Source organism: Rhodococcus antarcticus, from assembly GCF_026153295.1.
GTDB lineage: Bacteria > Actinomycetota > Actinomycetes > Mycobacteriales > Mycobacteriaceae > Rhodococcus_D > Rhodococcus_D antarcticus.
The window spans coordinates 1-57,187 of record NZ_CP110615.1; the positions used below are offsets into that span (position 1 = coordinate 1).

Sequence of the window (57,187 nt, forward strand, 5' to 3'; positions counted from 1 at the left end):
GTGCGGATCAGCGTGATCGGGTGCGGGTACCTGGGGGCCACGCACGCCGCGGCCATGGCCGAGCTGGGCTTCGAGGTGCTCGGGGTGGACATCGACCAGGCGAAGCTCGAGGCGCTCGCGCAGGGGTCGGTGCCGTTCTTCGAGCCCGGGCTGGAGCCCCTGCTGAAGACCCACGTCGACGCGGGACGGCTGCGCTTCTCCACCTCGCTGGCCGAGGCCGGGGCGTTCGCCGACGTGCACTTCGTCTGCGTCAACACCCCGCAGCGGGCCGGGTCGCAGGCCGCGGACGTCAGCTACGTCGACGCCGCGTTCGGCGGGCTCGCCCCGCACCTGCGCGAGGGGGCGGTGGTGGTGGGCAAGTCGACGGTGCCGGTGGGGACCGCGGCGCGGCTCGCCGAGCTGGTGGCGGGCCTGGCCGTCGACGGGGTGGACGTGGCCTGGAACCCGGAGTTCCTCCGCGAGGGCAAGGCGGTGACGGACACCCTGCACCCGGACCGGCTGGTCTTCGGCACCCCGTCGGCCCGCGTGGAGGCGGTGCTACGCGAGGTCTACGCCACGCCGATCGGGGCGGGGACACCCGTCATCGTCACCGACCTCGCCACCGCCGAGCTGGTCAAGGTCAGCGCCAACGCGTTCCTGGCCACCAAGATCTCCTACATCAACGCCATGGCCGAGGTGTGCGACGCGGTGGGGGCGGACGTCACCGTGCTGGCGGACGCGATCGGGCTCGACAAGCGCATCGGCCGCGGCTTCCTCAACGCCGGGCTCGGGTTCGGCGGCGGCTGCCTGCCCAAGGACATCCGGGCGTTCTCCGCGCGGGCGGGCGAGCTGGGGGTGGGCTCGGCGGTGGCGCTGCTGCGCGAGGTGGACGAGATCAACATGCGCCAGCGCCAACGGGTGGTGGACATGGCCACCGCGCAGCTGGGTGGCTCGCTGCTGGGCCGCCGGGTGGCCGTGCTGGGCGCTGCGTTCAAGCCGGAGACCGACGACGTGCGGGACTCGCCGGCGCTGAACGTGGCCGCCGCGCTGCACCTCAAGGGCGCCCAGGTCACGGTGTACGACCCGGTGGCCGTGCCCACCGCGCGCCGGATGTTCCCGACCCTGGGCTACGCCTCGTCCTGGGAGCAGGCGGCCACCGGTGCGGACGTGGTGCTGGTGCTCACCGAGTGGGCGGAGCTCACCACCCTGGACCCGGCGGCGGTCGGCGCCGTGGTCTCGGCCCGCAACCTGGTGGACGGGCGCAACTGCCTCGACGCGGCGCGGTGGCGGGCGGGGGGCTGGACCGTGGCGGGCATCGGCCGCCCCTGAGCCGAGAGCTGGTGCTGGCATCCCCGCCGATCGAACGTCCCGTGACTCCTGAACGCCGTGGCGCTCTGACGGGTGTGGCGAGGCGAGTTGACGCTCACTGCGGGTGAGACTTGCAGGAGGCAGGCCGGAAGGTGTGGCGAGGTCCGGTAGCTGTCAGCCGATAGGTTCTAGATCATCAGGACCGCACGGGGAGGTGTTGTGGACACAGGTGCGCGCGCAGCCGGTCAAGCGGGTGCGCCGAACGTCGCTGGTCTCCACGTCCTCTTCCTGTGCCACTCGGCCAAGCCGAGCGGCGCCGAGCTGGCCCTGCTAACCCTGACGCGACACATGGCGCCCGGCACGACGACGGTGCTGTTCGCCGAGGACGGCCCGCTGGTGGCGAGGTTCACCGCGGAAGGCGTCATGGCGGCAGTGGTGGACGGCATCCGGCGCGGAGGGAGCGCTCGCCGTTGCACGAGCCCCGCCGCGGCTCTCCGGGGTCTGATCGACCTCGCCCGCTACGGCCGTCGGGTCGCGAGCTGGGCGGCCGACCGCGAGGTCGACGTGGTGGTGGCCCGTTCGGTGAAGGCCCTGCTCTACGGGGCGGTGGCGGCCCGGTCCCCTGCACGTTCCCCTGGTGTGGAGCGTGCACGACCGGATAGCCGCCGACTACCTGGGTCGACTGTCAGCGCTGGCTGTGCGCAGCCTGGGCCGAGTACTGGCCCAGGGCTACCTGGTGAACAGCCGGACCACCAGCGCCACCATCTGGCCGGGCCACAAGCCTGTGCTGGTGGCCCCTCCCGCGCTCGACCGGTCGAGGTTCATCGTGGAGCCGGTCCGTCCTGAGGTCACCGCGCCGGTGCGGCGGGTGGTGATGGTGGGTCGGATCTCGCCGTGGAAGGGGCAGCACGTCTTCCTGGAGGCCTTCGAGCAGGTCTTCGCCGACACCGACGTCGAGGCGTACGTCGTCGGGGGTGCGTTGTTCGGGGAGCGGGAGTACGAGGCCGAGCTGCACAGGACGGCCTCGGCCGGGCGCTGTGCGGGCCGCATCCACTTCACCGGACACCTTGACGACGTCCGGCACCACCAGCTGTCGGCCGACGTGCTGGTGCACGCGTCCGTGGTGCCCGAACCTTTCGGGCTCGTGGTGAGCGAGGGCATGGCGGCTGGCTGCGCCGTCATCGCGACCACACCGGGTGGGCCCGCCGAGGTCATCACCGACGGTCGCGACGGACTGCTGGTGCCCTGCGGGGACGTGGACGCCATGGTGGCCGCGCTTCAGGAGCTGAAGGCCGACCCGGAGCTGGCGCAGCGGCTTCGCACCGCCGGACAGCGGAGCGTCCGTCGCTACGACGCCACGGTCCAGGCCGCCTGGGTGCAACCGTGGTTGCACGCCGTTGCGCACAGGGTGGCGCCGGCCAGGCCGGCAACCAGCTGGTCGGACGTGGCCATCCCGTGACCGGGATCGGCGTCGAGCTCGGCGGCGGGGTCCAGAAAGTCAGCTGCGAGGTGACGGTGGGCGTCAATGCGGCGCCCACCACAGCGACCGCATCGATCGCACCCAGCAGCCGTCGGGTCGCCCGTAGGGCAGTCTCCAGAGCGCTCACAGGTGGCAGCGCGGGGGAGACTTCTGGGCCGAGCTGAGGAACCGAGCGATGTGGGGGCGCGGCCCGTTCGACATGGGACCGACATGGGGCCACGTGCGGTCCTACGACGCAGCACCGGACGCGCCGTCACGACCTCCACGTCCACTCCGTTGGTCCGTCATGACGCCGGCCCATGCAAGCTCGCGTGGTCAGAAGCGACGGGAATCGGGGACGAGGGTTCCGTGGCCGCAACAAGCGTCACCCGGCGGATGGGTGACGAAGACCGCCGAAGGGTTCACGCGGCGTGGCTTGCGTGCCAAGGTGACGAGCAAGAGGGCGCGTTTGCGTCCGAGCGGGGCTGTCGAGGCCCTGTGGAGCTCGAGGGTACGGGGGACCGACGTGACCGTGCGTGACGTCGACACGGGTGGGCGATCCTGGCCCTCCCGGACTCCTGGCGACCCGCGGGCGCGGGTGCCGGCCGGCTCGCCGCCGAGTGGCACCCGCCGTCGCAGGGTCCCGGCGGCCTCCGCACGCCGCGCAGCACCGCCCAAGGTGGTGCACGACAGCAAGCGCTGGCAGGCGCCCTACCGCCTGCGCCTGCTCGTCACCGACACGCTGGTGGTCGTGGTGGCCGTGGTGGCGGCACAGCTGGCCCGCTTCGGCCCGCTCGACGTGGCGCTGTCCGTGGCCACGGACTCGGCCGTGTCGTACACGGTACTCAGCGTTGCCCTCGTCCTGTTGTGGTCGGCCTTCCTGGTTGCCTTCGCCACCCGGGACACCCGCATCCTCGGGGCTGGCGCGGAGGAGTACCGGCGCATCGGTGACGCGTCCCTGCGACTGTTCGGCGTGATCGCGATCGTGGCCTTCGTCGGCGGGTTCGAGGTGGCGCGCGGGTACCTCGCCGTCGCGTTCCCGCTGGGCCTGGTGGGCCTGGTGGCCGACCGGTGGCTCTGGCGGCACTGGCTGGTGCGGCGCCGGGCTCAGGGCTCCTACAGCTCGACGGTGGTGGTGCTGGGGTCGCGCCGGGCCGCTCGGGCCATGAGCACCCAGTTCGAGCGCGAATCCGACGCCGGCTACCGGGTGGTGGGGGTCTGCATCCCCGGATTCGACCCCCTGCGCGGCGACCGTCGGGGACGCTCGGACGAGCTGGACGTGGACGGCCACGTGGTGCCCGTGCTCGGCGACGAGACCTCCGTGCTGGAGGCACTGCTGGCCACGGGGGCGGACACGGTGGCCGTCACCGCCACCGAGGCGCTGGGGGCGGACGGCATGCGCGCGCTGGCCTGGGAGCTGGCCTCGCTCGACGTGGACCTGGTGGTGGCGCCGGGGGTGGTGGACGTGGCGGGGCCGCGGCTGCGCATCCGGCCGGTGGCGGGGCTGCCGCTGCTGCACGTGGAGGAGCCCCAGTACGAGGGGGCGGGCCGCTTCGCCAAGGTCGCCTTCGACGCCGTGGTCGCCGGGCTCGCCCTGGTGGTGGCCTCTCCCGTGCTGCTGCTGTCCGCGCTGGCCATCAAGACCACCAGCCGTGGCCCGCTGCTGTACCGGGCTCAGAGGGTGGGGCTGCGGGGCGAGACGTTCTCCATGCTCAAGCTGCGCACCATGGAGGACGGCGCCAGCAGCAGGGTCATCGAGCTCGCCGGCCTCGACGAGGGCTCGGGCCCGCTGTTCAAGATTCGCGACGATCCGCGGGTCACCCGGGTGGGTCGGATCCTGCGCCGCACCAGCATCGACGAGCTGCCGCAGCTGGTGAACGTTCTGCGCGGCCACATGAGCGTGGTGGGACCGCGCCCCCCGCTGCCCCGCGAGGTGGTGGCCTACACCGGGGACGTGCACCGCCGGCTGCTGGTCAAGCCCGGCATCACCGGACTGTGGCAGGTCAGCGGGCGCTCGGACCTCTCCTGGGAGGAGTCGGTGCGCCTGGACCTGTTCTACGTGGAGAACTGGTCGCTGGTGCAGGACCTCGTCATCGTCTGGCGCACGCTGCGGGCCGTGATCAGCCCCAAGGGCGCGTACTGAGCCGTTCCGCCCTGAGGCCAGCGGCACCAACACGTCAGCGCTCCGGCCCTCGAACGGCAGTGCGCTTCGGCGAACCCGACTGCGACGACGGCAGGGGGCCGAGGCCAGCGTCGGACGACGGTGAGACGGTGCGGAGAATCTTCCGCGGGTCCGGCCGTTGTGAGAGGCTCAACGCCGTGCCAACGAGGCGTCCGGCGGTGAACCGCTCGCTGGAAGCGTTGCGAGGGCTTGCCGCGATCTTCGTGGTGGCGGGTCATTCGCGCGACCTGGTGTACAGCAGCGCGCACCTCGAGCTCGGCTCCCCGTTCAACAAGCTGTTGCTGCTCCCCACCTCCTTCGCCATGGAGTCCGTGGGACTGTTCTTCGTTCTCAGTGGGTACCTCGTGGGCGGCCAAGTCCTGCGAGAGCTGCGCGCCGATCGTTTCAGCGCTCGGGTCTACTTCATCAAGAGGTTCTCTCGATTGTGGTTCGTCATGCTCACCGGTCTCGCCCTCACCGTCGCTGCAGACGCGATGTCGCGGGCCATGTTTACCGGGGCCGCCTTCACCGCCCCCAACGAGCTCGGTGGCACGATGACCGACGCGGTGTGCAACCTGGCCCTTCTGCAGGACGGGCGTTGCGCTGCTTTCGGAAGTGACCGCTCGCTGTGGTCCCTCGGCTACGAGTTCTGGTTCTACGTCGTCTTTGCCGCGGTGGCGGCATTCCTGTACTGCCTCGGCCGCCGGGCGATCAGAGGCGCAGCCTTGGCCGGGGCCGTCGCGGTCGGGGCGCTCTGGGTGTACGGCCCACACCTGTTGTGGCTGATCCCCGCCTGGCTTCTCGGTGTGGGCATTGCAGAGCTGCAACGGGCCTGGCCGGGCCTCGGGTTGTGGTCGCCGCGGTGGAGAGCCACCGTGACGATCGGCTTCCTCGTGCTGTGTGCCTGCGGGATGCTGGCCAGCAACGTGCTTCAACCCCCACGGTGGGAAATGTTTCTCCTGGTCGGACTCGCTGCGTCCCCCCTGGTACTGGTCCTCTCGGTGTGGGATCCGACTCCGCCGGCGTGGTTCAGGTCGGCTCTGGATCTTGCCGCCTGGCTGGGTGTGTGGTCGTTCACGCTCTACGTGTTCCACCTTCCGATCGTCGTGCTGATTGGTGTTTCTGCCCTCAACGCCGGGGTTCCTGCCGGTGTCGCCAGTAGCTACGCCCTGCTGTTCGTCGCTACTGCTGCCTGTTACCCGTTCTACTGGCTCGTCGAGGCTCACACGGCGAGAATTCGAGGTTGGCTGCTCGATAGCACTGTTCCCCGGTCCGGCCGGGCAGCCCAGAGGAGTGCGATCGACACGACCGAAGCCACCCACGGGACGGTCGTTCCCGACTGACGCCCGGCCAGTGCCCTCCTGGCCGCAGCTGGTGAACGTGCTGCGCGGCCACATGAGCGTGGTGGGCTCGGACCCGTGCTACGTGGAGAACTTGTCGCTGGTGCAGGATCTGGTCATCGTCTGGCGCACGCTGCGCGCCGTGGTCAGCCCAGGGGCGCCTCCTGAGCCGATGCGCGTGCGTATTCTCCGCAGTGGCCCGGTCGCTGGACCGGCCGGTGATGCCCACGGGGGTGGGGGACAGGGCGGTGGGGCGGTGAACACGCTCGTCCTGCACGACTACCTGACGCAGCGCGGCGGTGCCGAGCGGGTGGCCCTGCTGATGGCCCAGGACCTCGGCGGCGGCGCCATCACCACCTCCTCGTTCCGGCCCGCGGAGACCTTCCCGGAGTTCGGGGCGCTCGACGTCCACGAGATCCTGCCCGTGGTGCCGGCCCGCACCCCCAGCCGGCGGCTCGCCATGGCGCCGCTGGCCGCGCTGAGCTTCGGCGCGCACCGGGCCCGGGCCGACGTGGTGCTGTGCAGCAGCAGCGGCTGGAGCCACTGGACCTCCACCCCGTCGCCGACGGTGGTCTACTGCCACACCCCGCCCCGGTGGTTCTGGGCGCCGCAGGACTTCTTCCACGGCCACGCCGCCCCGGTGCGCGCCGCGGCGTCGAGGGCGGTGGCGGTGGGCCGCTCCCTGGACCGCAGCCGGGCGCGGCGTGCGACCACCTACGTGGCGAACTCCTCGGTGGTGCGCCGCCGCATCCAGCGGGCCTACGGCATCGACGCCGAGGTGGTGCACCCGCCTGTCTCCTTCGCCGTGGACGGTCCGGTGGAGCCCTGCCCGGGCCTGGAGCCGGGGTTCGTCCTCACCATCGCGCGCGACCGCAGCTACAAGAACGTCGCCACCTCGCGGCGGGTGTTCGGTGCGGGCGGGCTGGGTCGGCTGGTGGTGGTGGGCGACGGGGAGCCCCAGGCCGGCGCCGGGGATCTCGTCGTGAACGCCGGCCGGGTCACCGACGCGCAGCTGCGCTGGCTCTACCGCAGCTGCCGGGCGGTGCTCGCGCTGTCGCACGAGGACTTCGGGCTCACCCCGGTGGAGGGTCACGCCTTCGGCAAGCCGACCATCGCGCTGCGGGCCGGCGGTTACCTGGACACGTGCGAGGAGGGGGTGAACGCCGTGTTCACCGACGACCTCGAGGACGCCTCGGTGCGACGGGCGGTGCTCTCGCTGGACACCGCGGGGCTGCAGGAGGCGACGGTGCTCCGGGCCGCGGAGCGGTTCTCCCGGGCCGCCTTCAGCGGCGCGATGTCCCGGGTGCTGGCCGAGGCGGCCCGCTCAGGCTGAGGGCGGCAGCGTCCAGATAGACGCGGGGCTCTCCCGTGGGGCCACGGCTGCGGTCCACCCGGCGCTCGCCTGCTCCAGCTGGGCGGCGCACGCCGCCATCGCCGCCGGGCCGCGGTGGAAGGGGTCGCTCACGTCGTCGTCGCGGGGAGTGGCCGCGCGCAGCGTGCCCCGCAAGGCTCCGGCCGCGGCCGCCAGGGCGTCGAGCCGCTCGGGGGCGGTGCCGGGCGGCAGGGCGTCGAGGTCCACCGCCGCGACGTAGCGGGCCAGCTCGCGCACCGTGAACGTGCGGCGCAGCGCGGTGGGGTCAGCCTCCAGCACGGCCTCGCGGTGCCGCCGGGACGCCGTGAGCACCAGGGCCGCCCCCCGCACCAGCTCCGGACCCAGCACCCGGCTGCGGAAGGCGGAGGGGTCGAGGCCCCGCGCGCGCAGGGCCGCCGCGGCTTCGGCCTCCACCGGCGTGCCCGCGGTGGCCGACACCCCGGCGCTGGAGACCGGGAGACCGGTGACGCCGTGGCCGGCCAGCTGGGCGCGGGCCACGTGCTCGGCCAGCGGGGAGCGGCACAGGTTGGCGGTGCACACGTAGAGCACGCCGCGCCGGACCGGGGGTGGGCCGTTCGTGGGGCCGCTCACCAGCACACCGTAGCGGCCCACGGCCACAAGGTAGGCTCCGGTCGTTCGTGCACCGAGTGGGTGGCGAGACGACACGACTAGGGGTGGCCGCGCGTGGAATTCCGGGACTACCTGCGCCTGCTCCGCCGACGTTGGGTGACCATCCTGGTGGTGCTGGTGGCGTGCCTCGTGGGGTCCGGCGCCGTCACGGTGCTCACACCGCCCTCGTACCAGTCGACCACCGACGTGCTGGTGGCGCTGCCCCGGGGTGGGGTGTCCAGCCCGAACGCCGACGGCGGCCTCAGCGCTGGGTACACCACGAACCTGCCGGCGATCGTCGCCTCGTTCGCCACCGTGGTGAACACCCCGCAGACCTTGAACGCGGCGGTCACCGCCGCCGGGCTGCCCGTCGGTACCAGCGCCGGGATCTCTGCTTCGGCAGCCAAGGACACCGCCGTGCTCACCGTGACCGTGGTGGCCTCCACCGCGTCCACGGCGCAGGCCGTGGCGGCCGCCTTCGCTGGCACGTTCCCGGATGTGCTGGTGAACCTCTCCCAGCTGGCCGACCGCAACACCCTCACCTTCCAGACCATCCGACCAGCGGGCCTGCCCGCCTCGGCCTTCCAGCCGCGGCCCGTGGTCAACATCGCGACCGGGCTGGTGGTGGGCCTCGTGCTCGGCCTCGCCGTGGCCATCGCCCGCGAGGCCGTGGACCGGCGCATCCGGGACTCCCGCGGCATCGAGGAGCGTGTCGGCGTCACGGTGCTCGGCGTGGTGCCCTACGAGCTCAGCGGGACCGACCTGCCCAGCGCCACCCACCCGGACTCGGTGCGCGCGGAGAGCTACCGCAAGATCCGCACCAGCCTGCTGTTCAGCGGGCCGGACGGCATGGTCCGCTCGTTGGCCGTCACCAGTGCCGTGGCCGGTGAGGGCAAGACCAGCCTGGCCGCGAATCTGGCCGTGGTGTGCGCCCGGGGCGGGCAGCGGGTGGCCGTGGTCGACGCTGACCTGCGCCGGCCGACGATCCACGAGAAGTTCGGGCTGACCAACGAGGTGGGCCTGTCCACCGTGCTCGCCCGGCGAGGCCGAGCTGGAGGACGTGGTGCAGGTGGAGCGGAACGGCGTCACTGTCCTGACCGCCGGCCCCAGCCCGCGGGACTCCAGCGCGATGCTGGAGAGCCCGCGATTGCGGGAGCTGGTGGAGGAGCTGGAGAAGTCGTTCGACGTGGTCATCGTGGACACCACCCCGGCGCTGGCCGTGAGCGACGCCGCCCAGGTGTGCTCGGTCTGCGAAGGCGCGGTCGTGGTGAGCCGGCTCCGCACGACCACCTACGACAGCCTCGCCCGGGCCTGCACCACTCTGGAGCGGGTGCGAACACCGGCGCTCGGCATCGTCGCCGTGGGCCACGACGAGGACCCGGACGCCGGGTACCAGTACTACTACGCGGCGGCGGGCGCTGACGCCAAGGGCCGTGGGAACCACCGCAAGGCCGGCGCGGCGGAGTCCGGCCGCACCGGGTGGCGTCGGCAGGGCAGCGCCTCCTGATGGGGGGCTCGGGTCTGATGGTAGACCGGGCCCGTGCCAGCGGGCGGAGCATCCGGGCGGGACGACGCTGGCCGGTGCTCGGTTGGGGCAGCCTTGCGGCCGGTTCGCTGTTCGCCGGTGCCCTGGCGGTCACGAGCCTGCAGCTGCTCGGTCTCGTCCTGCTCGCAGCCGGGCTCGCCGTGCTCTTCATGCGTCCCGTGTGGGCCGCGCTGGGGGTGCTGGTGGTCCTGCCGTTCCCCGTGAGCGTGGTCCCCGGCGTTGGTCTGCAGATCGGCCTCTCCGACCTGCTCGTGGTGGTGGCAGTGGTGGGCTGGGGCGTACAGGTGTTGTTGAACCCCCCCGAGGGCTTGCGGACCCGCACCGTTCGCCCCGTCTCGCTCGGCCTGCTGGCCTACGGTGCCGCCGCCGGCCTGTCCCTGGTGTTCCATCCCAGCCAGGTTGGCGTCATCACGATCGTCCAGCGGGTGATCATCGTCGTGGGACCACTGCTGGTCGGTGCCCTCGTGGTCCAGTCGGGCCGGCTGCGCCTCGTGCTGGAGGGGTACCTCGTCTCGGCCTCGGTCCTCGCCGTGGCGGCGATGGCGTCCTCGGGCAGCGAGGGTTTCCTGGGGGTGCAGAAGAACCCGGCCGGCGGATACCTCTCCGCGGGGCTCATCATCGCGGTGGTGGTGCGTCCCAGCCGTCGCTGGGTGCTGTACGCCCCTGTATTGGCCGTTGGGACGCTGGCCAGCCAGAGCCGCGGGGCGCTGCTCGGCCTGGGCATCGGGGTAGGGGTGACTCTGCTGGTGGTCCGCTTCCGGGAGCGGCGTCGGCTGGTGGTGGCCTTCGCCGCGGCGGCCGCGGCGCTCGTGGCGGCCTTCCTCGCCCTCCCCGGCAAGCGGCAGGTCCCGTCTCCTGGACACCTCCAGCAGCACCGACTTCGCCCTCCGCTACCGGGATGAGTTCGCCGCCGACGCCCTGGACGCGTTCCGGGCCCACCCCTGGATCGGGGTGGGGGTGGGCAGCTACACCGGGGGACGGCGCCAACCCGGTATCGGGGACCCTCACCAGGTCCTGTACTTCCAGCTCGCCGAGGGCGGTGTCGTCCTCCTGGTGGGGTTCCTGGTGCTCGTCGCCGTCACCCTCTGGGTGGCGCTGCGGAGCGCGGGACGGACCCCGCTGGCGGTAGCGGCGCTGGCGGTGCAGATATCGACGTTGGTCCACGCGCTCGGTGACGTGTACTGGGTTCGTGGCACGCCGACCATGGGGTTCCTGCTGGTCGGCGTGAGCCTCGCGGTGGTGGCCCTCGACCGGCAGGGTGACCCGCGCGGGCTGGAGTGGACCACCCGGCGGCGCGGCGGCGACCGCCAGATCGCGCCGCTGGTGCCGGTGGCCACCAGCGCCGGAGCCCACCGTGGGGGCTGAGCCCGCAGGCGAACCGTTCGTGGTGGTCGTGGCCTTCCACGGGGCCGAGGCGCTGCGCTTGGCTCTCGACCCCCTAGGCGGGTTGGACGTCCTCGTGGTCGACAACTCGAGCTCAGCGGATGTGGCGCGAGTCGCGCGGGACACCGGGGCGGAGTACCACGACGCGGGCGGGAACCTGGGCTTCGCCCGTGCGGTCAACCTCGGGGTGGCGCACGCCGCCGGGAGGGACGTGGTGCTGGTCAACCCGGACGCGGTGGTGGACGCCGACACGGTGGTCGCGCTGGCGACCGCCCTGCACGAGCGAGGCGGGCGGGTGGCGGCGGCAGCCCCGAGGCTGACGGGCCCCGCGGGTGAGGACCAGCGCGTGCGGTGGCCGTTCCCCACCCCGGTCGGGGCCTGGATGCAGGCGCTCGGTGCCGGACGGTGGATCCCGGCGGAGCCGTCGTTCCTGGTGGGGGCGGTGCTGGCGCTCAACGCGAAGGCTCTGGCCGAGATCGGTGGGTTCGAACCGTCCTACTTCCTCTACGCCGAGGAGACCGACTGGCAGCGGCGAGCGGTGGGCGCCGGCTGGCGCTTGGTGCAGGTCGACGGTCTGACGGCCACCCACGTGGGCGGAGGGACCAGCAGCGACGAGATCCGGCGCGAGGTGCACTTCCACGCCGGGGGCGAGCGCTACGTGCGCCGGTGGTTCGGGACCCGGGGCTGGGTCTCGTACCGCGCGGCGACGGTGGTGGGCAGCGCGGTGCGTGCCGTGGTGCTCCCGGGTGAGCGCGGGCGGGTGGCGCGGCGGCGGGCGGTGATGCACCTGCGGGGACCGATGCGGGTCGAGCGCGCGCTGCGGGTGGCGGGGCACCGGTCGGTGGTGCACGTGGTGCTGACCGACGCCTTCGCCGGTACCGAGCAGCTGGTCTGCACGGAGGCGGCGGGTCTGGCCGCCCGAGGGTGGGACGTCACGGTGGTGGGGGGTGACCCGGTGCGGATGCGCGCTGCGCTCGGGCCGGACGTGCGACACGTGGCGGCACCGACCGTGCTGGCCGGGCTCCGCGCTCTGGGCCGGGTGGGCCGGCCGGACGTGGTGCACGCCCACCTCACCGCGGCCGAGCTGGCGGCCGTGCTGGCGCGTGTGGTCACCCGGGCTCCGGTGGTGGCCACCCGGCACATCGCTGCCCGCCGAGGCGCCACCCCGCTCGGTGGGCTGGTGGCGCCGGTGGTCCGGCGCGGCCTGGCTGGGCAGATCGCCATCAGCGAGTTCGTGGCAGCCGCGGTGGGGGAGCGATGCACCGTGATCCCCAACGGGGTGGCGTCGGTGCCGCCGGGCACCAGCCCTCGGCAGCACACGGTGCTGGTGCTGCAACGGCTCGAGCCGGAGAAGTCCACCGACGTGGCCCTGCGGGCGTGGGCGGCGTCGGATCTGGCCAGTGCAGGGTGGCGGTTGCAGGTGGCGGGCACGGGCCGAGAGCTCGGTGCGTTGAAGAGGTTGACTCGTACGCTGGATATCGACGCCTCGGTGGATTTCCTGGGGTGGGTGGGTGAGCCGGGTCTGCTGCTGGACGCCTGTGGGCTGTTGTTGGCTCCCGCGCCCGGGGAGCCGTTCGGCCTGTCGGTGGCCGAGGCCATGGCCCACGGTGTCTCCGTGGTCGCAGCCGACGGGGGCGCGCACCCGGAGGTGCTGGGCCCGGAGGCGCTGCTGTTCGCACCCGGCGACCACGAGGCGGCCTCGGAGCTGCTGCGCACCCTCGCCGGGGACGTCGGCGAGCGGTCCCGCCGGGGGGCGGCGCTCCGGGAGCGGCAGCGCCAGCTGTTCACGGTGGAGATGCACCTCGACGGTGTCGAGCGGGTCTACACGCGGGTGACGTCGTGACGTCGGCCACGGTCCGTCCGCCACGCTGGGAGGCGCTGGACGGGCTCCGGGCCATTGGCGTGGTCCTGGTCGTGTTCTTCCACACCAACAGGCTGCTGCCCAACGGTTTCCTCGGGGTCGACGTCTTCTTCGTCCTCTCCGGCTTCCTCATCACCACCCTGCTGACGGGCGAGGTGGAGCGCCGCAGCCACATCGACCTGCCCGGCTTCTACCGTCGCCGGGGGTTGCGTCTGGTGCCGGCGCTGGTCGCCGTGTGCCTTTTCGTGGTCCTGGTCGCGCTGGCCACCGGCCGGCAGGTCGTCGCGATCGCCGAGGGTGCGCTCGCATCGGTGCTCTACGTGTCGAACATCTGGCTGTACTCCGGGCACGACACGCCCCTGCTGCAGCACACGTGGACGCTCGCCCTCGAGACGCAGTTCTACCTGGTGTGGCCCCTGCTGCTACCGCTGGTGCTGCGGCGCCGCGGGCTCGGCCCGGTCTTGCTGGGTGCTTACGTCCTAGCCGCGGTGGTAGTGCCGTTCAGCGGCACCGATCCGGTGGTGGACACGTACGTACGCGCCGTGGGTCTGCCGTTGGGCTGCGGGCTGGCACTGGTGCTGCGCGGGGGCCGCGCGGAACGGTGGCGCCGTGCGCTGGCGCCGGTCGCGGTCCCCGCCCTGCTCGCCCTGGTCGTGCTGGCCGCCCTGCCCACACTCCCGACGGCCGACCTGGTCCCGGCAGTGCTCACCCTGCCGGTGGTAACGGCGCTGGTGGCGCCGGGCCGGCTGACGTCGGTGCTCTCGTCAGCGCCGTTCGTCTGGGTGGGACAGCGGTCCTACGGGCTCTACCTGTGGCACTTCCCGATCGTCTCGCTGGTGTTGAACCACGCGCCACAGTCTGCGCCGCGGGCGGTGCAGATCCCGGTTGCGGTGGTGATCTCTGTGGCCGTCGCCGCAGCTTCCTACCGGTGGGTGGAGCAACCGTTCCTGCGGCGCAAGCGGTCCGCTACTCGTGAATCGCGAGGCAGTCAGCCGAGCACGCCGGCGTAGACCGCGCGGTACTCGAGTGAGAGCCTTACCCAGGAGAGTTCCTCCGCGTGGTCAATTCCGCACCTGGCGGGAGTGGGATTCTGCAGCTCGGCGATAATTGCTCCGGCCAAAACGACTGGGTCGTGCACATCAGCCGGCCGGCCACAGTCACCGGCGGCCTCGGCCAGGCCGGTGCCGGCGGAGTAGACCAGCCCCCGCCCCGCCGCGAGCGCCTCCACCGCGACGATGCCGAACGGCTCGATACGGCTGGGGATCACCGCCACGCGGGCGGAACCGAGCAGCCCACGAACCCCCGTGCGGTCCAGGGACCCCACGAGGGTCACCCCGGCCCCAGCCCGACCGCGGAGCTTCGGAGTTTCCGGCCCGTCGCCGCCCAGCAGTAGTCGTGCGTCCGGGATGCTCTCCCGCACAAGTGGCCAAGCTGCGAGGAGGAGGTCGAAGCCCTTCTGCGGCACGTGGCGCCCCCACGCGGCGGCCACAGGCTCATCGGTGCGCTCCGGGACGCCGATCCAGTCGGCGGGGTCTACACCGTTGGGGATGACAGTGGAGTCTCGAAAGCGGGGGGCGAGCTGTCCGGCCGCCTCGGCGGTCCACGCCGAACAGCTCGTCAGGGCGGCGGCGGACGCGGCCGAGGTCCGCAGGTGCCGGCGCATCCAGGCGCTGCGCTGGTAGAGGTGTCCGGCGTCCATCTCCGTCTCACCTTGGGAGGTGATGACCAGCGGAACACCATGACGCCGGCACCAGCCATGCAGCGGGGGCAGCTGGGTCGAGGGGCACACCACGTGCACGAGGTCTGGCACAGGTCCGAGCGCGTCGAGCGCGGAGCGGGTGGGACGCAGGCGCGCCAGGTGGTGTAGCACGCGCCGCGGCCGACGGCCGGGGGCCGTGAAGGGAATGCGGCGGACGGGTACACCCTCGACGATTTCGGAGGCGGGAAGCGAACCGGGGTGCTGGTTCGTCACCACCAGGACGTCTTCGCCGGCGGCCAACAGGTGCTGGGCGATCTTGAGGGTCAGCTCCTCGACGCCCCCGCGGTGGGGCGCGAACGCGCTGGGCGCCAGCCAGATCCTCACTCAGGTCCTCCTCGGATCCGACGGCCCTCAGGTGGTGCGGAAGTACTCGACGGTATGCGTCATACCCTCGTCGAATTCGACCGTCGGCACCCAGCCGAGCACGTCCCGGGCCTTGTCGATGACGGGCCGGCGCTGGCGCGGATCGTCGGATGGCAGGGTAAGGAAGTCGATGGTGCTCGAGCTACCCACGAGCGCGATGATCCGCTCGGCGATCTCCAGCATGGTGAACTCGCGGGGGTTGCCCAGGTTGATCGGCCCGGTGACCTCGTGCGGGGAGTCCATCAAGCGGATGAGGCCGTCGACCAGGTCGGAGACGAAGCAGAACGACCGCGTCTGCTCGCCGGTGCCGTAGACGGTGAGCGCCTCACCGCGCAGCGCCTGCATGATGAAGTTCGAGACCACGCGGCCGTCGTCCGGGCGCATGCCGGGTCCGTAGGTGTTGAAGATCCGCGCGACCTTGATGGGCAGGTCGTGCTGGCGCCGGTAGTCGAAGAACAGCGTCTCCGCGCAGCGCTTGCCTTCGTCGTAGCAGGAGCGCGTGCCGATGGGGTTGACGTTGCCCCAGTAGCTCTCCTCCTGGGGGTGGACCGTGGGGTCGCCGTAGACCTCGGAGGTCGAGGAGAGCAGCACCTTAGCCTTCACCCGCTTGGCCAGGCCGAGCATGTTGATCGACCCCACCACCGACGTCTTGGTCGTCTGCACCGGGTCGCGCTGGTAGAAGATCGGCGAAGCCGGGCAGGCCAGGTGGTAGATCTCGTCGGTCTCGACGTACAGCGGGAACGTGACGTCGTGGCGCTGCAGCTCGAAGCGGGGGTGGCCCAGCAGATCGGCGACGTTCGACCGCGCCCCGGAGTAGAAGTTGTCGACGGCGAGCACCTCATCACCCCGCTCCAACAGGGCTCGGCACAGGTGGGCGCCGATGAATCCAGCGCCGCCGGTCACGAGAACACGACGCGTAGCCATGACGTCCTCACAGTTTGTTGGGATGAAGCAACAGGCAGTGTGTCAGAGGATTTGAAAGTACCCTTCGCTTGTGGAGGAAATGAGTGGAGCGGCAGCCCGCTTGGGGGCGGGTCGTGGGCCAGTCGTCCTCGCGACTCGCCCGCCCGCCTGGCTGGGCGGTGGCACCCATGTGCGTCAGATGTCCGAAGCCGTTCGTCGGCACGGCACGCCGGGCGACCGAGTGGTGCACGTCGGATCACTGCGGGGCGGACACGCGGACCTGAGGCTGCCGGCGGGCGTTGTGGGCCGTGTTGGGCCGCGTGTTAGTCGCACACTCGGGGCCGCACTCTGGCGAGGAGCGAATGTGCACCGGGTCAGCGTGGACCTGCCGCCAGCACGCAACGAGATCATGAGCATCCTCGACCTGGCGCCGCTGCACTTCTCCGACGAGGGTCGACTACCGAGGAACCTTCGCGAGCAGGTGTGTCGTGCTCGTGGCGTCGTGGTCTCCACCCACCTGATTGCGGACGAGGTTCGGCGTGAGCTCGGTGCCGAGAAGGTGTGGCTGATACCGCCCGCCGTCGGCGATCGGTTCTACGAGCACCGGTCGTCGGTCAACGAGAGTGTTCATCCATACGTGCTCCACGTCGGTGGTGCGACCGAGCGGAAGGGACTCGACGGTCTTGCCCGCGCGTGGCCTGTCGTCCGAGCTGCTGACCCTGATCTCGACCTGGTGATGGTCGGCCCGGTGCACGCCACCGGGCGCACGAAGCTGCTCCGCCTTGACGGGGTTCGGTGGGTGGGGCAAGCCGATGACGAGACTGTGCTCGACCTGATGATCGGCGCGCGCGCAGTTGTCGTGCCGTCCACCTACGAGGGATTCGGGATGCCGGTAGCGGAGTCGATGGCACTGGGTAGCCCGGTCGTGGTGCTGGCGGGAACCGCCCCGGCTGAGGTGGGAGGCGACGCGGCGTTCTGCGCAGCAACCGGAATGGCGGACGACCTCGCAGAAGCGATTCTCGGTGCAGTCGTTGCCCGGGAAATCGAGCCCAGGCGACTGGCTGACGGCGTCCTGACGGCCCAGCAATGGACTGTCTCTCACATCTGTCGCGTCCAGATGCAGGTCTATCAAGAGGCTTTCGGCGGATGATCGCCCTGCGATGTGAAAGCGTACCGCTTGGGGTGCGCATCTGTTACGCCGACCCTCGTCGAGGGTGACGGGCAACGTCCTCTGTCGCAGGTGCGTGAGGTTGGCTCAATCGTGCGCAGGACGGGCAGGCGCCGATGATCGGCTGTGTGGCCGTCCGAGAAGCGGGCCAGCACGTCCTCCTCAGAGCCGGGAAGCACTCGTGGAGGTCCAGATTGGCAGTACCCCGAGGGCCCGGGACCGGGTAACCTTCAGCACCAAAGCATCCCAGATCCCTCGACTGAACGAGATCCAGGAGTGCACCAACGTGTGAAGTCGGTCCAAGGGCCGAAACCCTGCCGGTGTCTCTACTCGTGCGGTCTCGCCTCGGGGCATGACCGCTCTTTCGTTAGGTCTATCGCGGCGGCGTCGGCCACCTCGGCGCCGACGTAAACTAATTTCATCTTGCGCCGCGGGTAAACCTTGCGCCGCGTTTAGGACAGCTGCACTGTTTACGACACCGGCTCTTCCTCGGAGCGTTAGGTTGACTTGCACCAACTACGCATTCTATCGCGTCGGTGTGGACAGGTTGCAAGTTTCCAACGTATCGACGGACCTATTCAACCAGGTTGAATTCCTCGGATGGAGATTGACGGATGCGCGTGCTGCTCACCACGCTACGCAACCCTTTCGTCGGAGGACACAACGTCCAAGCCAAGATGACTGCCCTGTCACTTCGCTCACTCGGAGTGGACGTCGAGATGACCGACGATCCCGCGCCCGACCCGTATGGATTCGATATTCTTCACAGCGTCGGCGAGGGAGTGAACAGGGCCACCGTTCGGCGCGCGCGTCAGCATGGCGTGCCCGTGGTCATTTCTCCCATTTACTGGAGGCTCTCCTACATCTACGGCGAAGAACGTCCACTCACACCTACCGTGCTCGCCGGTAGAGCGCGAATGGCTGTGGCGCTTGGCAGGAGAGCGATTCAGGGGTCTGAACATCCCGCGGCGGCACGCCTCATCAACCGTCGAATCGAGCTCGGGATGCTCTTTGAGGCAGCTGATCTGCTGCTGCCGAACAGCACTAGTGAAGGCGACGCGATCAAGGCGGAGCTGGGGGTGGAGACACCGATGCGGGTGGTGCCGAACGCGGTCGACCCAACGATGTTCCGTCACGCCGAGCCCGTTGGTTCTCGTGAAGGGGTGCTGTGCGTGGGACGAATAGAGCCTCACAAGAATCAGCTCGGTCTGCTGCGGGCGCTACGCGGCTCCGGAGTACCGGTCACGATCGTAGGGCCAGTTCACCGTGACCACCTGAGCTACGGGAGAGCCGTGTCGAAGCTCGCATCGAGAACCGGCGCAACTGTGATGGACGCACTTGCGCCTTCGGAGTTGCCCGACATCTACAGGTCACACAAGGTGCACGTTCTGCCAAGCTGGTTTGAGACCACAGGATTGGTTACACTCGAGGCGGCACTATCCGGGTGCACTGTGGTGTCCACCTCGCGCGGGTTCGCGCGAGACTACTTCGGGGATCTCATCAACTACTGCGATCCGGCTGATCCAAGATCGATCACGCATGCAGTAGACGGCGCACTTGATGCGCCTCCGTGTCCCGAGCTGGTGGTACGAATCCTGCAGAATTTTACATGGTGGCACACTTCACGGGCCACCATGAAGGCCTACGAATGGGTGCTCGCGGCAAGGTAGTACAGGCTTTCGACGACGCGGGAGGAGCTCATGTCTATTCTTCACAGGCTTCGGGTGATTGCTCAGCGGTTTGGCATCGATGTTATTCGATTCGATCCGCGTACGGCCGACGAGATCCGATTGGCCACCATTATGACGAGCCTCGACGTCGAGCACGTCATCGACGTCGGCGCCAACGTCGGCCAGTTCGCGTTGACGGCGCGCGGCGCTCTGGGTTTCACGGGCCGGATAGATTCCTTCGAGCCGGGAGCCGACGCGTTTGAACAACTGCAAGGGCAATCCAGGCTGGACCCAGGCTGGTTCGTCCACCGCTTGGCCGTCACTGATGTTTCGGGGCCTGTAACTCTGAATGTGTTCGGCGAGTCGGACCTCAGCTCGCTGTCTTTGCCTTCTGAGGCAGGACGTGAAGCCTGGAAGGCAGGTTGGCGAGCGAAGCCGGAGGTTGTGGACGGAGAGCGGCTGGATCAAATCTCATTGCCGGCGTTACACCGGGTTTTCCTCAAGATCGACACGCAAGGCCATGATTGGAACGTCATAGAATCGGCTCGAGGACTCCTGGACCGAGTTGTCGTGCTGATGACGGAACTCTCGCTAGTCACGTTGTACGAGACGTCAATACCGGCCGCCGAGGTGATCAGGCGACTTGACGCCATGGGTTTTACTCTAGCAAACTTGGTGCCGGTCAATCGTGTAGTTGGTAAGCAGTACCTCCTCGAGGCCGACGGAATCTTTATCCGTCGCGAGCCGGGTCTGCACTCGACCAGGTCAGATCGAGCTCAGTAGCGCTCGACGCCGTCGCCGATGCCGAGGATGGGGTGTTGGTAGCACAGCAGGTCGCGGTCGCGACTCAGCCTAGTGTTTGCAACCAACTGCCTCTCCTGATGGCCACCGCGCGGATCGAGGTCAGCCCCAAGCTTCCAGAGCGCGGAACGGATTACCCTGATGATCAACCAGGCGGGCGACGACTGGTGCCAGTGGTGGATGATCCAGGCATCAGCACGCCCCTCTGCTGCTGCTCGCCGGAGAAGTGCGGCCTGAGTGAGTCGAGAGGCAGGTACGACATGCTCCACGATGGCCTCCGGTGCCCATGCGATATGCCCGCCGCTGCGTGTCAGGGCCATGCCGAGCAGTACGTCTTCCCCGCCGCTCGCTCGGGTCCCAGGCCCTAGGCGGTCGTCGAAGCCCCCCAAGTCTCGAAAGACGTTCGCCTGAACTGCCATGTTCAGACCTGCCAGAAACGGTGCTTCGGGGTTCATGGCTGTGGCCGTGTCAACGAATCGCCGCCGGATGTTAGCTGATACTGGCTCTTCGGTGTTCACGACTACCGCTCCGACAACTGCCTGCGCGGCGCCCTCCGCCAGTGGACTGATTAGGGCGGCGAGCCAGCCTTCGCGCGGGATGACATCGTCGTCGACGAAGACGAGCACGTCCGGTGATGCTTCCGACTCCGCGCCAACATTACGTGCGTTCGAGGCATTTGCACGAGCCACGTGGATGTACGTGGCACCTTCGCTTGTCGCGGTCTCCCCGCAATTTTGGGTGCCGTTTTCCACCACTACCACTCGGATTGTACAACCAGGCGGGCGACCTTGACCGTAGACATTTTTGATCAAGTCCCCCAGCTCTCTGCCACCACCAAAGGTTGGTATGACCACCACGATAAGCTTGCCAGAGTCCGGCGTAATCAATTCGGCACATCCTCTAGTTGTTGAGTACCGCTCACGACGGCAGATGTAGTAAAGGTACGGAACCTGTCGCGGCAACGCGGATGTGGCTAGTCACGTCCGGTCCTGGTGCTGAATGAGAGTACAGAGTGCGCCTGATACGGGAGTGAAAGGTACCACTCGCGTCTGACGGCGAGCCATAGTTGAGCGAGAAGCTGGCACCGCCATGCACTTAAAGCGGATGTGTTCACCCTCTGTTGCAAGTCTGGAGGATGGGTCCCAGACCACTACGAACGCCGCGGTCTGGGGCGTATGCTCATCCCGATTTTCGGCTGCGGACTTTGTGATTGAGGGGAGTCCGCCACCTGATCGGGTCATCGCAGATGAGTGTGTCGGAAGCCGCCGCGCCGCCCCCGGCGTTGTTTGTATTGTTGGAAGGGCCCGTTGGTAGGTTCGTTTGCTGGTGGGGGGATAGGTGAAGAACGCGATGGCGTTATCGGAGGCCTGCGCAGGGCGCGTCGGACGGTGACAAACTAGTCAGTACTGGCGGGACGCCGAGGATCGGCGGTCGGTGACACATTTGAGGGCACCCTTGCCGGCGGCGTGGTCGGGGTGTCGGCAGGCGGTGACCATGCGCTGGTGGATGTCCCCGGTGGCCTCGTCGGCGCTCGGGCTGATGGAGAGTCAGCCGAAGTAGACGGACGTCAGTCGTGTCGCCCGTCGGGAGGTGTGCTACGTACCATAATGCCGTCCGCTGTTAGAGTCTTATCGAGGGAGGTGTTGATGAGCCATTCTGTGGTGATCATTACATGGCGAAGGCCATTGCACGTGTCGGCCTGTTTGGGCGCTCTGGCCGACGGCTGGGTGACTCCGGAGGAAATCGTTGTCATTGACGCCTCGGAGGACGATGAGACCGCGAACGTCGTGATCGGGTACCCAGGTGTGACGTACGTCCGATTCCCGCCCGGTGCAGGGCACATGACAAGAGCCCGGAATGAAGGCCTCAGGCACGTCAAGGGCACGTGCATTAGCTTTCTAGACGATGATGTGCGCCCCGCGCGAGGTTGGTCTCAGGCAGTTCAGTCGGCATTCCAGAATCCTGAGGTAGCAGCTGTTGCGGGACGTGTAGTCAATGGTGACCCGGGCGAGGATCAAGAAGGTGTCAATTCGATTGGTCGTCTACTTAGGAGGGGAAACCTGACAGGGAACTTCGCCGCGGATCCGGGTGAAATTATCACCGTGGACCACGGAATTGGGGCCAATATGTCGTTCCGAAGAGATTGGCTAGCGCGACTCGGCGGATTTAGAGACGTGTTCCCCGGAACGGCGATGCGAGAAGACACTGATATCTTTCTGCGCCTGAACGGCCTGGGGGGCCGCTCGGTGTTCGTGCCCTCAGCTGTCGTTCAAAACGACTCCGGTAGCCATGTTGTTGGTCGTCGGTTCGACCTCCGATACGCCGTATGGGGGGAGCACAACCACCTGCTTCTTCTGGTGCTGAATTACGGTACGAGCAGGCGCAGTCCGGTTTGGGCCTATTTACGGTTCCGGCTACCCCAGCTCGCCCACGATGAGCCAGAACGACGACCTGCGAGCCGCGCCGCACGCGGTGTGGGGCGGTTGGCAGGCATGCTCGTCGGCGGTCTCCGTGGGCTGTACTGGCGACAGAGCCGGCGCGGCAGGCAGGTGCGGGAGGACCACGTTGGTCGTGATCTCCGAGTCCGCCTATCTTCCTGACAGTCGTGGAGCTTCGCACGTTTGGCGTGAGGAGCAGCCATCGTGTTAGCGATCGGCAGGTCGTGGAGCAAGGAGCTTCGCGCCAGCTTTTTGCAATGCGGCGGCGGTAGTGGAGCCGGGGGCGGTGGTTGCGGCCCAGCGCAGCTCAAGGGCCAGCGTCCGCAGATCGAGGTGACGTAGCGCGGCTCCCACCGATCGAGCGCACTCTTTACTCCACTGTGCGCGGCTCCTGCGTAGGTTCTCTCGCAAGAGAGCCAGCACCGTGGCGTCGCCGCGTTGTTCTGCGGCTACCAGCACCAGGGCTAGGGCGTGCTCTGCGGCGCGGCGCAGGGCGACGAGGTCGATAGCTGTCATGTTGTTGGCGTGACGCCGGTAGCCCGTCAGCTGTCCGGGAGCACAGGCCAGAGGCCCGGCTTGGAGGAGGCGCAGCGTGAACTCGAGGTCCTCGGCCATCGTCAGCGACGGCAGGAAGCCGTCGATCTCGTCGAGGGCGGTCCGACGGATCATGAGGGTGACGATTCGAGGTAGCGGTTCCGCCCCGCGGAGAAAGTCCGTGGACGACCTCGTTGCTGCGGTCCAACCCCATCCCTGGCTGACGCCGTGGTGGTCCATGTACCAACCGCCGGTGAACGACCCGAGCGCATCGGCGGCCGCCGCCAGGCTGTCGACCTGCGCGTCGAGTTTTGAAGGCGCCCAGACGTCGTCGTCGTCCAGGAACGCGATGAGCGGTGAACTGCCGGCTGCCATGCCTGCGTTCCGGGAGGCGCCCAGGCCCCGGTTGATGTGTCGGATGACCCGGGCCCCCGTGATGTGGCGGACTGCGTGGGGGACGAAGGCAGGGTCGGCGACCCCGTCGTCGACAACGATGAGGGACCAGTGCGGGTACGTCTGCTCCGCCACGCTGCGGACGGCTGCCTCGAGGTAGGGGCTGGCCCGGTTCGTGGCCACGACGATGTCTACCTGGGGCTGAGCCGTCATTAGGTCCTCCCAATCGTTGGTCTGAGGCCGTGTCCGTGGGTCATCGATCCAGCTGCAAGAATTTTCGTACGCACTCCGATAATCTAGTGACGACCACTACGGCGAAGCGGGCAAGGATCACATGACCGTTCTGCTGGTGAGCTTGCGCGACATCCTCCGTCCCCGGGCCAGGAAGCAGCTGATTCTCGGGACCCTGGGGTCGATAGTGGTGTCGGTGCTCGACAGTCTCGGGCTGGTCCTCATCCTGCCCTTGGTGAACCTGGCCACCGGGCAGGACGACAGCACCGGAGTGGTGGGGTTCCTGAGCCGAGCCGTCGGTGAGCCCAGCCGACAGTCGCTGACCGTGGGCCTGGCCTCCGCAGTGGTTGTGTTGTTCGTCCTCAAGGACGTCGGGTCGCTCGTCTTCACGTGGTGGCTCAGTGGGTTTGTCAACGCCGAGCGCGTCCGCACGTCGGCCCGCATCCTCGGGGCGATCCTGAGCGCGCCGTACACGACGATCGCCTCGCGCAGCTCCGCCGAGATGATGCGCACGGCCGACTCGGCTGTGCTCCAAGTGTTCCAGTACACCGTCAACGGGATCATGAACCTGGTGGCGGGCGCAATCTCGATTGTGGCCGTGTTGACGGCGCTTGCGGCGGTGGCGCCGGTGCCCACCCTGGTCCTGGTCGGCTACTTCGGCGTGGCAGCCCTAGTCTTCGACCGGCTGGCCAAGCCGCGAGCGGCGGCGGCCGGCGCCGTGATGACCGACGCTTCCCTGAGAGGGTTTCGCACCGCCTTTGCCGCGCTCGGCGCCGTAAAGGAGGTCAAGCTCAGGGGAACCCAGGCCCACTTCGTGGACAACTTCCGAGAGGCTCAGCTGCGGGGCGCGTACGCCGGTCGGACGGCCGGCTTCCTGGCTGCGCTGCCCAAGTACATCCTGGAGATTCTCTTCATCGTCGCCGTGGGGCTGGTGCTCGTGCTGGGGTCGCGGGGCGACGGCGGGACAGGCAATGCTGTGGGGCTCATCGCACTGTTCGTCGCCGCCGGGTTCCGGCTCCTGCCGTCGGTGTCCACGCTGCTCACAAATGCTAGCAGCGTCCGCATCGGCAACGACGCGCTGCGCATCGTCCACGCTGAGGTCCGGGCCCAGACTGACGACCACGGCGTGTTCGCACTTCCGGTGCTGGAGGGCACGTCCACCACCACGTTCAACGACCGGCTCACCGTCGAGGGGGTGCACTTCCGCTACCCGGGCTCCGACCACGACGTCCTGCGCGACGTCTGGCTGGACGTGCCCCAGGGCAGCTCCGCAGCACTGGTCGGCGGCAGTGGGGCCGGGAAAACCACCCTGGTCGACGTCATGCTGGGTCTGCACACGCCGTCGCGCGGCCGGGTAGCGGTCGACGGTCGTGACGTGTCGCAGGACGTGCGGGCGTGGCAGCGCTCCATCGCCTACGTCGCCCAGGACGTGTTCCTCCTCGAGGCGACGCTCGCCGAGAACGTGGCCTTCGATCAGGCGCCGGGTGACATCGACCGTGTCCTCGTCCTCGAGGTCCTGGCCCAGGCGCAGCTCACGGGTGTCGTGGAGGAGCTCCCCGACGGCATCGACACCGAGGTGGGTGAGCGAGGTGCCCGGTTGTCCGGTGGCCAGCGCCAGCGGATCGGCCTCGCCCGCGCCCTGTACCGCAGGTGCGCAGTGCTGGTGCTCGACGAGGCGACCTCCGCGCTGGACAACGAGACCGAGCACCGCATCAACCAGGCCATCGCCGACCTCCGCGGCCGGGTGACGGTGCTCGTGATCGCCCACCGGCTATCCACCGTGCGCCACGCCGAGCAGGTGGTGTTCCTCGACCGGGGCCACGTGACGAGCACGGGCACGTTTGACGAGGTGCGCGCGGCCAGCAGGGACTTCGCCCGGCTGGTCGAGCTCGGCGCCCTGGGTCCTGACACCGTCACGAGCACTGAGGAGTGAGTCGCCCGAGGGGCGGTCGTCGGTACGCCCGCGCCCTGGCTGCTGCCCTCGTGGGAAACCACCGCGCGGTCCAGCTGACCTACCCGGGTCTTCGGATGGGCAACATCCTCTACTTCGCCCTCCACGCCCACGCCCAGCAGTCAGCGGGTCGCGACGTCCGAGTAGTTGACCCGGACCCGGGCAATGCTTGGGCGCCGGCCCTGCCGCGGCTAGGCGGGTTGATGGTCCCACCGAGCGGACTCCGGTGGTCAGACCGCCGCCTCGACATCCCGACCGGCTTCCATCAGGGGTTCGGCACCGACTTCACGCGCGCCGAGCTGGAGTCGTTCGTTCACGATGTGGTTCTCGGCGCCCGCACGCCGGCCGGCGGGCCGCTGGTGACCCGATCGGCGGCGGACCGGGTAGTGTTAAATGTTCGGCGGGGCGATTACTACAGCGACCCGGTGTTCCGCGGGTTGTTCGGTTTCGACGTCGCGGACTACCTCAAGCGGGCGCTGGTGGTTCTGGAGGACTCCTCCGGGCTAGCCGACAAAGTGCATGTCGTCTCCGACGATCCCGAGTGGTGCCGCCAGAACCTAGGCTGGCTCTTACGAGACGGACGTAGCGTCAGCTGGTCTACGGGTGCAGACGGTGTGCTTGGCAACTTTCTCGACATCGCCGGTGCACGCAGGCTCGTAATCACGAACTCCACTTTCGCCTACTGGGGTGCCTATACCAGCAACGTTCTGCACGGTGACAACCACAGCCTCGTGATTGCCCCTCGATTGCACTCTCGGGACGTCGACGATGGAAAACCATGGCAGCACGATCCGCTGTGGCTGACAGTTGCCGTCTAACTTGGCAGCGTCATCTGTCGAGGCTCACCGGCCGGCGCCCGGGGCCACGTAGTCGTCGTTCCGCAGGCGCCTCGATCCAACGGTGAGCCAGGTAGCTAGCCCCAACGCTCGCCAAAAGTACACACGGTGCGACCGCCGCCAGCGCAGGAAATGTTAGGTAGCCAGTGACGTGCAGAACAAGCTCGACAATGATGTTGTGAACCAGGTAGAGCGCGAATGACCACACACCCAGCGTTACGAGACGAGGATGTCCGAGCAGACCCATGGTTCCAGATTGCTCTCGGTCCACGGCTGCGAGAATAACCAGGGCGATCGGAATTGCGGTGACGGCCACGGGCTTGCTCGTTGATGGCGCGATGATCGATAGCGCGGCGGCGAGAACCAGGGTCATCGATGCCACGGACAATGGCACTGGGCATCGCCAGCCATCTCGGACCCGGTGGGCGAGACAGACACCGGCAATGAACTCGATCAGTCGTGCCGGCGGAAAGTTGTAAGCCCAATAATCGCTAGGTGCGACCCAAGGAATTACGAATACGGCCAGAATCGCGCACAGGGCGACCACTGCCCATTGCTGAGATGGACGCATAGTAGCTACCGTCATCACTATAAGTGGAAACAGAAGGTAGAAGAGCAACTCGCAGGACAACGACCACGATACCTTGTTTCCGGCAAACAAGTAGCTGGGGAACCAAGCCTGGACCAAAAGCAGGGATGTCCCTTGGGCGCGTCGAGAGCCAGCGTCGGTGAGCCCGAGAAGCGCAAGAGCAACCGCAATAGCCCACGTCGCTGCATGAAGGGGATAAATCCGGGCGAAGCGTCGTCGGTAGAACCTTGATGCCCCGGCGTCTGCACTACGGGCCCAGGCGAGGAGGAATCCGCTGAGGATGAAGAAGAAGCTCACCCCCACGGCGCCTTGATGGGCCACTGAGCGCACTGTGGACGACTCGGACATACCTCCGACGTGCGCGACAAGCACTGCCAGTGCAGCAGGGAAACGCAGGCTGGTTAGGGAGTCAAGACGGGCCGAACGAGGCAGCATCCTCCCGGATGGGCGACCGTCGGACGGTACACCGATCATCGTTCTTCGTCCTCGCGTACGAACACACCCGACAGGCCCGCGCGGGCGTGCAGTACGTAGCCCTTCCCCTGGAGCAGCTCAGTGATGTGGTGCGCCTCGTGCAGCTCCACCACCACGATGCGGGTGGGGTTGCGGTCCCAGTCGTGGGACTGCAGCACCACCAGGTCGGCGCCCTCGCAGTCGACGCTCAGCAGGTCGATGGCCTCGCCCGGCGCGAGGTGCTCGGCGAGGATCGTGGACAGCGGCTGAGCCTGGACGGCCACCGTGGTGCCCGTCAGTCCCCAGGGGTAGGCGTCGTTGACGATGCCGGAGAACGTGCCCGAGACGTTGATCTGCACCTGACCGGGTACCGCGTCGATGGCGAGGTGGAGGTTGACGTCCTTCGTGCGGTGGCGCGCCAGCTCCGCGTGGTGGGCGGGCACGGGCTCGATGTTGATGCCGCGCCAGCCCCGCCGGTGCAGCAGGTAGGTGTTCGAGTAGTGGTGCGGGTCGAAGGCGCCGACGTCCACGTAGCGCCCCGGCGGCGAGTCGGCGAGCAGGGTCGCGAGAACGAAGTCCTCCCCGAACTGCGAGTAGGACGGCCGTGCGTAAGCGAGGTCGACGAGGGACCACTCTCGTCGGCGCACCCGTCGAGCGGCCAGGACCCAGGGCCGAAGGACGGCCTTGCCCGGAAAGTTCTTCATGGCACCTCACGCTCAGGGGACGACCGCCCGACGACTCTAACTGGACGGTCCTAGCCTTGGACCTAGAGTTCCCGGGGTGCGTCACTTCCTCGACCCGAGGCCCCCCAGGGCGTTGACGGCGCTCCGCAGGTGGGACCGTGTGCACCACCTGGCGTGAACCAGCTCAGCCTCCCAGCGCGGGCGGTTGAGGACTGAAGGCCCGAACCCGCCCACCACGCCAGCGCTCACCAGGCTCGCGAGCCCCTCAGCCAGCCGGTGCCACGACACGTCCTGGGCGAACCAGGTGTCGAACGCGGCCCGGGTCCCCGTCGCGAGCTGCGGCCACTGGGTCTCCCTGGACTCCAGGTGCGCGGGCAGCCCGGCGAGGTCGTCCTCGGGCCAGCGCACGGAGATGGCGTCCCAGTCCGGGCCCGGTGGAGGCACCCAGCCATCGGACAGGATCACCGGCACTCGGCCCGCGGCCAGGGTCTCGAACAGACGTATGGAGGCGGTTCCGGCGCCCCGAGGGCAGAGCACGAACTTCGAGTCGGCCAGCACGGTGGCGTACCGCTCGCGGTGTTGGTCGTCGGAGGCAGCGGCGTAGAAGACGAAGCCCGTGGTGTCCTCGATGACGGCCCTGGAGTGGTGCAGGTCCAGAACCTTCGAGCGCAAGGGATGCGAGCGGCTGCCCAGGAAGGAGAACAGGTGTTGCGGCAGCGCGACCTCAGGCACTGCAGGGCGGATCAGCACGTAGTACGCCGATGCGACCTGACGGCGGTCGTCGAACGTTCGGCCGGGCATGCTGACGTAGAGCCCGGGCAGGTTGGACCACGGGTGGTCGCGCTCGTCGTAGACGAAGCACTTCTCTGGGAAACGCCGGTACAGCTCGTGGCGGCGAAGCGTGCGCAGACCGATGTCGTGGGGCAGCAGGTGCAGGTCGGAGAAGAGAACGACGTCCGCTGCGCCGGCGTCCGCGCTGAGCCGGTGCTCGCCGTGGCGGTCGAGCTCGGCGAGCCGGCAGAAACCCTCGGTGGCGGACGGCGACACGCCGATGTCGGCGAGATGCACAATGAGTCCCACTCGGTCCGCCCCCTGCAGTTTTCCGCTTCCCCATGAAGATGGTCCACTCAGATGGACATTGCGAGCCTACCGCTAGGCACATCAGGGAATGGCGTATCCGGTCACTAATTCTATCTCCGCTGGTCCGTCTGAGTGGAAGGTCACGGGCGGCTGGCGGAACGGCATGAGCCGGACGGTGCCGGTCCATGAGGTCGCGCTAAGCGAAACCATGGCAACCGGGCCGCTGTCCGTGGCTCTGCGGGGACGACGAAGATGGAGATCCGCGCCTCGCTGGAACCGTCGGCCAGGGGCGGTGCGCTGATTGTGGCGACGCAGATCGGCGACGAGCTCGAGCAGTCGCCAACCTTCATCAACACCGACGTGAAGGGTCTCAGCTTGCGGGCCTGCGGGGACGAACGAGGCCATCGCACGCGGGAGGCCGGTCCTACTCCTCGAGAGCGACTACCGGCACCCTGCCGAGGTCGGAGATGAAGCCCCGCGGGGTTGGTGCAGCTCGTCGCGTGTTGCTGTGCAAGTGGGGGTGACTATGCCGAAGCGGCGAGCTGCTTGGCGGGGGCGGCGTGGGGAGCGGGCTGGGTGCAGGTGGGGTGAGCCGGGGCGGGGAGGTTCAGATGAGCGCCATCAGGGCTACGACTACGTCCACTCCCTGATCGACGACCACTCCCGCCTCGCCTACTCCGAGGTCCTCGGTGATGAGAAGGGCACCACCTGCGCAGCGTTCCTCACCCGGGCCGCGACCTACTTCGCCAACCACGGCATCACCCGCATCGAGCGGCTCATGGCCGACAACGCCTGGGCCTACCGCCACTCCCTGAAGGCTGTCTGCGCGCAGCTGGGCACCACCCAGAAGTTCATCCGCCCGCACTGCCCCTGGCAGAACGGCAAGGTCGAGCGCCTCAACCGCACCCTGGCCACCGAATGGGCCTACCGGCAGCCCTGGACGACCAACGACGAACGCACCGCCGCCCTTGCCCCCTGGCTCGAGCACTACAACACTCGACTCCGCCACAGCGCACCCGGCGGCCAACCCCCAATCAGCCGACTGTCACCAACCTGATGGCCGGGTACACATAGCAGGGCAGGCTGATCCAGGGCCATCGTGTTAGTTCCTGTTCTGTGAGTCGCTTGGTCGCTTCTCGCAGAGCCTCACGCGATAGCCCCTCAACGATCGTGACCGACACGGCTACCAACAACGACGGACCCGAGCTAAACCACCCCAGGGGAGTCCTCCAAGGCGACCTGATCATCGGCCTGCAGCGCTCAGCGATCGGCACCCTCGTCGAGCGCAGCACTCGCTTCACGATGCTGGTCAACCTCCCCCGCGAGGCCGCGAACGCCACCTCGGGCTGAGACACCGCCGACCGTCCAGGGGTCAGCGCGGCTCGAGGATGCCGGCGCTGACGAGCGATTCGATGGCCGTCTCCACCACCGCAGTCGTGTCGACCGCTGCCGGCGCTCCGTGTGCACGGACCACTGCACGGACGAGTTCATCTATGGGCGACGCCACCCCGGCTGCGTGCCACAACGCGGGCGCGATGCCGTCGAGCACGTACACTTGGTCTCCCTTCAGCACGATGAGGCATCCGCCCTCATCGATCACGTCGTCGACCGCGCAGCGCCGATACAGCAGCAGGTCGGCTGATGCTGGGATCGCTGTCGGGGTTGGTTCGTCGGGGCGCGGGAGGCCGATGATGGTGGCGGTAGCCAGCCTGCGAGAGACCTCCGGGTCGGACAGCAGGCCGGTCACCACTGCGGGCAAAGAGTCCGCGTTGCGGTAGGTCACCCTTTGCAGTCCGCCGCACGCGCGCACGAGGTCCTGGACACGCTGCAGCGGACGTTCACGCGCGCCGAGGAAGCTGATCTGGGCGACGAGCTCCGGAACCGCGTCCACGAGATGCAGCGGTTCGAGCACGGCTGGCGCTCCGGCCGGGTGGTCATCGTCACGGTCGAGCATCAACAGGGCCACAAGGCGCAGTGGCCTTCCGGTCAGCTCGCGCAGGCCCAGATCGTCCGGCGACACCTGGTCTTTGTAATGGTCGGGACCGGGGTTGATGACTGACAGCGGTTTCGGATACGGAATCACCGACAGGTCGTCACGGATGGCCGCGGTCTCGTCTGTCACATAACCCAGGCTTTGCGCCAGCGCAATTGAGGCAGTCGTCTTTCCACTGCCGGAACGGCCAATGAAGGCGACAACCGCGCCAGTGTTGGGGTCCGCAACTGCCCCGGCGTGCAACATCAGCAGGTCGAATCTGCGGGCGGTGATCGCCGCCACCGTGACGGCAGTGGTGAGTCGCTCAGACATCGCCAGCAGCGATTGACGAGAATCGTTGGCACGCGGCAGGCTCGGACGCGGTTCACTTGCGTGAATCTGGAGCCGACTACCTGTAACTGACAACTCACGGCAGCGCCGCCAGGCATTGAGAAGGCTGACGTCAACCGCACCGCTGAGCGTCAGATCGACGGGGCAACCCAGTGCGTTTGCGAGGCGTACCTGCATCGTCAGCGTCCGCGCGAGACTGCTGCTGGGCTGTCGCGAAGCGGGGGGTTGCTCAGATGCTGGATGTGCAACCCGTTGCGCCGGTGCCGGTGATGGTGGCCGTGTTCCCGTCGCCGGTGAGGGTGAAGGTCCCGTTGGTGGACCTCGTGACAGACGCGACAGTCACCGTGCTACCAGCGAGGATATCTGCGTTGGAGGTGAAGGTCACTGTGCCGCCGGATGGGGTGCCTGCGATGAACACGGGAAGGCCCGACTGGGCGAATTTACCGGCGATGTTGCCATTTCCGCCAGGGTTCGTGTAGTTCAGCGTCACGACGCTGCCCGAGGGAAGTGTTCCAGAGATCACCTGCAGCGAGAAGGTTCCGGTGCTGCAGTCCGCGATCAACTTGTACTTGAACTTCGACGCAGCGGCCGCCGACGGGGCCAGAGTGACCGAGGCGATGATCGGAACGCTCCACACCGCTCCTCTGGCGACGGTCCGTCGAGAGAACCTCCGGGTGGCCAAGCTCTCGTCAGGCGTGTCGGACATTCTGAAGGTCCCGTCGTTAAGTTCTGCTGGGGTCGCGACCCACCGCGCGATCGGAGAGAGTCTGGCACACGCTGGGCGAATCTCGACAGCGCGTCATCGGATGGTTACGTACGGCTGACTGCGGCAGAAAGTTGCAGCGCACGATCGCGCCACCCTGTCGGAATGTGCGAGGCGGGAGCGGGCGGCGCGGCGGCCGCACGCACGACCGCGCCGGCGAAGGCAGATCGCCCGACCACAGACGTGCCGGCGTCGGTCAGCGACTGGAACCCTGACGTCGGCGTGGCCACCACGGGTCGCCCGGCCGCCAGGTACTCCCGGGCCTTGATCGCGTCCAGCGACAGTGTGAACGGCGTGATGAGGTGCGGGCACACCAGCACGTCCAGGCTGGTCATCCAGGACGGCACCTCGGTGTGGTCGACCGGGCCGTGGCGCACCACCCCGGCGGCGTCGAGCTCGGCACGGGAGGCGTCGTCCAGGGCGTCCGGCCCGACCAGGTGCACGGTGCCGATGCCCGGGGTGCGGGCGAGCTCGGCGACCAGCGGCACGTCGAGACGCTCCGCGTGCAGGGTGCCCACGTAGCCCACGTGCGGACCCGGCCCGTCGAGGACCAGCCGCCGGGCGTGACGGAACCCGTCCAGGTCCACCCCGTTCGGCACCACGTGCGCCCGGACCCCGTAGCGCTCGTGCCACCGCTGCGCGAGGACGTCGCTGCACACCACGGTGGGGATTGCCAGGGCGAGCCAGTCCTCGGCGGCCACGAGCCGGTCGCGGACCCGGGGGGTGTTGACCGTCTCGCGCCAGTCGTCGGTCACGTCGTGGAACCCGCGCACCCCGTGCCCGGCCACCCACCGTCCTAGCGGGGCGTCGTTCACCCACAGCAGGTCCGCACCGCGCAGGGGCCCAGCCCGCAGCTCGGCGGCCACCAGCCGCAGCCCGCCGGCCCGGCGGGGCAGACGCAGCCGGGGCCGCAGGGCGGTGACGCCGGGGTGCGGGGTGGAACGGGTGGCGCGGCCCCGCCCGGCCGGCTCGACGAAGGTGACCCGCTCGACCAGGCCCTGCTCCAGCAGCTGCGAGACCAGGTGCTGGTTGCGCCGCCACACCCCGTCCCACGGCTCGAGGGAGAGCACCACCAGGTGCCGAGCCAGCAGGGTGGTCACGAGGTGTGGTCCCGGGGCTGGTGGACGAGCAGGTTCCGGGTCAGCAGATCGTCCACGAGGGCGGCGGCAGCGTGGGCGATGGTGTCGTCGTCGCCCTGGTACTGCTCTTGCAGCGTCCGCACCACGTCCTGCCGGCCGAGCCCCTCGGCCACCAGCAGCCACACGTCCGCCGCGGTGCCCTCCAGTGCGAGCCGTTGCCCGGTGCCGGGGGGGGCGATCACGACGGAGTCGCCGTCAAGTACCCATCCCACCCCGGGTGCGACGGTGTACCCGCTCACCGGTGGGCCTCCACCGCACGCCGGGCCGTGTGGCCCTGCTCGAGCAGCCCGTCCCGCACCACCGCGTAGTTCTCCCGGACGGCGTCCGGTCCGTAGACGGGTTCGCCCAGCACGGCACCGTCGGCTCCCACGAGCACGGCCCCGGGGTTGAAGGCGATGGCGAAGCGGTCGGTGACCCAGCCGGCCTGCTGCAGCAGCACCCGCAGCCCCGGGTTGGCGGCGGCCTCCGCCCGGTTGTCCGCGAGGGAGCCGCTGCCCACCACGACCACGTGCACGGGCCCCTCGTCGTTCTGCCAGCGCTCCAGCTCGGGCAGCAGCTCGCCGCACCCGCCGCAGCCGGGGCGGGTGAACACGACCAGGGCGGGCAGCCCGTCGGCCACCACGTCGGCCAGGCTGACCTCCACCCCGTCCAGGTCGGGCAGCGTCACCATGGGGACCTCGGTGGGGGACGCGGTCGGCAGCGGAGCCCGGCCGTCGCCGCGAACGGCCACAGCCACCGCGGCCGCGACCACGAGGACCAGGACGAGCCCGGCGAGAACACCGGCACCGAGGTCCGCCAGGGCGGCGGGCGCCGACGAGAGCTGCGCGGCGCCGAGCACAGCCAGGACCACCAGCAGAGCGTTGCGCGCGACGGTGCCCCAGCCGGCCGGCCCCGCGCCGAGCTGACCGAAGCAGTGGCAGTCCACACTGGTGCCCGCGCGCAGCGTGCGGACCACCGCCGCGGTGAGCACCAGCAGGAGCAGCCCCACCAGCATCGATCCGGTGCGGCCCACCGTTCCTGGGCCCAGCAGCAGGGCCGCCCCGCCCAGCTCAAACGCCGGCAGCCCCGCGGCCACCGCGGGCACGAGGCGCGCGGGCACCCCGAAGGCGACGACGGCCCCGAGGGTGCCGGGGCGGTCGAGCAGCTTGGCCGTGGCCGAGAGCACCAGGACCGCCATGAGCACCACGCGGGCCAGCAGGATCACCTCGGTCACGCCGACCAGTGTGGTCGCTCAGCCACGGCGCGCGCCCCGCACGGCCCGCAGCGCCGCCGGTGTCGCGCGCGCGCCCTCGACCAGCCGGCGCCCGTAGCCGCGGGCCAGGGCACCCCGGGAGGCCGCCGTACGCGGGTCCCGCATGCGCATCACCGAGGGGTGCGGCACCAGCCACCGGGCCACCTGCACGAGCTGATGTCTGAGCGACAGCGAACCTAGCTCGGCCACCCGCACCGCGGTGCGCGAGGCGCCGACGGTGCGCAACCGCCACTCGGCGGTGACGTCGACGGCGGCGAGCGCCGGGGTGTCGCGCACCACTGCGGCCCCCGCCGGCACCAGCTCAAGACCGGCCCGCAGGGCCGGCAGCGCCCCCAGCTGGTCGGCCAGCGCCGCCACGTCCGACCAGTCCAGTGTCGCGTCCGGCCCGCACAGCCGCTCCAGGTCCAACATGGCCTGGGCGGTGCCGCTGCGTGCTGTGTTCAGGGCGACGAGCACCGCCCGGGTGCTGAGATCGGGGAACCACACGGGCAGGTGCGCCAGCTCGGCGGCCACCCGCCGCGCCCAGAGCACCGACCACGCCTGCGCCGGGGGGACGGTGATGCCGGGGAAGCGGTGGTGCAGGTCCACCTCGCCGTTGCCGGGGGAAAGATCCGGCCGGGCCAGCACCACGGCGTGGTCCTCGCTGGTGTGGTGGGTGACACCGGGGAAGCGCTCACCGAACCCGTGGGCGGCGAGCACGGCCAGCGCCTCATCCAGCCGGTCCCGCGGCACCAGCACGTCCACGTCGCCCCACGGCCGACCACCGCCCGGGTGCAACCACCGCACCACCGTCGGTCCCTTGACGTGCAGCACGGGGACACCGGCCCGGGCCAGCAGGTGGGCGACCTCGGCGTGCAGCAGCTCGGCAGCCACGTCCGGGGACATGGCCACGTCGTCTTCCCGGGTCACGGAGGCGACGCTAGGGCATGGCGCAGATTCGTCCGACCAGCCCGACCCGCTGGGGTAGCGTCCGCTGGTGTCCCCGAATCGAAGCGGCGACCTGCTGTGCGTGCCGGCGTGGCCGCTGCTGGAGCTCCCGGCCGACCCGGACGTCGTGGTGGCGTGCCGCCCGGTGGACTTCGGGGTGTCGAGGTGGCGTGCGACGCTCACGCGCATCTCCAGCGCGGTCGGCCTTGCCCGACGCGCGGCCCATCACGATCGCCTGTTCCTCGCCACCGCGGGATCAGAGATCGTCCTGATGGGCCTGCTCCACCGCGTGCTGTTCCGTCGGACCGAGCTGGTGGTGCTCGATCCGATCCTGGGCGAACCTGGCCATGCTGACGTGCTGCGCAAGATCGGTGCGCGCGGGGTGGATCAGTTCATCGTCATCAGGCGGGGAGACGTGGCGACTCTCCACGCTCAGTGGGGCGTGCCTCCGACTTGCACCCGCTTCCTCAAATTTCCGTCGCCGTCGCATGTGGGCACGTCTCGGGAGGTGGTGCAAACGGATGGACCGACCCTGGTCTACAGCGCGGGCAGCGCATTTCGTGACTGGCCCACACTCGTCGCCGCGCTCGAACAGCTACCCGGTACGCAGGCAGTGCTGAGCGGCTGCCCTGAGTCCTTGATCCCGCCGTCGCTGCGTCACAGGGTGAAGTGCCGGGGAACGCTCTCCGTCGAGGAGGGCCGCATCCTGCTTCTGGAGGCCGACATCGTCGCACTCGCCATGTTGGACACGGTCGCATCGTCGGGGCCGCTCGTCCTGCTGGACGCTCTGGCCGCCGGCAAGGCAGTCGTGGTGACCGACGTCAACGGCACGCGGGACTACATCGAACACGGCCGGACGGGCCTGCTGGCTCGGGCAGGAAGCATCGACTCGTTGAGAGACGCCTTAGAGCAGGCGGGGGACTCCTCGGACCGCCGTGCGCAGCTTGGCGCACAGGCCCGGGAGTGGAGCACGATAAACAGTGCGGCCCAGTTCTGGGAAGGCGTGATGGAAGTGCCAACCGCGTAGGTCCGTGTGCCCGCGAACTCGATGATCGGATTTGCGGGCCCTACGTGCGACGGCGCAGCAGCAGGTCGACGTCCAGCACCTGGCCTGAGGACGTGTCGACGAAGCCCGAGTCGATGGAGACCACGTCGAACCCTGCCTCGTGCAGCCTTGGGAGCAAGTCGTAGATCGTGGAGCCGCCGATGTACAGCGGTACCAGGGCCATCTCGATGTCGACGAGCGCAACCTCAATGATCCGATCGGCCAGCCCGTCAAGCACAGCGTGCTCGGCGCCCTGCACGTCGACCTTCAGCATCGTCCGTGAACCCGCCGGGACGACCTGCGCCCACACGTCCTCAAGCCGGGTCACCTCGACACTGATCGTTTCGACCACCGACGCGCCCGGGATCTGCCCGGTCAGGTGGACGCCGGGAAGCAGTGTCGACGACGTGACGGTGTCGGCAGTGACGTGGAAGTCGACCGTTCCCGCAGCTGCCCCGAGCGCAAGCTCCATACCTGACCACGAAGGGTCTGCGGAAAGACGAGACCGCATGTCGGCCATCACCGACGGAATTGGTTCGAAGGAGACGATTCGTCCCCCGTAGCCAGCGCGGCGGATCCAGCTGACGTACTGACCACGATTTGCGCCGACGTCGAGAAGGAGGTCGATGCCGGCCGAGCGCATGGCCGCTTGGCGGCGGGCGGCATGCGTGAGGTCGAGCCGGCTCAGCTCGACGTTGAACCTGTTCGCGACCTGCTTGGCGACGGACGTAGCACGAAGGCGGGCGGTCATCGGCCAAACCTACGGCGCCGGTGCAGTCCGGCGTCGCGACTATCTAAATCGTGCCGCTGAGCGGTAGAGAAGCTCGAGCTCGGGCGCCGCCCGCCCCGGGGTGAAGACCGCGGCGCGTCGCACGGCGGCGTGGCCCAGGTCGTCACGGAGGGTCCGCTGCTCCGCGAGCCGTGCGATGGCCGAGGCAAGCGCGTCGACGTCGCCCGGTGCCACCAGGAGCCCGTCGACGCCGTCGGTGATGATCTCGGCCGGCCCACCCGCGTCGGTGGCGATCACGGGCAGCCCGGCGGCCATGCCCTCCACCACGACCTGGCCCCACGGCTCGGGCAGGACGGAGGCATGCACCAGCACGTCCAGCCCGGCTAGCTCGGACTCCACGTCGCTGACGAACCCGACGATCTCGACACGATCGGCCAGACCCAGCTCCTCGACGAGCCGGTGCAGCCCAGCCGCGTAGTCGTCCTCGCCGAACATCGCTGAGCCCACGATGCGGGCGCGCACGACGGCCAGGTCCGGGTGGGTTAGCGCCCACAGGAACACCTCCTGCCCCTTCCACGGGGCCAAACGGCCGACCATGCCGACCACGAGGGCGGTGCGCGTGGCTCGGTCCGCCGGCGCGCGGGTCGGTTGGTAGGGGTCGTGGACCACCGTCGCGGCCCGCACCGAGCTCCTGCCGGCCATCACCTCGGTGCTGCGCAGAGTTTCCTCCGAGTTGGCCAACACCACCTGCGGCAGGTGCTGCAGGGCCAGCCTGGTCACCCGGACGACCCGGGGCGGCAGGTAGTCCGGGGTGATGCGGTCGCGCACGTGCCACAGCACCGGGACCCGGGCCAGGCGAGCCGCGACGGATCCGTAGAACCCCGACTTCAGCGAGTTGGTGTGCACCAGGTGCGGGCGCAGCCGTCGCAGCCGCAGCGCCAGCCGCACGGTGTACGCGGCGAGGTCGACGGCCGAGCGCGCCGCCCTGATGCCACCGAGCTCGTCGCGGTGGGCCTCTCGGCTGCGCGTGCTCAGCGGCAGCACCTCGACCTTGGCGCCTACCTTCTCCAGCAGGCCCCGCAACGGCCCGTCCTCGCCGAGGATGACGTGGGCATCGATGTTCGTGAGCGCCGCGACGAGGCGGACCAGCGCCAGCTCGCCGCCGGACTGCGCGGCCACGTGGTCGAGGAACACCACCCGCAGCCGTGCCGGTGCCGGGGGTCGCTCGGTAGGGGCGGCGGCATCCAGCACCCGGGCGAGCGCGCGGCTGGCCCGGCCGCCCGTGCGCAGCACCGGCAGGGCGAACGGCCGCGTCTCGCCGGCCGCCGTCGCCGGCGCACCGTGGTCCGCGCGCGCCGCCGTGCGACCCGTGGTCCGCGGTACCGGACGGTCGCGCGCGTCGGCGTACAGGGCGAGATGTCCCGCGGCCACGTCGCGCCACGTGATTCGGGCCGCCTGCTCCAGGCCCGTCCGGCGCAGCACGCTCCAGCGCACCGGATCGGCACGCAGCGACGCCATGGCCGCACCTAGTGCCGCCACGTCACCCTCCGGGACCAGCACGCCGCCGGCCCCCACCACCTCCGGCAGCGCGCCGCTGCGGTAGCCGACCACCACCGCCCCCGCGGCGTGCGCCTCCACCACCATCCGGCCGAACTGCTCCACCCAGGTGGCCGTGCTCCGGCTGGGGGCCAGCAGCACGTGGGCGCGGGCGTACTCCTGCGCCAGTGCCGCGGCGCCGAGCCACGGAAGCAGGGTCAGCGCACCCGCGACCCCCAGCTCGGTGGCCCGCTGCTGCGCTCGCCCCGCCTCCGGTCCCGAACCGACCAGCGTCAGGGTGGCCCCGGCCCCCAGCCCCGCCAGCACCTCCACCGCGTCGAGCACGCCCTTCTCCGGCACCAGGCGCCCCACCAGCAGCAGCCGCAGGGCCTCGCCCGGCGGCTGCTGGTCCCCGGGCACCACGCTCGCCGGGGGCGCCAGCGGCAGCACGGCCACCCGTCCAGCGAAGCCCTTGCCCACCGCCACCGACGCCGCCTGGTGGCTGCACGGGTATAGGCCCTGCAGCCGGTCCAGCGCGGCGCGCTCCCGCTGCGCGAACGGCGGCGGGAAGCGCTTGTCCAGGTTCTGCGACATGTAGGCGACCACGGGCTGCGCCCCCGGGAGTGCGGCCAGCACCTGGTGCACGACCGCGCTGAACGGCTCCTCGTGCAGGTCCACCACGTCCGGGCGCAACCGGGCCACCAGCTCGGCCAGCTGCTCCGGCCGGGCCAGGCGGTGCCGGTTGACGTCGCCAGCGCGGAGCACGTCCAGCTCCACCACCGGGAACGGCTCGGGGCTGAGCACGTCCTGGGACCCCGCATCCGGCCACGCGGTGGGCACCACCAGGGTGAGGTCGACCCCGGCCGCGACCAGCGCGCGCTCCCGCTCGCGGTGGGCCTCGTCCCGCCCGGAGTGGTAGAGCCGGACCACCCTCACGTGCGTCGCCCCGTCTTCACGGCTCCCAGCCTAGGGCGAGCGCCCGTGAGCACACCGACGACGACGCCGACGCGCAGCCGACCTCCAAGTGTCGACGTCGGTCGGTGCGGCCCAAGGTGCGTCGGCGTCGTCGACTGCCGTTCACGGTCGTTGCTCCGATGGTCGTGGGCGGTACGGGCAACTCAGCCCGCGGTAGCGGCCTGGCCTTCGCCGGCGCCAACGCCGTGATCCGGCTCGCCGCCCAAGTTTGTCCTGGCGCCCGTTGGTGCCGGGGCCCTGACCGCCGGCCGTCGTCGCCGGGACAACACCGCCTGATCCTGCTCTGCCACCTTCGTTCCCTCCCCGCATCAGGTGGAGGCTGAGGTGCGTCCGGGCCCGGTCGTGGGTGGGACGGACGCGTACGGGGCTTTCGGCTGTCGAGCTCCGGCGGGGTGGATTCCGTCGGAGCGTCGACGACGAGCGCGGGCCTGGGGTGCGGGGCATTCTGCGGTGGCTGCCCTTAGTGGCGGTGGTGCTCGTGCTGCTCGGCGGCTGCGGGTCGTCGATCACCCCCAGGTTGCGTGATGTTCCGCTGTTCCCAGCCCGGAACCAGGTGGCGTGTTCTACCGTCTCAACCTGGAGTGCCGGGGTTCGAGGAGGGGTGGGGTCGGTGGAGGACTGGTTCAGCGGGGTCGAGGCAGCGATCAGCGGCGCCGCGGCGGGCGCTGTCCAGTCGCAGTCGGAGTGGGCAGGACTCAAGGCCCAGGCGTCGGCCGGGACGCTGCGGATGGAGCCGGGTGCTGCCGAGGCCTGTGCCACGGCGTGCGACGGTGCTATTGATGCGATCTTCGACCACATCAATGAGATCCGGAGAGCCACCCGCGTGGACGGAATGGGGCCGTGGGAGTCCGGCGTCCAGCTGGCGCAGAAGTTCAGCGAGAAGGCCGACGGCGCCGCTAACAACAACTCTGCCGCTGGCGTCCTGACCCTCCACCAGCAGGTGCTGGGAGAAATGCGAGACACGTTTCGGGCGGCTGGGCAGGCATATGCCGCGACCGAGCAGGGTAACGTCGACGTGATTCAGGGAACGGCGTGAGGCGGTCTCTCGCGACATGGATGGTGCTGGTTCCACTTGTGTCGTCGGGATGTTCTGCGACCAGCACCGAAGGCACGGCCCAGTCTGCGCCCACTTCGGTCACGGGATCGGTGGCCGACTTGTCCTACGACCCGTGCACACAAGTCACCGAAGCCATGGTCACCTCGCTGGGTTTTGATCCGAGTACCAAAAAGCCCTACAAAGCGGGAGTAGGAACTGCAACCGAGTCTGGCTGCGCCTGGAAAGACTCAGCAACCCTCACGAGGCTCGGCGCCGACCTTGGCAAGAGCTTGAGCACGCTGGACCAGTACCGGAACAACCCGACGTTCAACGGTGTCACAGAGCTGACCGTTGGCGGGCATGCGGCGATCAACTTCGTGACCGACCGCGCGGGGGGTGGATGCAACCTCGCTGTCGAGATCACTGGAGGAACCGCCATCGTGGCGACCTCAGCTATATCGCGCACGAGCGCACCCAATCCTGACTCCTGCCCGGACGCGGTACGCATCGCCACGGCTATCGCACCCCTGTTCCCGTAGCACCGACCACAGCAAGGAGCAGTCATGGGGTTCGGACTCGATAACCTCGGCAATGGGATCAAGGACGTCGGGCAGGCCGGCGTCTCGCTGGCCACCGGCGACGTGGACGGAGCTCGGTCCCACCTCTCCGACGCGGACTCCACGATCACGGGGGACACGACCAACTCCGCCGCCACCGCGGCAGAAGCACAGCGTCAGCACGACGCGAGCGTCGCCGAGCACCAGCGCAGCAGGCTGGGAGCCCAGCAGCACGCGCTGAGCAGGAGCGTGGACGGTGGGTTCGACGGCCGCGCGGTGACGAGCTACGAGAACTACGCGTCCTACGACCACCCCGAGCTGTACGCCAAGGCCCAGGAGATGAACAGCGCGTCCCTGCAGGAGACGGCGTCGACCTGGACCACCGCGGGTGGGTCCGTGCGGACCACCTTCGAGACCCTGGGCCAGTCGCTGTCCTCCGCGATCGCGAACGGGTGGGAGGGCGACGGCGCCGACGCGGCGTCCGCCACCAGCACCCGGTACGTGCAGCAGGCGTCGGCCCTGCAGCCGGCGTTCGCGCTAACGGGGTCGAAGCTGCAGGAAGCCGCGAGCGGGGTGGGGGAGACGAGCGCGACGATGCCAGAGCCGGTGGGGTTCAACCGGACCCACGCCGTGGTGCACGGCATCACCAGCGTGCTCACCGGTGGCCCCGCCGACGCGGACGTGAAGGCCCAGCAGGCTGCGATGGACGCCGCGCACAGCGAGGCGGTGCAGGTGATGGACCACACGTACAAGCCGGTGATGGTCTCGGCGGACTCGGGAGTACCCACGTTCACGCCGCCGAGCAGCCCGACGACCGGCGACGTGGCACCCACCCCGCCGCCGGGCAGCGGCGACCCGCGGACCCCCGGACCCGCTCCGTGGTCCGCCCAGGCCCGTCCCGGCGACGTGAGCCCGGGCTGGGCGCCGAACGGCCAGTGGTCGAATGGCGCTGTCGCGCAGCAGCAGCCGGTGGGCCAGATCGCTCCATCGGGCACGTCCACGGTGGGGTCCAGCGACCCCGGCTCCGGCGTGGGGCCGGGCTCGGGTGTCCACGGTGAGCCCGCGGCCGCCGTGTCGTCGGCGGGGTACACGGCCCCCGGGTTCGGTGGCGGCGCGGGTGCTGGCGGCACGGGCTACGGCTCGGGCGATGGCGGAGGTGGATACGGCTCAGGTGGGTACGGCTCGGGCGGGTACGGCGGCGCGGGTCCTGGATCGGGGAGCTACGGGTCGGGTGGGTACGGCTCCGGCGGTGCAGGTGGCGCCGGCTACGGCTCGGGCGGCTACGGCTCCGGCGGTGGCGCCGCGGGGATCGGCGGGTCCGGGTACGCAGCGGGCGGTGGCGCATCCGGGTTCGGTGGCGCCGGTGGGTCAGCAGGCTCCCGGGGCTACGGCGGCTCCGCGCGGTACGGCTCGGGCGGATCGGGCTCCGGTGGATCGGGCTCGAGAGGGTCGTCGGGCCTGCGGGGTGGCGGCGGAACCGGTGGCCGTGGGTTGGGCAGCGGTTCCGCCGGCGGCGGGCTGGGCGGCGGTTCGGGGACGGGCGGTCCGGGCACGAGTGCCGGCGGTGGCGTGGGCTCGGCGGGCGGCTCCGGCGGAGCGGCCGGTACCGGTGGCGGCGCAGGCGCTGGCTCCGGCTGGGCGGGCAGCAGTGGCGGACGGTCGGGCTCGGGCGGCGCCATGGGCGGCGGCCGCGGAGCCAAGGGGGAGGAGGACTTCGAGCACAACACCCCCAGCTACCTCATCACCGACGAGCACGGCTCGGAGATCGTCGGCACCCTGCCCATGGTGTCGCCCGCCGTGATCGGCGAGTGAACCCGCGCACGCTGGGGCGGTTCACCCCCGACGAGCTGGGGGTCCTCGCCGGGCTGCTGACCCTGGCTCGCTGGCCGTTCCCGCTGCAGGTGCGCAGCAGCGCCCCCACCGAGGACGCCCTGCGCCGGGCCGAGCTCGACGCCCACGAGCGGCTCACCGCCGGCGGCGTGGTCCGCGGAGGCCGGGTGGAACCCGACCTGGAGGGTGCGCTGCGCACCCTGACCCGGCCCGCGGTGCAGGTCGACGTCTCCGGGTTCGCCGGCCCCGACCTGGCCGATGCCGTGCGCATCCTCGCCGCCCACACCGGCGGCCCCGGGGTGCTCGCCCACCAGCTGCCCGGCCCGGCCGAGCACGTCGGCGGCGACGTGGTGATCGCCGTGCTGCCCCGGGCCGCGCTGCCCGCCGCGGTCGCGGACGCCTTGTTCCGGGCCCTGCCGGCGCGACCGCCGGGCCGGGTGGGACCACTGTCGGTGGCCCGGGCGGACCTGGCGAGCCCGGCGGGCACCTCGGTCACCCGCTCGGCGGGCCGGAGCCCGGTCGAGGGCGCCCGCGAGCAGCTCGACGTGCTGGCCCGCGGACCGTTCACCACCGGCGGGCAGCTCGCCGTCAGCCGGGCCGCGCCGGGCGGTGCCGAGGACCGGCGCTGCACCCTGCGCTGGTTCGACGTCGACGGGGACGGCCGCTACCTCGTCGACTCCTCCCGGGGGGTCGACCTCACCCCCGGGGACGAGGACACCCTCACCCGCGCACTGACCGCGCAGCTGCCGCGATAGCTTCCGTCTCCACCCGCCATCTTCTGACCGGACCAGGGGAACCACACGCACGGCACCCTGGCCGGACGGACGGCGGCCTCCGCACGCTACGGAACGTCGCCCCCTTGACACTGACCGTGACGTTGTTACCTTCTGCGCAGCACTCGGCGCCCCCGTTCGGCGGGTGTGCGCCACGACGTGCGCACGGAGGTGAGCGGTGTCGAGGCACTCGCTGTCGCCGTACCAGCCCGATCCAGAGCCCCCGCTGCCCCCGCCCCGGCCCGTCCTCGACCGTGCGCTCCAGCTCGTGCTGGCCCTCGCGACCGTCGGGATCGTCATCGTCGCCACGCTCGGGGTTCGCAACACCTCTGCGGGCGCGGTTCCGTCGAACAGCGCAACGGTGGGGACGTGCCACTCCTTCCTCACGGTGGAGGAGTTCTACACCACCAGCGACGTGTCGCCGGCCGTGCCGTGCGACGGGCCCCACCAGACGGAGGTCGTGGCCGTGCGCTCCTACACCGGGGCCACTGCTGCCCAACAGCAGCGTCCCGGGGTGGAGGTGCTGGGAGCCGTGTCGCGAGGCTTGTGCACCGCGGCGGAGCTCCGCACCTACCTCGGTGCCCGTGAGCGCGACGACCCTGTCGCCCTCCAGCAGGTGATCCGGTGGACCACCCCCGGTGAGTGGGCCGGTGGCGCGCGGGAGTACCGCTGCGAGCTGATGCTGGCCCGCTCCGTCGACGGTGGCACGCCGACCCTGTTCACCCCCGCCCGCGACGTCCTGGGTGGGTCCACCGGATCGGCGGAGTACCGCCACTGCCACGACGCGACCACGGCCCAGGACGTGTCGTGCGACAGACCGCACACCGGGGAGTACGTCAACGCCTTCCTGCCTGCTCCAGCCGCGAACACGCCCGAGGGGTTGACGCTCACCGCGTGGGCGCAGGACGCGTGTGCAGCCCTGGTGCAGGAGTACACCGGCGGGCGCCCAGGGGTGCGCGTGGACGCCGTCCGCGTCGGGTACGCCGCCACCTCGACCGGGGCGTGCCTGGCCGTCCCGGCCGGGGGGCGCGTCGTGGGCACCGTCGCCCCGGGAGACGGGTCGTGAGCACCCACGCGGGGACCGTGGAGCAGCACCGCACGCGGACCACGGTGCTCATCGGCCTGGTGTCCACCACGGTGCTGCTGCTGCGGATGTTCGTGCCCGGTCCGGTCGGGCTGTCGGACCAGGGCGACGGGCACCGTCTGCTGTGCCAGCTGGGCCTGGCCAACGACGTGGCGTGGAACGTCTCGCAGTCGTCCTTCGTACGGTTCACGTGGGTCTCGCACGTGTTCTACGGAGAGACCTGTGGCGCGAACGGGACGGGCCAACCGGTCTACTCCTCCCAGCTCCTGCTGGACCGGATTGCGACCTGGCTCACCCCTGTCCTGGGGCTTCCCGGCTCCCTCGACCTGCGTGCGCTCGCCGTGCTCTGCTGCGTCGTCGCGGGAGCCGCTGTCGGTTGGCTGGTCCACGAGATGCGCGGGGCGCGGTTCGCGAGGGTCGTCGTCGGCGTGGTCGTCACCCTGATCCTGGCCGACTCGGGGATCGCGGTGTACTTCGCGTCGCCCTACTCCGAGGGGGGTGCCTTCCTCGGACTGCTCCTGCTCCTGCCCGCGTCGCTGCGGCTCCTGCACAGCCGTCGGACCAGCCTGGCGGCCATCGTCACGGTGCTCGCCATCGGCACGTTCGTCCTGGCGTCCAAGACACAGATGGTGACCTTCCTCCCGCTGCTGCTGCTCGTCCTGCTGGTACGGCCCGGGCAGCGCGTCACCGGGGGGCAGGTGGCGGGTCAGCCTCGCTGGCGCACGGCACGGGTGCGCCGACGCGCCGCCGGATCACTGGCCTGCCTGGGACTGGTGGGGGTGGTGGTGGCCACGCTGTCCGCGGAGCCCCCGCGCTTCCAGGAGCTGCACGTCTACAAGCAGGTGTTTCTCACCATCCTGCCCGGCAGCCCCGACCCGACCGGTGACCTCCAGTTCTTCGGCCTTGACCCCTCCCTCGCTCGGGGCTCGGGGATCGACATCAACGGTCCCGGCAGCGTCGTGACCGACCCGGCCTACGCGGGGTTCACCGACAAGGTGACCTCGGCGAAGGTCGTCGAGTTCTACCTCACCCACCCGGCTCGGACGGTCGGGCTCGTCCACCAGGGACTCGACTACGCGGCCACCTTCCGGCTCAGCAGCTACCTGGCGAGCTATCCGGAGGCGTCGGGCAACCCTGCGGGCACGGCCGACCACAGGGTCGAGGTCCTCACCGAGGTCTTCACGGTGTTCAAGGCCCTACCGTTGCTGCTCCTCATCGTGTGGATCGTCGGCCTGGTCCGCTTCAGCGTGGCCGCCAGGCGTGGATCCTGCGCCGGGCTGCTGGGACTCGGTCTCACCCTCAGCATCGTCACGCAGTTCGGGGCCGTGCTGCTCTCCGAGGGCTACGCGGAGGCGATCAAGCACATGATCGTCGTGGACTACGCCACCGCGTTGATGTTTCCCGTGGCGATCATGGTCTGGACCGAGCGTCGGGCCAGGAGATCCTTCGACCGACCGGGTACGAGCACGACCGTGAGCACGCCATTTGTGCGCACGGAGCTGTCGGACCTACCAGCGAGAGACCGCGTGCTGCCCGACACGCCGTGACCCCTCTGTCGCAGGCACGGTGGGGGACCGATCAGGCCGTTCCGTCCCACTCGACCGGACGGGGGCCGCCGTCGAGGAACCAGCCGATGGCCGCCGCGGTCCGCTGCGCCGCCCTGCCGTCGCCGTACGGGTTGGGCGTGGTGGGCAGCGACCCACCCCCCGCCAGTGCCGCGGTGGCGGCGGCCACGATGACGGCGGGATCAAGCCCGACCAGCTCCGCCCAGCCGGCCTCGATCCCCTCCGGGCGCTCGGTGGTGTCCCGGGCGACGAGCACCGGTAGCCCGAGCGTGGGTGCCTCCTCCTGCAGGCCGCCGGAGTCGGTGAGCAGCAGATCGGTGTGCAGCAGCAGGGCGAGCACCTCGTCGTAGGGCAGCGGTGGCACCACCCGGGCCCGCTCGACGCCGTCGAGCACGGCGGCCACGTCCGCAGCGACGGCGGGGTTCGGGTGGGTGACCACCACCGCACGCAGGTCCGGGTGCGCCTCGAGCAGGGTCGCCACCGCGCCACACACTGCCCGCACCCCCTCGCCCCAAGCCTCCCGCCGGTGCACCGTGACCACGAGCAGTCGCGCTCCGTCGGGCCGCGCCGCCAACGTCGGACGCGGCTGCGCACGGAGCGCGGGGAGCACCGCGTCGAGGGCGTCGACGACGGTGTTGCCGGTGACGACGATGCGCTCGCGCGGCACGCCCTCGCGCAGCAGCGCCGCGAGCGCCCGAGGCGTGGGCGCGAGGTGCAGCTCGGCCACCCCCGCCAGCAGCACGCGGTTCATCTCCTCGGGGAACGGTCGCGCCCGGTCCCCGGTGCGCAACCCTGCCTCCAGGTGGGCGACGGGCAGCTGCCGCAGGGCTCCCGCCAGGGACACCGTGAGGGCGGTGGTGGTGTCGCCCTGCACCAGCACCAGCCGCGGCGGAGCGGCGGCCAGGTGGCCGTCGAACGCTGTCAGTGTCAGCGCCATGAGCTCGGCCAGCCCACCGTCGCGCCGGACGACACCCAGGTGGACGTCGGGCACCAGGCCGAACGAGGCCAGCGCCTCGTGGACCCGGGCCGGTTGCTGACCGGTGTCGACGAGGGCGGTGCGCAGCCCTGCCGCTCGCAGCGCGAGCACCACCGGTGCCACCTTCACGGCCTCGGGGCGGGTGCCGACGACCACGTGGACGTCGGCACCCGCCCCGAGGCGGTTCTCGTGCGGCCCCGGCACGGTGTCTGCTGGGGCGTCGGTCATCAGGCCAGGCTAGTGGTCCGGCGACGCAGGGTCAGGTAGCCGGCACCGATGACGAGGGCGGTGAGCCCGGCGACGCCGGCACCCTTCAGCGGCACCATCGGGATGTCGGACACGGTGGCGTTCTCGCCGCAGGTGACCTTGCCGATGGTGACGTTCGCGAGCCCGCCGCCGATGGCCGTGATGCTCAGCGCGGTGGCGCTCGACGTGGGTCCGACCGCACTGGTCTGGTTGATGGCCACCTTCAGCAGCGGAGCAAGCACGCCCAGCTCGATCGGCGACCCGATGTTGATCGGGATGTCGAGGTTCAGCCCAGGGAGGCCAAGGGTGCCCGCAGTAGTGGCGAGGAGGCGCACTCCCGCCAGGGTGGACGACGCCGAGTACGGACCGGCGCCGGACGGTCCGGCGGTGCACTGGGAGTAGATCGCCGTGGCGGCCAGCCGCAAGTTCACCGGAAGCGAAATTCCGTTCAGGGTGGCAGTGCCGAGGTTCACCAGCAGGGGGGCGGTGGCCCCGGCGAGGCTGCAGGAACCGTCGTTGCCGATGGTGAGCGCACCGCCGGATCCGACGAGGCCGGCGCACGCCGAGGAGGTGGCCACGTTGCTGGCGTTTGCCGTCTGGGAGACGGCGCCGGTGTTGGCCACGCCCTGACCGGGCAGGACCGCGATCTGGCTCGTGAAGGTCTTGGTGACCAGTGGCTGGGTGCCGTCGTTCTTGGCGGCCGAGGTGCCCGTGGAGGCCACCGTCCCGCCCAGCAGCGTGGCGTTCAGTGCCTGCGCGGTGGACTGGGACATGCCCCCGGCCAGCGCCGGTGACGCCCAGGCCACCGTGCTCAGGGCGAGCACGGCGCCGAGGGCGCCGGCCCGCTGCAGGGTGCGGCGGGTGCGTCCTCTCGTGTTGTCGGTCATGTGACTCTCCCAGCTCGGTGGGCGCCCCCCGAGGAGGCCCCGTTCAGGTAGCTCCGGACCGGACGGTCCGGAGCAGGGTGGGTGGACGTGCGGAGTACTCGGCTGGTCTTGACCCAGCCGCTCTCGGAGCGGAGGAAGCGGCCGAAGGCCTTCCACACCGCAACGAGCAGTACGTAGGTGTAGACCCAGTGCAGCAGCCCCAGGGTGAGGGCGCGGGTCCGTGAGGTGGTGCGCTCGCAGGTGCGGCGGTACACCGGGCCCCACACGGCGACCGGCGCGACGCCGAAGAACGCCGCGAGCAGGAACACGCCCCAGCCGCCGGCGGTGAACCAGCTGGTGACACCGCCGGGGGTCGTGAACGCGTAGTAGCCCATGACCCCCAGGGCCGTGGTGTAGACGACCGACCCGATGAGCTGGGTCCAGGGGATGAGCAGGAAGTACGCGATCTCCAGGGCCGCCGGCGTGCTGATCTTCGCGCTGGTGAGCACGGCCGGCAGGTACTTGGAGCACTGCATGCCGCCCTGGGCCCACCGGGTCCGCTGGCGGATGAGCGCGGCGGGGGTGGGCAGTGCCTCCTGGGCGACCCAGACGTCGTCGCAGTACTGGTTGCGGTGCCCGGCGAGCAGCACGTGCAGCCCCAGCTCGAAGTCCTCGAGGAGCGCGCCCTGCCACGGAACCCCGTGCTCGACGGCGATCTGGTCGAGCACAGCCATCCGGGTGAACTGCCCGTTGCCGCCCATCCCGACGCTGCCCAGCCTGCGGCGCAGCAGCTGCATCGCGGAGATGACGGTGCGGAACTCCACGTCCTGCAGGTCCACGAGCGCGCGACCGAGCCAGGTGGTGGGCGCCGGGTCGTCACCGTCGATGTCGTCGCGGCCGCGGTTCAGCATGCGCACCTGGATCTGCGCCGCACCGACCGCGGGGTCCCCGAACACGCGCGGGCCGGCCAGCACGTCGAGCGCGGAGGGATCGAGCCGACCGTCGGCGTCGACGACCCCCACCACCACACGGGTGCGGTCGACGCCCGGCTGCAGCAGGTCCAGGTGCTCGCCGATGGCCTCCCAGCCGGCGTTCAGGGCCGGCCCCTTGCCCTGGCGAGCCATCGGCAGGCGACGGGACACCACGTGCACGCGGGGGTGCGCAGCGGCCAGTGCGGCCAGCACGACGGGGGTGGTGTCGTCGGAGGCGTCGTCGATGCACCAGAGCTCGGCCAGCGGCGCCGTCTGCAGCAGCCGGTGCACCGTCCGCTCGATGACCGAGTCCTCGTCCAGGCAGGGCAGGAGCAGGTGCCAGTGCAGGTCGGCGGCGCGACCGGGCGTCGTCGGCACCTGCCGCAGGTACGGCACCAGGATGGAGATGACGTAGGCGAGGAACGCGACGCACAGGACGATGGCCAGGGTGTTCACCGCCGGTCCGACGCCGTCGATGATCACGACGACCCTGCCCGATGGCCGGAGTGGGCCGGTGCTGACGGCCCGGACTCCGCGAGCAGCAGCCGGACGAAGAGCACCACGGCCAGCAGGAAGCCGAGGGTGGTGATGATCGAGCCGAGGAACACGTGGCTGAGGTCGTAGCCGCGGGCGACGCCCAGCCACCGCATCGACGCCACGATGACGACGACGCGAAGCTGGTTGACCAGGACGAAGAGCCCGACCAGGACGAGGGTGGACGTGGCGACCCGGCGGGCGCTCAGGGGGCGCACGGCGGCCGCGACGGCAGTGGCCCCGAGGAACACCGCGAGCACCGGACCGATGCTGCAGCCGGTGGTGAAGCTGACGCCGACCAGGGCGCCCTGGACGCGGAACAGGGCTGCGGTGCCCACGTGGGCGCTCTCCTGGCCCGCCAGGTGCAGCAGCAGCGTCTGCAGGGCTGCCTCGCCGGTCCGCACGGCACGGCCCTCGACGAGCAACCCGACGGCCACCGCGCCCAGCAGGGCTGCGAGGACCCGGCTGCGGTGCAGCGGGCTCAGCGCACCCGGGCTCGGCCGGGTGGAAGTGGTGGACACAGTGCGAGCTAGCTGTTTCGGCGGATGACGGTGGTGCGGACCAGAGCCAGACCAGCCACGATGAGGATCAGCGCGACCACGGCGAAGGAGATCGCGTTGAACCCCGTGTACGCGAGCCCCACGGTGCCACCAGCGCCGGCTCCGGCGATCGGACCTCGATACATGCTGACTCCCCCGTTCGTGGCCGACCTAGGTGCGGCCAGCGTGACCCGCCGCGTGCTGCGCATCCGCGACGGGCGTCTTGTGATCCGGTTACAGAAAATCATGAACCGGCCACGCGGTGTAGTCACTGGATCGGGACGTCATAACGACGCACGGTCATTGATGATCTTGATTACAGCCGTTGACTACCCTTGTACGCATTCAGCGGCGCACAATCCGTCACCGAAGACGGGCGAACGGGTCCTTCGTGTCGCGGCGGTATGGGGAAAGCCGGCCGCTGAGCTCCTGCGTGCCCGGTCCCGTCACGGGGCCAGCAGGTCACGCTCCACCGCGTCGGCGCACGCGCGCAGGGCCGGCAGCACCTCGCGCTGCAGGGGCGCGGCGCTGCGGCGGGCGGCCTGGGTGCTCTCGTTCATGGCCGCCACGACCGCTCCGCTCCGTCCCCGCACGGGCACCGCGATGCTGCGCAGCCCCTGCTCCAGCTCCTGGTCCACGAGGCAGTGACCGTCCGTCCGCACCCGGGCGAGCGGACTACGTCCCGTGCGTGATTACTGGATCCAGGGGACGAGTTTTCGTTCACAGTGGTGGCGCGGTCGGGTGCAGCGCCTCCTGCGCCACGGCGAAGGCCCGGTTGCTCCGCGGCACGCCCGCGTAGACCGCGGTGTGCAGCAGCACCTCGCCGATCTCGTCCTCGGTCAGCCCGTTGGTGACCGCGGCCCGCACGTGCGTGACCAGCTCGTGCTCGTTCCCCAGCGCCACCAGCGCGGTCAGGGTGATGATCGAGCGGGTGCGGCGGTCCAGGCCCGGCCGGTTCCACACGTCACCCCAGGCGGTCCGGGTGATGAACTCCTGCCAGCCCGCGGTGAACGGCGTGACCCCGGCCAGAGACCGGTCCACGTGCGCGTCGCCCAGCACCGCACGGCGGGTGGCCAGGCCCTGCTCGTAGGAGCCCTGGCCCAGCACGTGCGCGAGCAGCAGCCCCGTCACGGTGCCGGCCTGCTCCAGGTTGGCCAGGTGCGAGGCCCGCGGCAGCACGTGCAGCGCCGCACCCGGGACGCCCTCGGCGATCTCGCGCAGCATCGCCGGCGGGGTCGCGGGATCCAGGTCCCCGGCCACCACCAGGGTCGGGGCGGTGATGCGGCCGAGGTCGGCGCGGCCGTCCCAGGTGGCCAGCGCCTCGCACGCGGTGGCGTAGCCCTCGGCGGGGGTGCTCGCAACCATGGCCTGCGCCCACGCCACCAGGGCCGGGTCCCGCTGGGCGAGCTCCGGGGTGAACCAGCGGCCGACCACCGCCGGCGCGATGGAGGCCACCCCGTCGGCCCGGACCGCGGCGGCCCGGTCGATCCAGGGCTGCACGTCCGGCCAGTGCGCGCTGGTGCACAGCAGGCTGAGCGTGTGCACCCGCTCGGGGGCGTGCACCGCGATCCACTGCGCCGTGGCCCCACCCAGGGACAGCCCGACCAGGTGCGCGCGAGCGACCCCGAGCTCGTCGAGCAGCTCGAGCACGTCGCGCCCCAGGTCGGCCACCGTCCACGGCCCGTCCACCACCGCCGACTCCCCGTGCCCACGGGCGTCGGTGCGCACCACGCGCAGCCGGTCGCTGAGCGGGCCCACCTGGGGGTCCCACATGGCGCGGGTGGAGCCGAGGGAGTTCAGCAGCACCAGGACGGGCGCGTCGGGCGGGCCGAGCACCTCGTGGGCGATGGTCATGCGGTCTCCTGCCTGGTGTCGAGGACGTGGTCGACGAGCTCGCCCGCGTGGTGGACGAGCTCGCCGGCCGGGACGTGGGTGGCCATGGACCCGGGGTGCACCTGCAGCCCCTCGAGGCTGGTGCGCAGCCGGGACGCGGCACCGCCGGTGACCCGCAGCAGCTCGGTCACGGTGGGCCACTCCGCGTGCCAGGCCCCGACGGCGCGCTGGTGCTCGTGCTCCATCGAGGCCAGCAGGGTCGCGACCAGGCCGGGGGCGCGGCGGGCGGCGGCGCGGGCGGTGACGGCGGCGATCGGGTTGTGCTTGTGCGGCATGGAGCTGGAGTCCCCGGGGACGGCCTCGGACACCTCGCCCAGCTCGGTGCCGGCCAGCAGGACGATGTCGGTCGCGGGCTTCGCGCACGCCCCGGCCGCGACCCCCAGCGCCCCGGCCAGCGCCCCGACGCGGGTGCGCTCGGTGTGCCAGGGCGGCGCCCACGGCAGCCCGAGCTCGGCGGCCAGGACACGGCCGACGTCGAGCCCGTGGGGGTACAGCGCGGCGAGCGTGCCGGCCGCCCCGCCGAGCTGCACGGGCAACCCGTCGACGACGACGGACAGCGCGGCCCGGGCGTGGTCCAGCCCGGCGCACCAGCCGGCAGCGACCAGCCCGAACGTCGTGGGCAGGGCCTGCTGGCCCAGGGTGCGGGCGGCCATCGGGGTGTCACGGTGCACCCGTGCGTGCAGAGCAGCGGCGTCCGCGGCGCCGGCGAGGTCCTCGCGGAGCACCGCGGCGGCCCGGCGCACCAGCAGCACCAGGGCGGTGTCCAGCACGTCCTGGCTGGTGGCCCCCACGTGCACGGCCGGCCCTGCGTCGCCCGCGGCCGCGCGCAGCAGCCGGACCAGCGGGATGACCGGGTTGCCGCCCTCCACGGCCGCGACCCCGAGCGCCTCGACGTCCACCACCAGCTCGGCGGCCACCCCGGTGACCTGCGCCGCTGCCCCCGCGCTGACCAGCCCACAGCCCGCCGCCGCCCGGGCCAGGGCCACCTCGACCTCGATGAGCGTGCGGACCCAGGCCTCGTCGGACAGCTCGGCGGCCACCCGGTCGCTGCCGAACAGCGGGTCGAACAGGCTCATCGGGGCGTCCTCACGGTTGCGCCATCAGACCGCGAAGAACGGCGTCTCGGCCGCCCCCTGCAGGTGCACGTCCAGGTGGTAGCCGCCCGCCACCGCGGTGGCCACGAGGCGCCCGGCGTCGGACCCCAGCGAGAGCAGCACCGGGTCGGTGGCGTTGGCGGCGGCCTCGTCGGGGAAGTACAGGCGGGTGACCACCCGGTGCAGCAGCCCGCGGGCGAAGATCGACAGGTCCACGTGCGGGGACTGCACCAGCCCGTCCTCGGCCGGCAGCGGCCCGGGCTTCACCGTGCGGAACACCGCGGTGCCGGTGGCGTCGGCCGGGCAGCGGCCGAAGCCGCGGAAGGAGCTGCCGCCGCCCTCGGGGTGGTCGAAGCGGCCGCCGGCGTCGGCCTGCCACGTCTCCACCAGGGCGTCGGTGACGAGCTCGCCGGCCCCGTCGAGCACCCGGACGGTGAGCGTCACGTCCCCATCGGGGTCGACGTCGCTGCCGTCCGCCCACGGCAGCGCGGCGTGGAAGAACGGCCCGATCGTCTGAGAGGGCGTGGTCCAGGAGTGCGTGGTCCGGGACGGCGTGGTGGGCTCAGACGTCATCGCTGCCCACCTCCTGGTCGCTCTCGAACGGGGTGGCCCCGCGCCCGCGCAGCACGATGTCGAAGCGGAAGCCCAGGGCCCACTCCTCGACGGTCGCGGAGTGGTCGTAGGCGCTGACCAGCCGGGACCGCGCGGCCTCCGGGGTGGACAGGTAGATCGGGTCCTGGAAGAACATGGGGTCGTCCGGGAAGTACATCTGGGTGATCAGCCGCTGGGTGAAGCTCTGGCCGAACAGGCTGAAGTGGATGTGCGCCGGACGCCAGGCGTTGGCGTGGTTCTTCCACGGGTAGGCGCCGGGCTTGATGGTGGTGAAGCGGTAGCGGCCCTCGCTGTCGGTGAGGCAGCGCCCGACGCCGGTGAAGTGCGGGTCCAGCGGAGCGGGCCACCGGTCGAGCACGTGGGCGTAGCGCCCGCCCGCGTTCGCCTGCCACACCTCGAGCAGCGTGCTCGGCACGGCCCGGCCGTCGGAGTCGCGGACCTGGCCGTGCACCACGATGCGCTGGCCGACGGCCTCGCCGCCCCGGTCCTGGGTGAGGTCGTCGTCGCCGGGGTGCACGCGGTCGGCGCCCAGCAGCGGCCCGGTCAGCTCGGTGAGCCGCTGGGGCAGCAGGCGCAGGGGGCGGGTGGGGTGGCGCAGCGCCGTGGAGCGGTAGGCGGGGGAGTCCAGGAGCGGGTGGCTCCCGGCGTCCGCGCGGTACTGCGGCGGCAGGTGCAGCGTCGTCATCGACCCTCCAGAGTCGCGCGTCGTGCTCGCCCTGCGGACGGGCGCGCGCTCCGCGCACAGGGTAGGGCGGCCGCGGCGGGAGGGTCAACGGTCTGCGCCAGCGACGTCGCTCGCCGCGCGCACACCGCAGCCCCTGCCCCACCCGGGGCGGCCAGGTGGGGCAGGGGCTGTGCGCACCTCAGGTGGAGCGTGTGGCGGGGATCAGCTCGCGAGGGGTTCGAACGCGGCCTGGTCGACCTTGCGGTGGTAGCGCATCCCGGCGAGCCCACCGAGCAGGGCCCCGACGAGGCTGATCAGGGCGACGGCGACGAGGGCGATGATGCCGCCGGTGGTCAGGTTGCCCCCGGTGGGGATGCGGGGGAACGCATTGAGGTTGTCGAGCACGTTGTACTTCGACCCGGCGACCGCGGCGGCGATGGCAACCACGATGGCGATGACGATGGTCCACAGCCACACGCCGAGGCCCTGCTTGAGTCCACTGAACCGGGCCATCCGCCCGGCGACGTACCCGCCGCAGAAGTAGGCGATGAGCAGGATCACGAGCAGGGCGATACCGCCGACCAGACCGACGGTCTGGGCGGTGTTGGTGCCCTGCTGGGCCTGGTTGGTGGCGTCGGAGAGGGTCGTGCCGTTGGAGACCCCGACGGCGGCACCGACGGCGACGGCCAGCGCGGTCAGCAGGACAGCGGCACCGGTGGCGGTGAGCCAGCCGAAGAACGCCGAGCCCAGCTTCATCCCCCCGAACCGCTCCCGCTGCCGGGCCGTGGCCTCCTGCCGGGTCAGCGGCACCGTCGCGTCCACGACGGTGCCGCGCTCGACGCCATCCTCGCGGACGACGCTGCCCTCGCGGACGACGCCGCCCCGGGCGAGACCGTCGCGCGCACGGTCGTCGTGGTCGCGACGGTCGTCGTGGTCGCGACGGTCGTCGTGGTCGCGACGGTCGTCGTGGTCGCGACGGTCGTCGTGGTCGCGACGGTCGTCCTGACGTCGGCGCCCGGCGGTCTCGGCCCCCCGGGAGTCGACCTCGCGGGAGTCAGCCTCCCGGGAGTCGGCGACGCGGACCTCGCGCTCGGTCTCGGTGGTGCGGTCGGTGTCGGGGAGCGGACGGGCGGGGTCCACGGGGTGGCTTCCGGAGGTCGTCATGGCAGGTCCTTCGAGTGGGGGAGGGGAACGCCCGCGGCGTCCACCCCGGCGGCGTCCTTGATCTGTGCGGTGTCGGGCGGCACGCGGGCGTCCTCGCCGGCCACGCTGTCGACGTGGACCGGGCCGACCTCGTCGTGCACGTGACCCTTGCTGGTGCCACTGATGTCGTGGGTGGTGGTCACGAGCTGTCTCCTTCGTCGGGTGACACCGTCGGCCGTGCGGACCGAGGGGCCGGGTCCTGACCTCACGAGCACAACACAGGAGGCGGGCGCCCCGCGGAACGAAGCGGCCCCCGGCGGCGTCGTGTCGTCGAGATTCGCAGCCGGGCGCGGGACCCTTCCCCTGCCGACCGGGACCGGGTGGGATGGGGGACATGACCGAGCTGGTGGCCGCCCCCGGAACGACGCTCACCCGCACCGAGCTGGAGCAGCGCCTGCCCGCGCACCGCCGCGAGCTGACCGGCTACTGCTACCGCATGCTGGGCTCGTCCCACGACGCCGAGGACGCGGTGCAGGAGACGATGGTCCGGGCCTGGCGGAGCATCGACGGGTTCGCGGGCCGGTCGTCGCTGCGCTCGTGGCTGTTCCGGATCGCCACCAACGTCTGCCTCGACGCGCTGAAGGGGCGTCGGTCGCGGGCGTTGCCGATGGACCTCAACGCCGAGGCCTCCCCGCCGGTCGAGTCCTCGCTGGGCACGCCGGAGCCGGCCGAGACCTGGGTGGGGCCGATCAGCGACGGTGCCGTGTTGCCCGCCAGCAGCGACCCGGCCGAGGTCGCGGTGGCCCGGGAGTCGGTCCGGCTCGCGTTCGTCGCCGCCCTGCAGCACCTGCCACCCCGGCAGCGGGCCGTGCTGGTGCTGCGCGACGTGCTGCGCTGGCGGGCCGACGAGGTGGCCGAGCTGCTGGACAGCACGGTGGCCTCGGCCAACAGCGCGCTGCAGCGGGCCCGGGCCACCGTGGCGGCCCGCCAGCTCGACGCGCCCGGTCCGGTGGACCCGCCGGGCGAGGGGCAGAAGGCGTTGCTGGAGCGCTACGTCAGCGCCTTCGAGCGCTACGACATGGACGAGCTGGTGGCGCTGCTGCGCGAGGACGCCACCCAGTCCATGCCGCCCTTCCGCCTGTGGATCTCCGGTGCGCAGGACATCGCCGCCTGGATGCTGGGGCCGGGCTCGGGGTGCCGCGGCTCGAAGCTGGTGCAGGTGCAGGCCAACGGGCGCCCCGCCC

The 57,187-nt window shown here is 70.6% G+C and carries 53 protein-coding genes and 2 pseudogenes (1 of these 55 cut by a window edge); 27 read left to right on the forward strand and 28 right to left on the reverse strand.

Annotated elements, in window-relative coordinates; translation table 11 throughout:
- The 5 genes from RHODO2019_RS00005 to RHODO2019_RS00025 all read left to right on the forward strand — a co-directional run bounded on the left by RHODO2019_RS00005 (position 1) and on the right by RHODO2019_RS00025 (position 7,580).
- Positions 1-1,308 (forward strand): UDP-glucose dehydrogenase family protein, encoded by a 1,308-nt coding sequence (locus tag RHODO2019_RS00005; RefSeq protein WP_265383049.1) that lies wholly within the window; start codon positions 1-3, stop codon positions 1,306-1,308.
- Between the two features lie 625 nt (positions 1,309-1,933).
- Positions 1,934-2,746 (forward strand): glycosyltransferase family 4 protein, encoded by an 813-nt coding sequence (locus RHODO2019_RS00010; RefSeq protein WP_265383050.1) that lies wholly within the window; start codon positions 1,934-1,936, stop codon positions 2,744-2,746.
- A gap of 682 nt (positions 2,747-3,428) precedes the next feature.
- Positions 3,429-4,889, forward strand: coding sequence for a sugar transferase (locus RHODO2019_RS00015; protein WP_265383051.1), 1,461 nt, complete (start codon positions 3,429-3,431; stop codon positions 4,887-4,889).
- Positions 4,890-5,086: 197 nt separating this feature from the next.
- The gene (locus RHODO2019_RS00020) at positions 5,087-6,250 is read left to right on the forward strand and encodes an acyltransferase family protein (protein ID WP_265383052.1); all 1,164 of its coding nucleotides are present in this window, start codon (positions 5,087-5,089) and stop codon (positions 6,248-6,250) included.
- 253 nt (positions 6,251-6,503) lie between these two features.
- A complete protein-coding gene (locus tag RHODO2019_RS00025; RefSeq protein ID WP_265383053.1) occupies positions 6,504-7,580 on the forward strand; it encodes a glycosyltransferase in 1,077 nt (358 codons plus the stop codon).
- Here the strand turns inward: RHODO2019_RS00025 and RHODO2019_RS00030 are convergent.
- Positions 7,572-8,210, reverse strand: a complete 639-nt coding sequence (locus RHODO2019_RS00030) for an arsenate reductase/protein-tyrosine-phosphatase family protein (RefSeq protein WP_265383054.1) — start codon at positions 8,208-8,210, stop codon at positions 7,572-7,574. The genes RHODO2019_RS00025 and RHODO2019_RS00030 overlap by 9 nt on opposite strands.
- A 150-nt stretch (positions 8,211-8,360) precedes the next feature.
- Here RHODO2019_RS00030 and RHODO2019_RS19240 point away from each other — a divergent pair.
- The 6 genes and pseudogenes from RHODO2019_RS19240 to RHODO2019_RS00060 form a co-directional block, all read left to right on the forward strand.
- Positions 8,361-9,158: pseudogene (locus tag RHODO2019_RS19240) on the forward strand (YveK family protein); the annotation flags it as partial.
- Between the two features lie 133 nt (positions 9,159-9,291).
- Positions 9,292-9,735 carry a tyrosine-protein kinase family protein gene (locus tag RHODO2019_RS00040; RefSeq protein ID WP_265383056.1) on the forward strand — a complete coding sequence of 148 codons (444 nt, stop codon included), beginning with the start codon at positions 9,292-9,294 and terminating at the stop codon, positions 9,733-9,735.
- A gap of 74 nt (positions 9,736-9,809) precedes the next feature.
- Complete coding sequence (locus RHODO2019_RS00045) at positions 9,810-10,676, forward strand: hypothetical protein (RefSeq protein ID WP_265383057.1); 867 nt, start codon at positions 9,810-9,812, stop codon at positions 10,674-10,676.
- A gap of 55 nt (positions 10,677-10,731) precedes the next feature.
- A complete protein-coding gene (locus tag RHODO2019_RS00050; RefSeq protein WP_265383058.1) occupies positions 10,732-11,139 on the forward strand; it encodes a hypothetical protein in 408 nt (135 codons plus the stop codon).
- Entirely contained in the window at positions 11,129-13,000 is a 1,872-nt protein-coding gene (locus RHODO2019_RS00055; RefSeq protein WP_265383059.1) for a glycosyltransferase, read from the forward strand. The genes RHODO2019_RS00050 and RHODO2019_RS00055 overlap by 11 nt, the downstream gene beginning before the upstream one ends.
- Entirely contained in the window at positions 12,997-14,028 is a 1,032-nt protein-coding gene (locus tag RHODO2019_RS00060) for an acyltransferase family protein (RefSeq protein WP_265383060.1), read from the forward strand. Before RHODO2019_RS00055 ends, RHODO2019_RS00060 begins: the two co-directional genes overlap by 4 nt.
- Here the strand turns inward: RHODO2019_RS00060 and RHODO2019_RS00065 are convergent.
- Positions 14,007-15,101 carry a glycosyltransferase family 4 protein gene (locus tag RHODO2019_RS00065; RefSeq protein WP_265383061.1) on the reverse strand — a complete coding sequence of 365 codons (1,095 nt, stop codon included), beginning with the start codon at positions 15,099-15,101 and terminating at the stop codon, positions 14,007-14,009. The genes RHODO2019_RS00060 and RHODO2019_RS00065 overlap by 22 nt on opposite strands.
- 27 nt (positions 15,102-15,128) lie before the next feature.
- Positions 15,129-16,064 (reverse strand): UDP-glucuronic acid decarboxylase family protein, encoded by a 936-nt coding sequence (locus RHODO2019_RS00070; RefSeq protein WP_265383062.1) that lies wholly within the window; start codon positions 16,062-16,064, stop codon positions 15,129-15,131.
- Between the two features lie 388 nt (positions 16,065-16,452).
- On the opposite strand from RHODO2019_RS00070, the gene RHODO2019_RS00075 reads away from it, so the two are divergent.
- From RHODO2019_RS00075 to RHODO2019_RS00085, 3 genes are all read left to right on the forward strand, one after another.
- Positions 16,453-17,193 carry a glycosyltransferase gene (locus RHODO2019_RS00075; RefSeq protein ID WP_265383063.1) on the forward strand — a complete coding sequence of 247 codons (741 nt, stop codon included), beginning with the start codon at positions 16,453-16,455 and terminating at the stop codon, positions 17,191-17,193.
- A gap of 632 nt (positions 17,194-17,825) precedes the next feature.
- On the forward strand, positions 17,826-18,881 hold the full coding sequence (locus RHODO2019_RS00080; protein WP_265383064.1) for a glycosyltransferase family 4 protein: 1,056 nt from the start codon (positions 17,826-17,828) through the stop codon (positions 18,879-18,881).
- Positions 18,882-18,935: 54 nt separating this feature from the next.
- The gene (locus RHODO2019_RS00085) at positions 18,936-19,664 is read left to right on the forward strand and encodes an FkbM family methyltransferase (RefSeq protein ID WP_265383065.1); all 729 of its coding nucleotides are present in this window, start codon (positions 18,936-18,938) and stop codon (positions 19,662-19,664) included.
- Here the strand turns inward: RHODO2019_RS00085 and RHODO2019_RS00090 are convergent.
- Positions 19,658-20,539 carry a glycosyltransferase family 2 protein gene (locus RHODO2019_RS00090; protein WP_354005608.1) on the reverse strand — a complete coding sequence of 294 codons (882 nt, stop codon included), beginning with the start codon at positions 20,537-20,539 and terminating at the stop codon, positions 19,658-19,660. The two genes, RHODO2019_RS00085 and RHODO2019_RS00090, sit on opposite strands and share 7 nt — an antisense overlap.
- A gap of 789 nt (positions 20,540-21,328) precedes the next feature.
- Between RHODO2019_RS00090 and RHODO2019_RS19245 the strand changes: the two genes are divergently transcribed.
- Entirely contained in the window at positions 21,329-22,282 is a 954-nt protein-coding gene (locus RHODO2019_RS19245) for a glycosyltransferase family 2 protein (RefSeq protein ID WP_354005555.1), read from the forward strand.
- Between the two features lie 45 nt (positions 22,283-22,327).
- Here the strand turns inward: RHODO2019_RS19245 and RHODO2019_RS00095 are convergent, their stop codons facing one another.
- On the reverse strand, positions 22,328-23,260 hold the full coding sequence (locus RHODO2019_RS00095) for a glycosyltransferase family 2 protein (protein ID WP_265383066.1): 933 nt from the start codon (positions 23,258-23,260) through the stop codon (positions 22,328-22,330).
- Positions 23,261-23,381: 121 nt separating this feature from the next.
- Between RHODO2019_RS00095 and RHODO2019_RS00100 the strand changes: the two genes are divergently transcribed.
- Together RHODO2019_RS00100 and RHODO2019_RS00105 are read left to right on the forward strand one after the other, a co-directional pair.
- Positions 23,382-25,211: an ABC transporter ATP-binding protein gene (locus RHODO2019_RS00100; protein WP_265383067.1), complete on the forward strand. Its 1,830-nt coding sequence runs from the start codon at positions 23,382-23,384 to the stop codon at positions 25,209-25,211.
- Between the two features lie 95 nt (positions 25,212-25,306).
- Positions 25,307-26,047 carry an alpha-1,2-fucosyltransferase gene (locus RHODO2019_RS00105; RefSeq protein ID WP_265383068.1) on the forward strand — a complete coding sequence of 247 codons (741 nt, stop codon included), beginning with the start codon at positions 25,307-25,309 and terminating at the stop codon, positions 26,045-26,047.
- 10 nt (positions 26,048-26,057) lie between these two features.
- Here the strand turns inward: RHODO2019_RS00105 and RHODO2019_RS00110 are convergent, their stop codons facing one another.
- The 3 genes from RHODO2019_RS00110 to RHODO2019_RS00120 form a co-directional block, all read right to left on the reverse strand.
- Positions 26,058-27,128, reverse strand: a complete 1,071-nt coding sequence (locus tag RHODO2019_RS00110; protein ID WP_354005556.1) for an acyltransferase family protein — start codon at positions 27,126-27,128, stop codon at positions 26,058-26,060.
- Positions 27,125-27,811, reverse strand: a complete 687-nt coding sequence (locus RHODO2019_RS00115) for an FkbM family methyltransferase (RefSeq protein ID WP_265383070.1) — start codon at positions 27,809-27,811, stop codon at positions 27,125-27,127. Before RHODO2019_RS00115 ends, RHODO2019_RS00110 begins: the two co-directional genes overlap by 4 nt.
- An 81-nt stretch (positions 27,812-27,892) precedes the next feature.
- Positions 27,893-28,858, reverse strand: coding sequence for an exostosin domain-containing protein (locus tag RHODO2019_RS00120; protein ID WP_265383071.1), 966 nt, complete (start codon positions 28,856-28,858; stop codon positions 27,893-27,895).
- Positions 28,859-29,465: 607 nt separating this feature from the next.
- Here RHODO2019_RS00120 and RHODO2019_RS00125 point away from each other — a divergent pair.
- Together RHODO2019_RS00125 and RHODO2019_RS00130 are read left to right on the forward strand one after the other, a co-directional pair.
- A pseudogene (locus tag RHODO2019_RS00125) lies at positions 29,466-29,927 on the forward strand (integrase core domain-containing protein); the annotation flags it as partial.
- A 113-nt stretch (positions 29,928-30,040) separates the two neighbouring features.
- Complete coding sequence (locus tag RHODO2019_RS00130; RefSeq protein WP_265384915.1) at positions 30,041-30,220, forward strand: hypothetical protein; 180 nt, start codon at positions 30,041-30,043, stop codon at positions 30,218-30,220.
- A 22-nt stretch (positions 30,221-30,242) separates the two neighbouring features.
- On the opposite strand, the gene RHODO2019_RS00135 is transcribed toward RHODO2019_RS00130, so the two are convergent.
- The 6 genes from RHODO2019_RS00135 to RHODO2019_RS00160 all read right to left on the reverse strand — a co-directional run bounded on the left by RHODO2019_RS00135 (position 30,243) and on the right by RHODO2019_RS00160 (position 35,256).
- Entirely contained in the window at positions 30,243-31,370 is a 1,128-nt protein-coding gene (locus tag RHODO2019_RS00135) for a lyase family protein (protein ID WP_265383072.1), read from the reverse strand.
- Between the two features lie 52 nt (positions 31,371-31,422).
- Complete coding sequence (locus RHODO2019_RS00140; protein WP_265383073.1) at positions 31,423-31,830, reverse strand: hypothetical protein; 408 nt, start codon at positions 31,828-31,830, stop codon at positions 31,423-31,425.
- A 173-nt stretch (positions 31,831-32,003) separates the two neighbouring features.
- A complete protein-coding gene (locus RHODO2019_RS00145) occupies positions 32,004-33,056 on the reverse strand; it encodes a glycosyltransferase (protein WP_265383074.1) in 1,053 nt (350 codons plus the stop codon).
- Positions 33,053-33,334, reverse strand: coding sequence for a PqqD family protein (locus tag RHODO2019_RS00150; protein ID WP_265383075.1), 282 nt, complete (start codon positions 33,332-33,334; stop codon positions 33,053-33,055). Before RHODO2019_RS00150 ends, RHODO2019_RS00145 begins: the two co-directional genes overlap by 4 nt.
- Positions 33,331-34,308: a MauE/DoxX family redox-associated membrane protein gene (locus RHODO2019_RS00155; protein ID WP_265383076.1), complete on the reverse strand. Its 978-nt coding sequence runs from the start codon at positions 34,306-34,308 to the stop codon at positions 33,331-33,333. Before RHODO2019_RS00155 ends, RHODO2019_RS00150 begins: the two co-directional genes overlap by 4 nt.
- Before the next feature lie 18 nt (positions 34,309-34,326).
- Positions 34,327-35,256 carry a nucleotidyltransferase family protein gene (locus RHODO2019_RS00160; protein WP_265383077.1) on the reverse strand — a complete coding sequence of 310 codons (930 nt, stop codon included), beginning with the start codon at positions 35,254-35,256 and terminating at the stop codon, positions 34,327-34,329.
- 67 nt (positions 35,257-35,323) lie between these two features.
- Between RHODO2019_RS00160 and RHODO2019_RS00165 the strand changes: the two genes are divergently transcribed.
- Complete coding sequence (locus RHODO2019_RS00165; RefSeq protein ID WP_265383078.1) at positions 35,324-36,301, forward strand: glycosyltransferase; 978 nt, start codon at positions 35,324-35,326, stop codon at positions 36,299-36,301.
- A 40-nt stretch (positions 36,302-36,341) separates the two neighbouring features.
- On the opposite strand, the gene RHODO2019_RS00170 is transcribed toward RHODO2019_RS00165, so the two are convergent.
- Positions 36,342-37,070, reverse strand: coding sequence for an FkbM family methyltransferase (locus tag RHODO2019_RS00170; protein WP_265383079.1), 729 nt, complete (start codon positions 37,068-37,070; stop codon positions 36,342-36,344).
- A gap of 39 nt (positions 37,071-37,109) precedes the next feature.
- Positions 37,110-39,521 (reverse strand): glycosyltransferase family 4 protein, encoded by a 2,412-nt coding sequence (locus RHODO2019_RS00175; RefSeq protein ID WP_265383080.1) that lies wholly within the window; start codon positions 39,519-39,521, stop codon positions 37,110-37,112.
- A gap of 649 nt (positions 39,522-40,170) precedes the next feature.
- Between RHODO2019_RS00175 and RHODO2019_RS00180 the strand changes: the two genes are divergently transcribed.
- The 6 genes from RHODO2019_RS00180 to wsfD all read left to right on the forward strand — a co-directional run bounded on the left by RHODO2019_RS00180 (position 40,171) and on the right by wsfD (position 46,387).
- Positions 40,171-40,596, forward strand: coding sequence for a hypothetical protein (locus tag RHODO2019_RS00180; RefSeq protein ID WP_265383081.1), 426 nt, complete (start codon positions 40,171-40,173; stop codon positions 40,594-40,596).
- Positions 40,597-40,616: 20 nt separating this feature from the next.
- Positions 40,617-41,135, forward strand: coding sequence for a DUF3558 domain-containing protein (locus RHODO2019_RS00185; RefSeq protein ID WP_265383082.1), 519 nt, complete (start codon positions 40,617-40,619; stop codon positions 41,133-41,135).
- A 24-nt stretch (positions 41,136-41,159) separates the two neighbouring features.
- Entirely contained in the window at positions 41,160-42,965 is a 1,806-nt protein-coding gene (locus tag RHODO2019_RS00190) for a WXG100 family type VII secretion target (protein WP_265383083.1), read from the forward strand.
- Positions 42,962-43,738, forward strand: coding sequence for an ESX secretion-associated protein EspG (locus RHODO2019_RS00195; protein ID WP_265383084.1), 777 nt, complete (start codon positions 42,962-42,964; stop codon positions 43,736-43,738). The genes RHODO2019_RS00190 and RHODO2019_RS00195 overlap by 4 nt, the downstream gene beginning before the upstream one ends.
- Before the next feature lie 196 nt (positions 43,739-43,934).
- On the forward strand, positions 43,935-44,822 hold the full coding sequence (locus RHODO2019_RS00200) for a septum formation family protein (protein ID WP_265383085.1): 888 nt from the start codon (positions 43,935-43,937) through the stop codon (positions 44,820-44,822).
- Entirely contained in the window at positions 44,819-46,387 is a 1,569-nt protein-coding gene (gene wsfD / locus RHODO2019_RS00205; protein ID WP_265383086.1) for a glycan biosynthesis hexose transferase WsfD, read from the forward strand. The genes RHODO2019_RS00200 and wsfD overlap by 4 nt, the downstream gene beginning before the upstream one ends.
- A gap of 31 nt (positions 46,388-46,418) precedes the next feature.
- On the opposite strand, the gene wecB is transcribed toward wsfD, so the two are convergent.
- The 12 genes from wecB to RHODO2019_RS00265 all read right to left on the reverse strand — a co-directional run bounded on the left by wecB (position 46,419) and on the right by RHODO2019_RS00265 (position 56,146).
- Positions 46,419-47,609 (reverse strand): non-hydrolyzing UDP-N-acetylglucosamine 2-epimerase, encoded by a 1,191-nt coding sequence (wecB, locus tag RHODO2019_RS00210; RefSeq protein ID WP_265383087.1) that lies wholly within the window; start codon positions 47,607-47,609, stop codon positions 46,419-46,421.
- Positions 47,609-48,514, reverse strand: coding sequence for a hypothetical protein (locus RHODO2019_RS00215; RefSeq protein WP_265383088.1), 906 nt, complete (start codon positions 48,512-48,514; stop codon positions 47,609-47,611). The genes wecB and RHODO2019_RS00215 overlap by 1 nt, the downstream gene beginning before the upstream one ends.
- Positions 48,511-49,947, reverse strand: a complete 1,437-nt coding sequence (locus tag RHODO2019_RS00220; protein WP_265383089.1) for an XrtP-associated glycosyltransferase — start codon at positions 49,945-49,947, stop codon at positions 48,511-48,513. Before RHODO2019_RS00220 ends, RHODO2019_RS00215 begins: the two co-directional genes overlap by 4 nt.
- Positions 49,944-50,519, reverse strand: a complete 576-nt coding sequence (locus RHODO2019_RS00225) for a hypothetical protein (RefSeq protein WP_265383090.1) — start codon at positions 50,517-50,519, stop codon at positions 49,944-49,946. Before RHODO2019_RS00225 ends, RHODO2019_RS00220 begins: the two co-directional genes overlap by 4 nt.
- A gap of 8 nt (positions 50,520-50,527) precedes the next feature.
- Positions 50,528-50,683: a hypothetical protein gene (locus RHODO2019_RS00230; RefSeq protein ID WP_265383091.1), complete on the reverse strand. Its 156-nt coding sequence runs from the start codon at positions 50,681-50,683 to the stop codon at positions 50,528-50,530.
- A gap of 300 nt (positions 50,684-50,983) precedes the next feature.
- Positions 50,984-51,199, reverse strand: a complete 216-nt coding sequence (locus RHODO2019_RS00235) for an IclR family transcriptional regulator domain-containing protein (RefSeq protein ID WP_265383092.1) — start codon at positions 51,197-51,199, stop codon at positions 50,984-50,986.
- Positions 51,200-51,257: 58 nt separating this feature from the next.
- The gene (gene pcaDC, locus RHODO2019_RS00240; protein WP_265383093.1) at positions 51,258-52,391 is read right to left on the reverse strand and encodes a bifunctional 3-oxoadipate enol-lactonase/4-carboxymuconolactone decarboxylase PcaDC; all 1,134 of its coding nucleotides are present in this window, start codon (positions 52,389-52,391) and stop codon (positions 51,258-51,260) included.
- Positions 52,388-53,506, reverse strand: a complete 1,119-nt coding sequence (gene pcaB, locus RHODO2019_RS00245) for a 3-carboxy-cis,cis-muconate cycloisomerase (RefSeq protein ID WP_265383094.1) — start codon at positions 53,504-53,506, stop codon at positions 52,388-52,390. The genes pcaDC and pcaB overlap by 4 nt, the downstream gene beginning before the upstream one ends.
- A 24-nt stretch (positions 53,507-53,530) precedes the next feature.
- Positions 53,531-54,097: a protocatechuate 3,4-dioxygenase subunit alpha gene (gene pcaG / locus RHODO2019_RS00250; protein ID WP_265383095.1), complete on the reverse strand. Its 567-nt coding sequence runs from the start codon at positions 54,095-54,097 to the stop codon at positions 53,531-53,533.
- Entirely contained in the window at positions 54,087-54,821 is a 735-nt protein-coding gene (pcaH, locus tag RHODO2019_RS00255; protein WP_265383096.1) for a protocatechuate 3,4-dioxygenase subunit beta, read from the reverse strand. Before pcaH ends, pcaG begins: the two co-directional genes overlap by 11 nt.
- Positions 54,822-55,022: 201 nt before the next feature.
- Positions 55,023-55,964 (reverse strand): hypothetical protein, encoded by a 942-nt coding sequence (locus RHODO2019_RS00260; RefSeq protein WP_265383097.1) that lies wholly within the window; start codon positions 55,962-55,964, stop codon positions 55,023-55,025.
- Positions 55,961-56,146 (reverse strand): hypothetical protein, encoded by a 186-nt coding sequence (locus RHODO2019_RS00265; RefSeq protein WP_265383098.1) that lies wholly within the window; start codon positions 56,144-56,146, stop codon positions 55,961-55,963. The genes RHODO2019_RS00260 and RHODO2019_RS00265 overlap by 4 nt, the downstream gene beginning before the upstream one ends.
- 191 nt (positions 56,147-56,337) lie before the next feature.
- On the opposite strand from RHODO2019_RS00265, the gene RHODO2019_RS00270 reads away from it, so the two are divergent.
- Positions 56,338-57,187 carry the 5' portion of a sigma-70 family RNA polymerase sigma factor gene (locus RHODO2019_RS00270; protein WP_265383099.1) on the forward strand. It continues 146 nt past the right edge of the window, so the window shows 850 of its 996 coding nt (coding positions 1-850); the start codon lies at positions 56,338-56,340; its stop codon lies beyond the right edge, outside the window.

Bases quoted from the DNA above. Each gene is read 5' to 3' on its own strand.
- RHODO2019_RS00070 (WP_265383062.1), bottom strand. From the start codon at position 16,064: ATGGCTACGCGTCGTGTTCTCGTGACCGGCGGCGCTGGATTCATCGGC.
- RHODO2019_RS00075 (WP_265383063.1), top strand. From the start codon at position 16,453: ATGAGCATCCTCGACCTGGCGCCGCTGCACTTCTCCGACGAGGGTCGA.
- RHODO2019_RS00080 (WP_265383064.1), top strand. From the start codon at position 17,826: ATGCGCGTGCTGCTCACCACGCTACGCAACCCTTTCGTCGGAGGACAC.
- RHODO2019_RS19245 (WP_354005555.1), top strand. From the start codon at position 21,329: ATGAGCCATTCTGTGGTGATCATTACATGGCGAAGGCCATTGCACGTG.
- RHODO2019_RS00095 (WP_265383066.1), bottom strand. From the start codon at position 23,260: ATGACGGCTCAGCCCCAGGTAGACATCGTCGTGGCCACGAACCGGGCC.
- RHODO2019_RS00100 (WP_265383067.1), top strand. From the start codon at position 23,382: ATGACCGTTCTGCTGGTGAGCTTGCGCGACATCCTCCGTCCCCGGGCC.
- RHODO2019_RS00105 (WP_265383068.1), top strand. From the start codon at position 25,307: ATGGGCAACATCCTCTACTTCGCCCTCCACGCCCACGCCCAGCAGTCA.
- RHODO2019_RS00110 (WP_354005556.1), bottom strand. From the start codon at position 27,128: ATGATCGGTGTACCGTCCGACGGTCGCCCATCCGGGAGGATGCTGCCT.
- RHODO2019_RS00115 (WP_265383070.1), bottom strand. From the start codon at position 27,811: ATGAAGAACTTTCCGGGCAAGGCCGTCCTTCGGCCCTGGGTCCTGGCC.
- RHODO2019_RS00135 (WP_265383072.1), bottom strand. From the start codon at position 31,370: ATGCAGGTACGCCTCGCAAACGCACTGGGTTGCCCCGTCGATCTGACG.
- RHODO2019_RS00170 (WP_265383079.1), bottom strand. From the start codon at position 37,070: ATGACCGCCCGCCTTCGTGCTACGTCCGTCGCCAAGCAGGTCGCGAAC.
- RHODO2019_RS00185 (WP_265383082.1), top strand. From the start codon at position 40,617: ATGGTGCTGGTTCCACTTGTGTCGTCGGGATGTTCTGCGACCAGCACC.
- RHODO2019_RS00190 (WP_265383083.1), top strand. From the start codon at position 41,160: ATGGGGTTCGGACTCGATAACCTCGGCAATGGGATCAAGGACGTCGGG.
- wecB (WP_265383087.1), bottom strand. From the start codon at position 47,609: ATGACCGACGCCCCAGCAGACACCGTGCCGGGGCCGCACGAGAACCGC.
- RHODO2019_RS00215 (WP_265383088.1), bottom strand. From the start codon at position 48,514: ATGACCGACAACACGAGAGGACGCACCCGCCGCACCCTGCAGCGGGCC.
- RHODO2019_RS00230 (WP_265383091.1), bottom strand. From the start codon at position 50,683: ATGTATCGAGGTCCGATCGCCGGAGCCGGCGCTGGTGGCACCGTGGGG.
- pcaDC (WP_265383093.1), bottom strand. From the start codon at position 52,391: ATGACCATCGCCCACGAGGTGCTCGGCCCGCCCGACGCGCCCGTCCTG.
- pcaB (WP_265383094.1), bottom strand. From the start codon at position 53,506: ATGAGCCTGTTCGACCCGCTGTTCGGCAGCGACCGGGTGGCCGCCGAG.
- pcaG (WP_265383095.1), bottom strand. From the start codon at position 54,097: ATGACGTCTGAGCCCACCACGCCGTCCCGGACCACGCACTCCTGGACC.
- pcaH (WP_265383096.1), bottom strand. From the start codon at position 54,821: ATGACGACGCTGCACCTGCCGCCGCAGTACCGCGCGGACGCCGGGAGC.
- RHODO2019_RS00260 (WP_265383097.1), bottom strand. From the start codon at position 55,964: ATGACGACCTCCGGAAGCCACCCCGTGGACCCCGCCCGTCCGCTCCCC.